Annotated in this window: 46 protein-coding genes, 1 tRNA gene and 1 pseudogene (1 of these 48 running past the window's edge); 31 read left to right on the plus strand and 17 right to left on the minus strand. The window is 42.9% G+C overall.

Translation table 11 applies throughout. The annotated features are described in order from the left end of the window. Nucleotides 1-405 precede the first annotated feature (405 nt). Nucleotides 406-3,033, plus strand: a complete 2,628-nt coding sequence (locus IM462_RS03945) for a chloride channel protein (RefSeq protein WP_287702837.1) — start codon at nucleotides 406-408, stop codon at nucleotides 3,031-3,033. An 8-nt stretch (nucleotides 3,034-3,041) separates the two neighbouring features. Here the strand turns inward: IM462_RS03945 and IM462_RS03950 are convergent, their stop codons facing one another. Continuing rightward, on the minus strand, nucleotides 3,042-3,422 hold the full coding sequence (locus tag IM462_RS03950) for a DUF1830 domain-containing protein (RefSeq protein WP_193960783.1): 381 nt from the start codon (nucleotides 3,420-3,422) through the stop codon (nucleotides 3,042-3,044). Nucleotides 3,423-4,500: 1,078 nt separating this feature from the next. Between IM462_RS03950 and IM462_RS03955 the strand changes: the two genes are divergently transcribed. The 10 genes from IM462_RS03955 to IM462_RS04000 all read left to right on the plus strand — a co-directional run bounded on the left by IM462_RS03955 (nucleotide 4,501) and on the right by IM462_RS04000 (nucleotide 12,822). Then, nucleotides 4,501-7,248, plus strand: coding sequence for a type I restriction endonuclease subunit R (locus tag IM462_RS03955; RefSeq protein ID WP_287702840.1), 2,748 nt, complete (start codon nucleotides 4,501-4,503; stop codon nucleotides 7,246-7,248). Between the two features lie 28 nt (nucleotides 7,249-7,276). Further along, nucleotides 7,277-7,447, plus strand: a complete 171-nt coding sequence (locus IM462_RS03960; RefSeq protein WP_002734875.1) for a type II toxin-antitoxin system HicB family antitoxin — start codon at nucleotides 7,277-7,279, stop codon at nucleotides 7,445-7,447. Between the two features lie 9 nt (nucleotides 7,448-7,456). Continuing rightward, on the plus strand, nucleotides 7,457-7,855 hold the full coding sequence (locus IM462_RS03965; protein WP_287702842.1) for a nucleotidyltransferase family protein: 399 nt from the start codon (nucleotides 7,457-7,459) through the stop codon (nucleotides 7,853-7,855). Then, nucleotides 7,852-8,196, plus strand: coding sequence for a HepT-like ribonuclease domain-containing protein (locus IM462_RS03970; RefSeq protein WP_123230081.1), 345 nt, complete (start codon nucleotides 7,852-7,854; stop codon nucleotides 8,194-8,196). Before IM462_RS03965 ends, IM462_RS03970 begins: the two co-directional genes overlap by 4 nt. Before the next feature lie 12 nt (nucleotides 8,197-8,208). Beyond that, entirely contained in the window at nucleotides 8,209-9,684 is a 1,476-nt protein-coding gene (locus tag IM462_RS03975) for a restriction endonuclease subunit S (RefSeq protein ID WP_287702844.1), read from the plus strand. Between the two features lie 212 nt (nucleotides 9,685-9,896). Beyond that, on the plus strand, nucleotides 9,897-10,295 hold the full coding sequence (locus IM462_RS03980) for a GxxExxY protein (protein ID WP_002792077.1): 399 nt from the start codon (nucleotides 9,897-9,899) through the stop codon (nucleotides 10,293-10,295). A 216-nt stretch (nucleotides 10,296-10,511) separates the two neighbouring features. Next, a complete protein-coding gene (locus IM462_RS03985; RefSeq protein WP_002775395.1) occupies nucleotides 10,512-10,772 on the plus strand; it encodes a hypothetical protein in 261 nt (86 codons plus the stop codon). Next, a complete protein-coding gene (locus IM462_RS03990; protein ID WP_002733533.1) occupies nucleotides 10,759-11,079 on the plus strand; it encodes a type II toxin-antitoxin system RelE family toxin in 321 nt (106 codons plus the stop codon). Before IM462_RS03985 ends, IM462_RS03990 begins: the two co-directional genes overlap by 14 nt. Before the next feature lie 24 nt (nucleotides 11,080-11,103). Next, nucleotides 11,104-12,591: a class I SAM-dependent DNA methyltransferase gene (locus IM462_RS03995; protein ID WP_287702846.1), complete on the plus strand. Its 1,488-nt coding sequence runs from the start codon at nucleotides 11,104-11,106 to the stop codon at nucleotides 12,589-12,591. 48 nt (nucleotides 12,592-12,639) lie between these two features. Continuing rightward, nucleotides 12,640-12,822, plus strand: a complete 183-nt coding sequence (locus tag IM462_RS04000; protein ID WP_287702847.1) for a hypothetical protein — start codon at nucleotides 12,640-12,642, stop codon at nucleotides 12,820-12,822. A gap of 22 nt (nucleotides 12,823-12,844) precedes the next feature. Here the strand turns inward: IM462_RS04000 and IM462_RS04005 are convergent, their stop codons facing one another. Beyond that, nucleotides 12,845-16,168: an NACHT domain-containing protein gene (locus tag IM462_RS04005; protein WP_287702849.1), complete on the minus strand. Its 3,324-nt coding sequence runs from the start codon at nucleotides 16,166-16,168 to the stop codon at nucleotides 12,845-12,847. Between the two features lie 167 nt (nucleotides 16,169-16,335). Here IM462_RS04005 and IM462_RS04010 point away from each other — a divergent pair, with 167 nt between their 5' ends. Next, a complete protein-coding gene (locus tag IM462_RS04010; RefSeq protein ID WP_004157990.1) occupies nucleotides 16,336-17,028 on the plus strand; it encodes a PD-(D/E)XK nuclease family protein in 693 nt (230 codons plus the stop codon). A 152-nt stretch (nucleotides 17,029-17,180) separates the two neighbouring features. Further along, nucleotides 17,181-17,393 (plus strand): gamma-glutamyltransferase, encoded by a 213-nt coding sequence (locus IM462_RS04015; RefSeq protein WP_193978545.1) that lies wholly within the window; start codon nucleotides 17,181-17,183, stop codon nucleotides 17,391-17,393. A 69-nt stretch (nucleotides 17,394-17,462) separates the two neighbouring features. Here IM462_RS04015 and IM462_RS04020 read toward each other — a convergent pair whose 3' ends face one another. From IM462_RS04020 to IM462_RS04030, 3 genes are all read right to left on the minus strand, one after another. Then, nucleotides 17,463-20,168: a phycobilisome rod-core linker polypeptide gene (locus IM462_RS04020; RefSeq protein ID WP_287702852.1), complete on the minus strand. Its 2,706-nt coding sequence runs from the start codon at nucleotides 20,166-20,168 to the stop codon at nucleotides 17,463-17,465. A gap of 174 nt (nucleotides 20,169-20,342) precedes the next feature. Next, complete coding sequence (gene cutA / locus IM462_RS04025; protein ID WP_287702854.1) at nucleotides 20,343-20,681, minus strand: divalent-cation tolerance protein CutA; 339 nt, start codon at nucleotides 20,679-20,681, stop codon at nucleotides 20,343-20,345. Between the two features lie 146 nt (nucleotides 20,682-20,827). Continuing rightward, nucleotides 20,828-21,535 carry a Crp/Fnr family transcriptional regulator gene (locus IM462_RS04030; protein ID WP_287702856.1) on the minus strand — a complete coding sequence of 236 codons (708 nt, stop codon included), beginning with the start codon at nucleotides 21,533-21,535 and terminating at the stop codon, nucleotides 20,828-20,830. 55 nt (nucleotides 21,536-21,590) lie between these two features. On the opposite strand from IM462_RS04030, the gene IM462_RS04035 reads away from it, so the two are divergent. Both IM462_RS04035 and IM462_RS04040 read left to right on the plus strand, forming a co-directional pair. Next, nucleotides 21,591-22,790, plus strand: a complete 1,200-nt coding sequence (locus tag IM462_RS04035; protein WP_287702858.1) for a hypothetical protein — start codon at nucleotides 21,591-21,593, stop codon at nucleotides 22,788-22,790. Nucleotides 22,791-23,069: 279 nt separating this feature from the next. Next, nucleotides 23,070-23,860, plus strand: a pseudogene (locus IM462_RS04040) (Uma2 family endonuclease). Here the strand turns inward: IM462_RS04040 and IM462_RS04045 are convergent. Continuing rightward, complete coding sequence (locus tag IM462_RS04045; protein WP_287702860.1) at nucleotides 23,857-24,438, minus strand: PEP-CTERM sorting domain-containing protein; 582 nt, start codon at nucleotides 24,436-24,438, stop codon at nucleotides 23,857-23,859. The pseudogene IM462_RS04040 and the gene IM462_RS04045 sit on opposite strands and share 4 nt — an antisense overlap. 445 nt (nucleotides 24,439-24,883) lie before the next feature. Here IM462_RS04045 and IM462_RS04050 point away from each other — a divergent pair, with 445 nt between their 5' ends. Genes IM462_RS04050 through IM462_RS04065 form a run of 4 tightly spaced genes read left to right on the plus strand, consistent with a single transcriptional unit; the run spans nucleotide 24,884 to nucleotide 30,371 of the window. After that, nucleotides 24,884-28,966 carry a magnesium chelatase subunit H gene (locus tag IM462_RS04050; protein WP_287702862.1) on the plus strand — a complete coding sequence of 1,361 codons (4,083 nt, stop codon included), beginning with the start codon at nucleotides 24,884-24,886 and terminating at the stop codon, nucleotides 28,964-28,966. A 60-nt stretch (nucleotides 28,967-29,026) separates the two neighbouring features. Next, nucleotides 29,027-29,623 (plus strand): bZIP transcription factor, encoded by a 597-nt coding sequence (locus IM462_RS04055; RefSeq protein WP_287702864.1) that lies wholly within the window; start codon nucleotides 29,027-29,029, stop codon nucleotides 29,621-29,623. 8 nt (nucleotides 29,624-29,631) lie between these two features. After that, nucleotides 29,632-30,135 (plus strand): hypothetical protein, encoded by a 504-nt coding sequence (locus IM462_RS04060; RefSeq protein WP_287702866.1) that lies wholly within the window; start codon nucleotides 29,632-29,634, stop codon nucleotides 30,133-30,135. 8 nt (nucleotides 30,136-30,143) lie between these two features. Next, on the plus strand, nucleotides 30,144-30,371 hold the full coding sequence (locus IM462_RS04065; RefSeq protein ID WP_287702868.1) for a type II toxin-antitoxin system HicB family antitoxin: 228 nt from the start codon (nucleotides 30,144-30,146) through the stop codon (nucleotides 30,369-30,371). 268 nt (nucleotides 30,372-30,639) lie between these two features. Here the strand turns inward: IM462_RS04065 and IM462_RS04070 are convergent, their stop codons facing one another. Continuing rightward, the gene (locus tag IM462_RS04070) at nucleotides 30,640-30,831 is read right to left on the minus strand and encodes a hypothetical protein (RefSeq protein ID WP_287714862.1); all 192 of its coding nucleotides are present in this window, start codon (nucleotides 30,829-30,831) and stop codon (nucleotides 30,640-30,642) included. A gap of 471 nt (nucleotides 30,832-31,302) precedes the next feature. Between IM462_RS04070 and IM462_RS04075 the strand changes: the two genes are divergently transcribed. From IM462_RS04075 to IM462_RS04090, 4 genes are all read left to right on the plus strand, one after another. Next, complete coding sequence (locus IM462_RS04075; RefSeq protein WP_287702872.1) at nucleotides 31,303-32,259, plus strand: ribonuclease Z; 957 nt, start codon at nucleotides 31,303-31,305, stop codon at nucleotides 32,257-32,259. A gap of 2 nt (nucleotides 32,260-32,261) precedes the next feature. Next, nucleotides 32,262-35,498 (plus strand): tubulin-like doman-containing protein, encoded by a 3,237-nt coding sequence (locus IM462_RS04080; protein WP_287702874.1) that lies wholly within the window; start codon nucleotides 32,262-32,264, stop codon nucleotides 35,496-35,498. Between the two features lie 401 nt (nucleotides 35,499-35,899). Continuing rightward, nucleotides 35,900-36,826 (plus strand): ornithine carbamoyltransferase, encoded by a 927-nt coding sequence (gene argF, locus IM462_RS04085; protein WP_002762401.1) that lies wholly within the window; start codon nucleotides 35,900-35,902, stop codon nucleotides 36,824-36,826. A 132-nt stretch (nucleotides 36,827-36,958) separates the two neighbouring features. Further along, complete coding sequence (locus IM462_RS04090; protein WP_287702876.1) at nucleotides 36,959-37,384, plus strand: hypothetical protein; 426 nt, start codon at nucleotides 36,959-36,961, stop codon at nucleotides 37,382-37,384. Between the two features lie 270 nt (nucleotides 37,385-37,654). Here IM462_RS04090 and malQ read toward each other — a convergent pair whose 3' ends face one another. From malQ to IM462_RS04125, 7 genes are all read right to left on the minus strand, one after another. Continuing rightward, entirely contained in the window at nucleotides 37,655-39,157 is a 1,503-nt protein-coding gene (malQ, locus tag IM462_RS04095) for a 4-alpha-glucanotransferase (RefSeq protein ID WP_287702877.1), read from the minus strand. A gap of 244 nt (nucleotides 39,158-39,401) precedes the next feature. Beyond that, nucleotides 39,402-39,857 carry a DUF29 domain-containing protein gene (locus IM462_RS04100; protein ID WP_287702879.1) on the minus strand — a complete coding sequence of 152 codons (456 nt, stop codon included), beginning with the start codon at nucleotides 39,855-39,857 and terminating at the stop codon, nucleotides 39,402-39,404. Between the two features lie 214 nt (nucleotides 39,858-40,071). After that, a tRNA-Gly gene (locus IM462_RS04105) sits at nucleotides 40,072-40,142 on the minus strand. A gap of 85 nt (nucleotides 40,143-40,227) precedes the next feature. Then, complete coding sequence (locus IM462_RS04110; RefSeq protein ID WP_287702881.1) at nucleotides 40,228-40,965, minus strand: HAD family hydrolase; 738 nt, start codon at nucleotides 40,963-40,965, stop codon at nucleotides 40,228-40,230. Between the two features lie 414 nt (nucleotides 40,966-41,379). Then, nucleotides 41,380-43,941, minus strand: a complete 2,562-nt coding sequence (locus IM462_RS04115; protein WP_287702883.1) for an AAA family ATPase — start codon at nucleotides 43,939-43,941, stop codon at nucleotides 41,380-41,382. Between the two features lie 165 nt (nucleotides 43,942-44,106). Then, nucleotides 44,107-45,402 (minus strand): S1 family peptidase, encoded by a 1,296-nt coding sequence (locus IM462_RS04120; protein ID WP_287702885.1) that lies wholly within the window; start codon nucleotides 45,400-45,402, stop codon nucleotides 44,107-44,109. A 9-nt stretch (nucleotides 45,403-45,411) separates the two neighbouring features. After that, on the minus strand, nucleotides 45,412-45,717 hold the full coding sequence (locus IM462_RS04125; RefSeq protein ID WP_016516640.1) for a CU044_2847 family protein: 306 nt from the start codon (nucleotides 45,715-45,717) through the stop codon (nucleotides 45,412-45,414). A 207-nt stretch (nucleotides 45,718-45,924) separates the two neighbouring features. Here IM462_RS04125 and IM462_RS04130 point away from each other — a divergent pair, with 207 nt between their 5' ends. From IM462_RS04130 to IM462_RS04150, 5 genes are read left to right on the plus strand one after another with little or no spacing between them, the layout of a single operon-like run. Then, nucleotides 45,925-46,191: a hypothetical protein gene (locus IM462_RS04130; protein WP_287702888.1), complete on the plus strand. Its 267-nt coding sequence runs from the start codon at nucleotides 45,925-45,927 to the stop codon at nucleotides 46,189-46,191. A 13-nt stretch (nucleotides 46,192-46,204) separates the two neighbouring features. After that, the gene (locus tag IM462_RS04135; protein WP_287702890.1) at nucleotides 46,205-47,746 is read left to right on the plus strand and encodes a bifunctional pantoate--beta-alanine ligase/(d)CMP kinase; all 1,542 of its coding nucleotides are present in this window, start codon (nucleotides 46,205-46,207) and stop codon (nucleotides 47,744-47,746) included. Between the two features lie 2 nt (nucleotides 47,747-47,748). Further along, nucleotides 47,749-49,572, plus strand: coding sequence for a phosphodiester glycosidase family protein (locus tag IM462_RS04140; protein WP_287702892.1), 1,824 nt, complete (start codon nucleotides 47,749-47,751; stop codon nucleotides 49,570-49,572). A gap of 14 nt (nucleotides 49,573-49,586) precedes the next feature. Further along, nucleotides 49,587-49,910: a phasin family protein gene (locus IM462_RS04145; RefSeq protein ID WP_002773863.1), complete on the plus strand. Its 324-nt coding sequence runs from the start codon at nucleotides 49,587-49,589 to the stop codon at nucleotides 49,908-49,910. Nucleotides 49,911-49,916: 6 nt separating this feature from the next. Beyond that, the gene (locus IM462_RS04150; RefSeq protein WP_287702894.1) at nucleotides 49,917-50,435 is read left to right on the plus strand and encodes an FKBP-type peptidyl-prolyl cis-trans isomerase; all 519 of its coding nucleotides are present in this window, start codon (nucleotides 49,917-49,919) and stop codon (nucleotides 50,433-50,435) included. A gap of 83 nt (nucleotides 50,436-50,518) precedes the next feature. Here IM462_RS04150 and psb28 read toward each other — a convergent pair whose 3' ends face one another. Then, a complete protein-coding gene (psb28, locus tag IM462_RS04155; RefSeq protein WP_002755988.1) occupies nucleotides 50,519-50,857 on the minus strand; it encodes a photosystem II reaction center protein Psb28 in 339 nt (112 codons plus the stop codon). A 186-nt stretch (nucleotides 50,858-51,043) separates the two neighbouring features. Between psb28 and IM462_RS04160 the strand changes: the two genes are divergently transcribed. Next, nucleotides 51,044-52,552 carry a helicase C-terminal domain-containing protein gene (locus IM462_RS04160; protein WP_287702897.1) on the plus strand — a complete coding sequence of 503 codons (1,509 nt, stop codon included), beginning with the start codon at nucleotides 51,044-51,046 and terminating at the stop codon, nucleotides 52,550-52,552. A 248-nt stretch (nucleotides 52,553-52,800) separates the two neighbouring features. Here the strand turns inward: IM462_RS04160 and IM462_RS04165 are convergent, their stop codons facing one another. Both IM462_RS04165 and IM462_RS04170 read right to left on the minus strand, forming a co-directional pair. Next, nucleotides 52,801-54,348: an FAD-dependent oxidoreductase gene (locus IM462_RS04165; RefSeq protein ID WP_287702899.1), complete on the minus strand. Its 1,548-nt coding sequence runs from the start codon at nucleotides 54,346-54,348 to the stop codon at nucleotides 52,801-52,803. Nucleotides 54,349-54,519: 171 nt separating this feature from the next. After that, nucleotides 54,520-54,855 carry a hypothetical protein gene (locus IM462_RS04170; RefSeq protein ID WP_002738082.1) on the minus strand — a complete coding sequence of 112 codons (336 nt, stop codon included), beginning with the start codon at nucleotides 54,853-54,855 and terminating at the stop codon, nucleotides 54,520-54,522. 176 nt (nucleotides 54,856-55,031) lie between these two features. Between IM462_RS04170 and IM462_RS04175 the strand changes: the two genes are divergently transcribed. Both IM462_RS04175 and rpoD read left to right on the plus strand, forming a co-directional pair. Then, the gene (locus IM462_RS04175; protein ID WP_287702902.1) at nucleotides 55,032-56,633 is read left to right on the plus strand and encodes a 2-isopropylmalate synthase; all 1,602 of its coding nucleotides are present in this window, start codon (nucleotides 55,032-55,034) and stop codon (nucleotides 56,631-56,633) included. Nucleotides 56,634-57,374: 741 nt separating this feature from the next. Continuing rightward, on the plus strand, nucleotides 57,375-57,671 hold the start of the coding sequence (gene rpoD / locus IM462_RS04180) for an RNA polymerase sigma factor RpoD (protein WP_287702904.1). It continues 954 nt past the right edge of the window; 297 of the gene's 1,251 nt are visible here — the first part of the coding sequence; it begins with the start codon at nucleotides 57,375-57,377; its stop codon lies off the right edge, out of view.

Here is a 57,671-nt window from a genome sequence, read left to right on the forward strand (position 1 = left end):
ACTTGATTTCAGTTTTTTCTTTGTCAGTAAGGGTGTCAACAAGGAATATTACAAATTGTTAACCGAGTCTTGAAAGCCTTGTGCCACAAAGGTTTGAAATGTTAAGAAAGATGTGACTAAAGGACAGCTTATCAAGGGGGGGCAGGGGGGATCGAACCTAAAATCCATTTTTAATTTAATTATAACCAGCTACTTATGGTCAATCAATGACAAGTTTTATATCCTCCGCTCAAAGATAGGAACAACCTTTGATCCTAGCCCATCGATCGAAAAACTACTATTGGGTCCACTGGTAGAAACAAGGTGAACAGTCACAGAACTTAACGGCCTATGATTAAAGAGACGAGGAATGAGAACCCGAAATAAATCCTCGCTCCGCCATTGCCTTGATTCTCCCTGATAATTATGGGACTTTTTGCCCGTTACCAAAACCTCCGTCAGTGGTTTAAATCCCAACACTTCGGACGTAGCGCCACCGATAGTCGTTATGCTTTACTGGTTGCCTGTTTAATCGGAATTCTCTCCGCCCTTGCCGCTATTATCCTGAAATTGGGCATCGGTTGGTTAGGTGGTTGGCGGGTGCATCTAGTAGCCAATTCCTCTCCTTTCCTAGTTTTGCCCCTCGGCGGTTTTCTGCTCGGTTACAGTGCCGGTTGGATTGTCGAACACTTCTCCCCCGCGGCCGCCGGGGGTGGTATTCCCCAAGTAAAAGCGGCCTTAGCTAAATATCCTTTGCCCCTGTCTTGGCGCGTTGCCGTCGTAAAAATGATCGGGGCGATCCTGATCCTTGGCGGTGGTTTAACCCTTGGTCGTCGGGCCCCCACGGTACACATCGGGGCAGCCCTAGCAGCCCAGTTAAGCGTCTGGCTGCCCACCAGTCCCGATCACCGTCGTCAGATGATCGCAGCCGGGGCAGCCGCCGGGTTAGCGGCCGGTTTTACTACTCCCATCGCCGGAGTCCTCTTTGTGATCGAGGAATTAATGCGCGATGTTTCCAGTATGACCCTAGAAACGGCGATCGTGGCTTCCTTTACCGGGGCCGTGGTTTCGATGATGCTGCAGAATACCCCCTCGATCATCACTGAATATGCCAATATTAGCTTCTCTGCCCAAGAAATACCCTTTTATGGCCTTTTGGGGGTTTTAGCGGGTTTATTGGGAGCTTTATTCAATCAAGGCATCCTTTTTTGTAGCCAGATGCAGCGGCGTTGGCGGTTATCTCTGGCTTGGCGTATCGGTCTGGTCAGTTGGTTATCGGGAACGGTAGTGGCTTTTTTACCCGACTTTTTCCGAGATAATACGGGTTTACGCGAATTTTTGCTGGCAGGGGAATTAAGTTGGCAGAATACCGCCCTCGCTTTTGTGGTCTATTTTTTCCTGACGATGATCTCCTACAGTTCTGGCGCTCCGGGAGGACTCCTCGCCCCCGCTTTGGTGTTGGGATCCTGTTTGGGGTTTCTGGTGGGGGGAATCGAGACGAAAATTATGGGTTTCGGCAGCGAAGCTAGTTATACTTTAGCCGGTATGGGGGCTTTTTTTACGGGAGTAGTCAGGGTTCCGGTAACGGCGATCGTGATTGTCTTTGAACTGCATCGCAATTTTAATGTTGTGTTGCCCCTGATGTTGACCTGTGCCGTTTCTTATATCACTGCTGAAAGCATTCGCCCCGGTTCCCTCTATCAGCATTTACTTTCCGCTAGTGGTATTATTCTCAACGAGGAAACCCCTGCTAATGATGTGTTGGCCCATCTGTCGGCTATAGATGTGATGCAATCGCAGGTGGAAATTCTGCCGGCGGATTTACCCCTAGGGGAAGTGGTGAAAATTATGTCTCGTTCCCATCATCGCGGTTTTCCGGTGGTGGAACAGGGGCGACTATTGGGGATTTTTACCCAAAGTGATCTGGATAAATGGCGATCAAAAAACAGTCAAACCGTCCTACGGGAGATCATGACTCCCAATCCGATTACGGTGGCTCCCCAGGCAGCTTTAAGCGATGTTTTATTTCTGTTAAATCGCTATCAGCTTTCCCGTTTACCCGTTACCGATGGTCAAAAACTGGTGGGGATCATCACCCGCACTGATATTATCCGGGTGGAAGCTGATCAATTAGGGGGGGTTTGTCAACTGCCCCAACGCAGTACCCCTTCCTATGTGGTTTATCAAACTCGTTCCCCGGCTGTGGGAATAGGTCGGATTTTATTACCTATTGCCAATCCTGACACCGCTACCGCTTTGTTTAAAATTGCTGTTGCGATCGCCCGTGAACGCAATTATGAGATAGATTGTCTCTATGTGATTACTGTACCTCGTCTTAGTTCTCCGGCGGAAGTCCGGGTAGATACGCGGGAAGGACGCAAATTACTTCATCGTCTGGAAAGATTAGCGCGACAGCAGAATATCTCTGTTCATACACAAATTTCGGTGGCTCAGGATATCGCCGAAGGGATTTTGGCCACGATTCGCGAACGACACAGCAATTTATTAATTATGGGTTGGACGGGGGAAAGATCCACTACTGGGGCGATTTTTGGGTTTTTAGTCGATACTTTGATCGCCCAAGCTCCCTGTGAAACCATCTTGGTAAAATTGGGTACAAAGGATTGTTTTCCCAATGATCCTAACCGGGAAAGGATTTGGCTGATTCCCACCGCCGGCGGTCCCAATGCCGAACGCGCCTTAGCATTATTGCCTAGTTTGCTGTCCTTGTCCGAGTCTTCGGATTATCCCAAACTTTGGTTATGTAAAATCTATTCTCCGACGGAGTTACTGCCAGATCTGTCTATTTTGGAAGTTTTACAAGCATCTTTACAGAAAGCGATCGCACAGCCGATTGTGCCTTTACCGATTCCTTCGGCCTCTCCAGCTGAGGCAATAATTAATCTGGTGGAATCGGAAGACTGTTCTTTGGTGCTTTTGGGTGCATCTAGGGAAAGTTTGCTCAATCAGTTATTAAATGGCAATATCCCCTCGACGATTGCCCGTGCGGTTAATTGCACTGTGATTCTCGTGCGAGGGGAATTATCAGATTAGGTTATTAGCTAGGCGGAAGCTAAAGTTAAACCGAAGGGTACGGTATTGTCAATTTTCGCCCCTTGACTTTCCTCTAGGGAATGGGGGTAGAATATTTCCCCCTCTAGTTGACCGTCGGAGTCATCGTCATCCCCATCGCTGATATAAAGGCGTTCACAGGGGATATTATCGGAAAGGATGGCACTGGCCATCATCCCCGTATGAATCTCTAAGAAAGCATCCGCTAGGGTCTCAAATACTAAACGCTGCCCGGGGAAAACCACCCTTTCAAAATACCAGTTAGCAATATTGGTGATGCGAACAATTTGAATATGATTGGTCGCATTGACATAGCAACAAAGAATACTATTTTTCTTGCCGTTGGGGAGGGGATCGAGAATCTGTGCCATAGCAATTGGGGTGATCTTAAAGTGGGTTTGTCATCGCTCCTTCACCGTAACATCCTTTGATCCCCGATAGCTGTAAAGATGATTACATTACTCGGATAAAAATCTACCGATAGCTTTTTCTGGTGATAGAAGGCGGTTTTTATTAAAAAATAATTAAATTTAACTAATGCCTAGTTTTGGCTATTTGTCAAGGGGGTAACTGCGCTTTTTTGCTGTTTTTCTTGATTTTTTGCCCAGCTATTTAGGGTCAATCCTAATTTTCAGGGAAAAAGTACCTGAATTTTCTCCCTGCTCACTCCCAGATCTGGTATTTTTTGATTGACAAAAAGTCTAAAATTCTTACCCAACAAGGTTTTTAGATTTATTCAGCCGGCCCTAAGTATGCGCTCTCTGATTCTATCTTTTAGTCCCTGTTCGGTAACAATATCAACTACATTGTCAAGTTCACTACCGTTTAGCGGACTAAGCTGCACTGAATTTAAACTGCGTATTGAAAATTTAGTACAAATGCTCTAACTGCCTCTCCCTGCTCATAGACAGTCTTAACGAGTAATTTAGATAGTCAACAGCTTACCACCTAAACTCGGTAGCTGGAAAAAGGTTAATTGTCTCAGTTGCTGATTTTAGCCTCTAGATTAATCATCGAGAATTGAGCAAGCGATCGCATTTATGATCTGATTTTAAGTAGTCGTGCAAAATTAATTTCCTAGTGAAGATAGGCAAGAGGCAAGGGGCAAGAGGCAAGAGCGGGGTTAGATATGTGTAATTAATTTTGCTTAGGTACTTAATTTATTGAGGGTCAGTAAGAATAGCGATAATTGACATTTCTTAAGACCTTATCTCCGACCACTGATAATTAATATTAAGATAAAAAAAAACTTTCTAAAATCTGCTTAGATAAAGATAAATAGCTGGTTATAATTAAATTAAAAATGGATTTTAGGTTCGATCCCCCCTGCCCCCCTTGATAAGGGGGGTGCCGATAGGCGGGGGGATCTGAAAGTTTTCAATACCTACCTACTTAAATATTGACATTTGCTGTTAAATTAGTCAGCTTATCGCGCCAAATTTGCTAACCATGCCTTCCAGCAATCAAACCCCAGAAAACCAATCGCGTGAACTGATTGACGAACAATTGCGTCAAGCGGGATGGTCTGTCCAAGATAAAAAAGAAATCAACTTCAATACCAGTTTGGGAGTGGCTATCAGGGAATATCCAACCGATAGCGGATTCGCTGATTATGTCCTGTTTGTGGATAGAGAACCCGTCGGTATTATTGAGGCCAAACGAGAGGAAAAAGGCTTGTACTTAACGGTGGCGGAGGAACAATCAAACAAATACGCTAATAGTAAGCTGAAATATATCAATAACCGGCCCCTTAACCTTATTTACGAAAGCACAGGCAAGCTGACGCGCTTTACCAATCGCCGCGACCCGAAACCTCGTTCCCGTCTTGTTTTTTCCTTTCACCAACCCGAAACCCTGCAAGAATGGCAAGATAAACCCAAAAGCTTGCGGGATAAACTGCAAGATATTCCCCCCCTTGACCCGAATGGACTAAGAGAATGTCAAATTAAAGCTATTACCAACTTAGAAGCCTCCTTTAAGCGAAATTTTCCCCGGGCCTTGCTGCAGATGGCCACGGGAAGCGGCAAAACCTTCACCGCTATTACCGCTATTTATCGTCTCCTAAAGTTTGCCGATGCCAAACGGGTGTTATTTCTAGTCGATACCAAAAACTTAGGAGAACAAGCTGAAGGGGGGTTTAGGAATTTTGTTCCCAATGATGATAACCGAAAATTTACCGAACTTTACAACGTTCAGCGATTATCCTCCAGTTATCTGGCCAAAGATGCTCAGGTCTGCATCTCAACCATTCAAAGACTCTATTCTATCCTTAAAGGGGAAAGTCTCGATGAGGCTGCCGAACAAACCAACCCGAATGAATTAGTACAAGGGAAACAACCGGTCCCCGTGGTCTATAATCCGAAAGTTCCTCTTGAATTCTTCGATTTTATCGTCATCGATGAGTGTCATCGCTCGATTTACAACGTTTGGCAACAGGTTTTATTATATTTCGACGCTTTTCTGATTGGTTTAACCGCCACTCCCGACGTGCGGACATTTGCCTTTTTCCATGAAAATGTGGTTAGTGAATACAGCTACAAACAAGCGGTAATGGACGGCGTAAACGTAGATTATCAAGTCTATACTATAGAAACGGAGATAACCAAGAATGGCGGGCGTATTCTCAGGGAATACATCGAAAAAAGGGAAAAATTAACCCGTGAAAAACGCTGGGTACAACCGGATGAGGATATTGTCTATACCGGCAAGCAACTTGACCGAGATGTGGTCAATCCCAGCCAAATACGCCAAATTATCCGCACCTTTCGCGATAAACTGCCAGAATTATTTCCCCATCGCCAAGAAGTCCCGAAAACCCTGATTTTTGCCAAGGATGACAGCCATGCTGACGATATTATTCAGATAGTCCGGGAAGAATTTAGCGAAGGGAACGATTTTTGCAAAAAAGTTACCTATAAATCGCCAGAAGACCCGAAATCTGTGCTTTCTCAGTTCAGAAATTATTTTAATCCCCGTATCACCGTCACAGTCGATATGATTGCCACGGGAACCGATATTAAACCCCTTGAGTGTTTAATTTTTATGCGGGATGTCAAATCTCGAAACTACTACGAACAGATGAAAGGACGAGGTACACGCACCCTTGACCATGATGGTCTCAAAAAAGTCTCTCAATCCGCCCTTTCTGCCAAAACTCACTTTATTATCATCGATGCTGTCGGTGTGGAACAATCAGCCAAAACCGATAGCCGGCCCCTGGAAAGAAAATCCAGTGTCCCCTTAAAAGACCTGATGATGGGCATTATGATGGGAACAGACGATAGCGATGCCTATATCTCCCTAGCCTGTCGTTTTGCGCGATTAGAACGACAAATCACGCCAAAAGAAGCCGAAAAGATAAAAGAAATCACCGGAGGGGCAACTTTGGGAGATATGGCCAAAGCCCTGCTCAATGCCACAGACCCCGATAATATTGAGGATAGGGCTAAAGAAACCTATCAAACCACAAATCCGACCCCAGAACAGTTAAAAGCGGCGGAAAAAGCCCTTGCTCGTGCGGCTGCCGGCTATTTGACTGGGGAATTGAGTCATTACCTTGAGAATGTGCGGAAAGTACACGAACAGTACATAGATACTCAGAATCTGGATAGGGTGACATTCTCAGGATGGAGTGAAGCGCAACGGATAGACAATCAAGCCCTAATAAATGACTTTACAGCCTTTATTGAGGCAAATAAGGACGAAATCACCGCCCTGCGTATCCTCTATAACCTGCCCTATCAACAGCGTCCCGTCACCTATAAAATGGTCAAGGAAGTCTTAGATATTCTCAAAAAAGACCGCCCCAACCTAGCGCCGATGAGAGTATGGGCAGCCTATCAACAGATAGAAGCGGTGCCAAGCAATCCCACCAGTGAGTTAACAGCGTTAATTGCCCTAATCCGGCGTGTTATTGGCTTAGATGAGGTTTTAACCCCCCATGAAAAACGCATCGATAAAGCTTTTCAAACTTGGGTTTTTCAAAAACAGGCGGGCGCATCAGTAAAATTCAATCAAGAACAGATGCAATGGCTACGGGCCATCAAGGAACATATTATCAGTTCTTTTGCCTTAGAGCGAGAGGATTTGGACTATACCCCTTTTGATAGTATGGGGGGAATCGGTAAACTCCATCAGCTTTTTGGCGATGAGATGGAGGCTATTATCGAGGAATTAAACACCGCTTTAGTGGCATAAAATACGAAATCAAAAGGACTCCTAAATCATGAAACATAAAATCATTCTCTATCAATCCGAAGAAGGCTGCAGCGTCTGTTGTCCGGGGTTGCCCGGTTGTTGGTCCCAGGGAGAGACAGAGAAAGAAGGGTTAAGCAACATTCAAGACGCAATTACTGAATATTTGTCAGTTATTGAGGAATTATTTCCTACAAATTAAGGAGTAAATATGACCTTACAAGATGTGATGGAATTAGCCAAGCAATTATCGCCGATGGATAAAAAATGCCTCGTTGAACAGCTTTCCTCTGAAGTGAACCCCGAAGAAGTTAAACCGAAAACTTTAGAGGAAATCAAAGCAATTTTAATCCTTTATAAGCCCTTTTTAATAGAAAAATTTAAAATCCTTGAATTAGGACTTTTTGGTTCCTATGTCAGGGGAGAACAAACTAAAGATAGTGATGTGGATATTTTAGTAGAGTTTTCCCAAGTCCCCACCTTATTTGATTTAGTAGAAGTTGAGTATTTAATTAGTGATAAACTTGGTCTTCCTGTGGATTTAATTGATAAAAAATCCTTAAAAGCTGCCCTTCGTGAACAGATTCTCAATGAGACAGTTTATCTATGAAAAGGATTGTCAAAAATTATCTAGAGGATATTTTAAAATATGCTAAAATAATCCAAGAACAAACCATAAATTTATCTTTTGAGGAATTTGAACAAAATGAGGAGAGAGTTTTATCAGTGATGATGGCTTTGGCAATTATTGGGGAAGCGAGTAAAAATATTCCTGATGAGTTTCGCTGTCTCTATCCGCAAATAGAATGGCGGAAAATGGCAGGAATGCGAGATAAAATTATTCATGATTATTCAGAGGTTAGATTAATCACGCTTTGGCAAACATCCCAAGACAATATCCCTGATTTAATTGCAAAAATGACAACTATTATTAATCCTCAAGAGGAGTGATTTTTATTGATTATGACTGACTCAAACTCAAATTATTCAGATTTACCCCTGGGGTGGAAAATTGTGCAACTTCAAGATATAGGAAAAATTGTATCAGGTGGGACACCATCAACTAAAGTTGCTGAATATTGGGAGGAGGAAATTTGTTGGATTTCTCCTGCTGATTTATCTGGTTATAATCAGAAATATATATCAAAGGGAAATAAATCAATTTCTAAATTTGGTTTAGAAAATTCTTCAGCGAAATTAATGCCTAAAGGTTCTATTTTATTTTCTTCTCGCGCTCCAATAGGATATGTCGCTATTGCTTCTAATTCATTAGCTACCAATCAAGGATTTAAAAGTATTATCCCTAATGAAAACATTTTTAATGAATATATTTATTATTATTTAAAATCAGCAAAGCAGCTTGCAGAAAAGCACGCAAATGGAACAACTTTTAAAGAGATATCAGCGAAAGCTTTTGCAAGTCTTTCTATTCCCCTCCCTCCCCTACCTGAACAACATCGCATTGTCGAGAAAATTGAAGAATTATTCTCAGAATTAGATAACGGGGTTGCATCCCTGAAAAAAGCGCTAGAACAACTAAAAACCTACCGTCAAGCAGTGTTAAAATGGGCATTTGAGGGCAAATTAACCGAAAAATGGCGCAACACACATCAAGACAGTCTAGAGGATGCCGATACCCTATTAGAACAGATTAAAGCTGAAAGAAAACGCCATTATCAGCAACAATTAGCAGACTGGAAACAAGCGCTTAAAGAATGGGAAAATAACGGCAAGGAAACAAAAAAACCCACCAAACCCCAACAGCCAAAAGATTTACCTCCCCTCACCAAAGAAGAATTAAGCAATTTACCCAGTTTACCTGATGGTTGGATGTGGGTGAAATTGGGAAATTTATGTGATATTATTGGTGGTGTGACAAAAGGAAGGAAATTAGAGGGTAAAAATACTATTTCTCTCCCTTACTTGAGAGTAGCAAATGTTCAAGATGGCTACTTAGATTTATCTGTTATAAAATATATTGAGGTACTTCCTGAAGATTTAGAAAAATATAGATTAGTATCTGGCGATATTCTTTACACAGAGGGAGGTGATAGGGACAAATTAGGAAGAGGAACAATTTGGAGAAACGAAATTTCAGATTGTATTCATCAAAACCATGTTTTTCGAGCAAGAACTTTCCAACAACTTATAAAATCTCTCTATATTTCTTATTTTTCGCAAACTCAGACAGCTAGAAACCATTTTTTTAAGCATGGAAAACAGACGGTAAACTTAGCATCTATTAATATGACCGTTTTATCTAATCTACCTATTGTTTTGTGTTCGACAGTTGAACAAAAATTGATATTAGATGAAATCGAATCAAGATTATCAGTATGTGACCAATTAGAAGCCACCCTCACCGAGAACTTAAACAAAGCGGAAGCATTGCGCCAAAGCATCTTAAAACGGGCCTTTGAGGGGAAACTCGTACTATGATTAGGAATGATTAAATGAGGACTATGATTGAGGGATTGATGGGATGCTCAATTCAAAAACTTTTGATATTCGTAGCAAAATCTAATCATAGCCAATCAAAAAATCACATAAATCACAGTACGGATTGATGGGGTGATAAAGTGGTGAAAAAATCTGATACTTGTAGTAAAATCTAATCATAGCCAATCAGAAAATCGTATCAAGTCAATAGCATGAGTTACGTTTCTTCTCAATATCCAGACAGCGAATTAACAGGTAAAATAATCGGTTGTGCCATGGAAGTACACCGCATACTAGGAAACGGCTTTCAGGAAAAAATCTATCAACGCGCCTTAGCCATAGAAATGACATATCAAGGAATTTCCTTTAGTCAAGAACACGAAATGAATATCATTTATAAAGGAACACATATCGGCACAAGACGAGTTGATTTTTTTGTAGAAGGAAGGATAATGTTAGAAATCAAAGCTGTCATTAAACTTGAAGATATTCACCTCGCACAAGCCATTAATTATATAGAAATTTATAGACTTCCCATCGGTTTACTAATTAACTTTGGCTCAAGAAGCTTAGAATTTAAACGAGTCATGAAACCAAAACCAAAACCATGATTAGGAATCATTAAATGATGACTATGATTGAGATAACTAATAGGATGCTCGATTCAAAAACTTTTGATATTCGTAGTAAAATCTAATCATAGCCAATCAAAAAATCACATAAATCACAGTACGGATTGATGGGGTGATAAAGTGGTGAAAAATCTGATACTTGTAGCAAAATCTAATCATAGCCAATCAAAAAATCACATAAATCATAGTACAGAAATGGCACAAGCAATTCGTCAAACCACCTTCGTTCAATCCGATGGAACAATAAAAATCGACACCCCCCAACTTCCCCAAGGGGCAAAAGTCGAAGTTATTGTCATCCTCGAAGACAATCCTCAAACCCTGTCAGCCGAAGCTTTAGCTATAGAAAGACTGCCCCAATTAGATAATCCCAGTCAATTAATTACTCTTATCCAAGCAGACCAAGAAATTGACGAAGATGAGCTAAAACAGTGGGTTGCCAATGAGCAAAGCTAAAAATCCTTATATTGTTCAAAGCGTCAAAGAATTACAAAATGACATCTCGCAATTACCGCCAAAACTGCAACAAAAATGGCAAAACTATCAAAAAATACTCGCCTTAGACCCCTATCAAACGTTAGGATTTCCTAGTCATAACTTAACAGGAAAACTCAAAGGATGTCGTGCCTTAGAAATCGATTGGAATGGAACCCCCTACCGTCTTGTTTATCGCATCCATGACAAACCTTCTCCTAAACGAGTGGTTATTCTAAGCTTTGCTGAACATGACCCTGCTTATGAAAAAGCCAAAAAACGCCAATAAAACCCTAATAAACAAACCAATGTCATGAATACCGCCTCAATTGTGTCAAAAGTTTGGAGTTTTTGTAACACCCTGCGGGATGATGGGGTCAGTTATGGGGACTACCTTGAACAACTCACCTACCTCCTATTCCTGAAAATGGCTGATGAATACGCCAAACCGCCCTATAATCGCAAAATCGGCATCCCCTTTGAATACGACTGGCAAAGTCTGCGCAGCAAACGAGGGGCCGACCTCGAAGCTCATTACCTCGGCATATTACGCGAATTAGGGCAAAAAAAAGGCTTATTAGGGCAAATCTTCACCAAAGCTCAAAACAAAATCCAAGACCCTGCCAAACTGCTCAAAATCATCACCATGATAGATGAAGAAAACTGGGTGATGATGGAAACGGATGTCAAAGGCGACATATACGAAGGACTTCTGGAAAAAAACGCCGAAGACACCAAAAGCGGCGCCGGCCAATACTTCACCCCTCGGCCCTTGATTTGGGCCATGGTAGAATGCTTGCGTCCCCAACCCATGGCAACTATTGCTGACCCTGCCTGTGGAACCGGCGGCTTTTTTCTGGCAGCCTATAACTTTTTGGTCAAAAATCATCCCTTAGACCGAGAACAGAAAGAATTTCTCAAAAAAAGCACCTTTCACGGTAATGAAATCGTCGCCAATACAAGACGCCTGGCATTGATGAATATGTTTCTGCATAATATCGGCGATATTAACGATGAGCAATGCTTTATCGCCTCCACCGATGCTCTGATTGCTCCTTCTCCCCTTAGCGTCGATTATGTCCTTGCTAATCCCCCTTTCGGCAAAAAAAGCAGCCTAACTTTCACTAATGAAGACGGGGAACAGGACCGAGAAGACTTAACCTATAATCGTCAGGATTTTTGGGCAACCACTTCTAATAAACAACTCAACTTCGTCCAGCATATTCGTTCCATGCTCAAAAGCAGAGGACAAGCTGCCGTCGTTGTCCCCGATAACGTCCTTTTTGAGGGTGGCGCCGGGGAAACCGTCCGCAAACAACTATTATCAACCACCGACCTGCATACTATCCTCAGATTACCCACCGGCGTATTTTATAAACAGGGAGTGAAAGCCAACGTCATCTTTTTTGATAATAAACCCGCCGCTAAAGACCCTTGGACAAAAGCTATCTGGTTTTATGACTTTCGCACCAATATTCACTTTACCCTCAAGAAAAACCCCTTAAAACCAGCCGATTTACAGGACTTCATCACCTGTTATCATCCCCAAAATCGTCATCAACGCAGCGAAACCTATTCAGAACAGAATCCCGAAGGACGTTGGCGAAAATTCACCTATGATGAGATTATCGCCAGGGATAAAACCAGCCTCGATATATTTTGGCTCAAAGATAAAAGTTTAACCGACCTTGACAACCTGCCTGACCCCGATGTGCTGGCTTTGGAGATTATGGAAAACCTCGAAGCTGGATTAGAAAGCTTTCGGACAATTGTGGACAGTTTAGAAGTCACCGAGACTTAATGCTTCCAACTTCCATCGGGGAAGGTGAGAAATTCTCGATTAATACACTTGCTCGCACTATTAATTCTACCAAAAACCGCCCGCACTTTTCCCCTAATTGCCATGGTTTTCGATCCTAACTTTTATCCCTACCCTTCCCAACGTCGTTTAATTTTTTCCCCTCGCGCTGCCGTCGCTACCAGTCAATCCCTAGCGCCCGATGTGTTAAACATTTTCAAGAATAATACTTAGGTAAATTTTTCGGATCAATAATTTATTTTACCATTTTTTCTAGCCAAGTTTGTCTGGCATTTTCGAGGTTAATTTGATTGGGTAAAAATCCTTGTATTGGCTGTTCTATAGGTTTATCTGTGATTATGGCAATAGAACCAAAATCGCTGATAAGTTGGCAAAGTTGAATAAAAGAATCCCTCGGATCATCACCATAAAAAATTAGGGCAAGATTTGGGTTTTCGGTCTTGAGACACCACTCTAAATGATAGACATCATTAATCGGAGAAATTAATTTTGTCAAGATACGATTACCAAGACCTTTCGCAAGGCGATCGAGGTTAGTCTCTTGGTTTATTGTTTTAATATCAATAGTGCGAACATTGGGGTTATTTGTTTTAATTTTTTCAAGAATATAGTCTAAGTGTTGCGATTGTAGTTCTTCGGGAATGTTGTTTTCAGTTTGACCGTGCCACGCTTTATAAAATTCGGTATAGGTCATCTGTTGAACACATTGGCAGCAAACTCTATAGGATTCTTCAAAAGTTGTTCTATCATAACTGCTATAAGCTTCGGTCAAATATTTTTTTAGTGACTTGATTATTAGACATAGTACATCGTTTTTAGACATACTTTCATAGTCAATTTCAATTGGATTTGGAATTCGATCAAAATAATCTGGATAACTACCTTTAATTATAGATGCTAAAGCCTCGGAATAATAGTCTATGCTAATATTACTTGTATATGTTTCGATTAATTCTGAAATTTTCACATATTGTACTTCAAGCTCTGTGTCTTCACCTTCCCTGTCTAATTCAAAAAGATATTCCCTGTCTGAATTTTTTAGCTTATTTAATAAAGATTTTTTGTCTTGACTATCAAATATCTTACTATGTTCTAATTTATTGAAAATATTTTCTTGATACCAAATAGTCAAGCGATCCATGTTATACAACAAATCCCAATTTTCTAAAATCTCATAGATTATTATTTCTTTGTTTTTAGAAAATTCTGGTTCAGTCATAAGAAAGGGAAAAAAGTTATCAAAAATTAATGGATCAGTAATAGCTAATCTTTCTATAAAGTCCACGGTTTCCTTATGTTCTAGAAAAAAAAGATAATCTTTTTTTTGATAGTTTGCTTTAGGAATAATATCCCACAGTTTTTGATTGAGTTTTTTTAACAATATCGATATTAGCTCTGGAGTTTCTGAAATAGTTTTTCCTGTTTGCGGCTGCTCCGATAAACTCCATAGCACATATGAACGATAAAGATAATCTAGTTCTTCATCTATAAATAGATGAAGACCAATTGATATCCCTAATTGATTGCTACTGTCATAATTCAATAGAAAACCAACTAAAGGAGCCAGATTTTCTGCTTTATTCAGTTTGCAGTTCTTCTCGATAATCAAGCAATAGTTTGTTAAAGTGGCAATAAGTTTATCTTTTTCAAACTCATCCAATAAGTCTAAGAGCGTCCATGAATCCATCCAATAAAGATAACGATATATTTCCCCCGTATTTATATCAATTTCACCTAAAGTTATTTGAATAGCCTTGGTGAGAATTTTATCATAATTGCAATATTGTTTGAATTCACCTAAAAACTTTATCAGAATTTCAAAAGAAACACACCAGTAAAAATTACAAAACCCACAACCATCATTAAAATTAAACAACTCCTCCATTAATTTATTTTTTTCAGCTATTATCTGATCACTTTGCTGTCCTAACCATAATAAAATAACTTCTGTCCATTGATTTTCAAAAACTCTATAGACTCCTTGTTCTGGATTTTTAGGAATATGATTCAAGAAAAATTGATAATCATCAATAACCAAAGCGGCAAAATATTCTTGAAAACTGGGATGAAAGAAAGCATAAACTTCTTCCTCTGGATTTTCTTCAGCAACCCCAACGATGTTTAACCAACCTATATCTAAAGCTAATTTTAATTTACCTAAAGGTTGATCGATTTCACCCAAATATTTAACTACTTGCTCACGACTTAAGCGGAAACGATTTGATGGTTGATTAATTGCTGCCTTTGCCAATTCTCCCAAGGCACGATTTAACTCTTTTTGCTGTGACGATGTAGTGGGAAAATATTCAGATTTCCATTCGTATAGAGTTTCCACAAACCATTTATATAAACCCGCTTTCGTTTCGGGTAAAGTACCCTCTCGTCTTTGCCAAGCGTAACAAAGTAAAGTTAATTGGAGAGGATTTTTAATTAAATCTCGAATAGGTTCTTTTCCCGATTTATTTAACTCACCTTGAAGCAGTAAAGAACGCTTATGATCATTGATAAAAAACCGACCAATGAAATCCTTAACTTGTTCCTCATCAAAATATAAATTCCGATAAACATCGAAATTATCGAGATAATTCTTACCATTATCCCACACATTCAACCGACAGGTTAACAGGATTCTTGCTGCAGCGAGCCAACTTTGCTCAATCTGGTTACGAATCCAGAATAATGGGTTATTAATCCCCATCTCATCGAGTCCGTCTAGTAATAACCAAACTCTCTCGGTATTGAAAATATCTACTAATGCTCGTTTTGATTCTGGTTTAACCTCAAAGGTTTTTAAAGCTACTTTTAGCCATTTGTCAAGTAAATAATTCTCTAAATTATCCCCTGGCAAATCTGCGAGAGAAACCCAAATAATTCTATCTTCTGGATGTGTTTGTGAAACGCGATCAACTATCTGCTGTAGTAGGGTAGTTTTTCCCGCACCGGGTTCACCGATAATTACGATCCGTTTTCCCGCACTTTTAGGACTATTTCCCCCTTCGATTACCTCACAGAAAAACTGATCATTTTCAAATCTGCGGGTGATTTCTTCTTGGGAATCGTAAAATCTCGATCCTTTTTCCGCTTCCCTATCCTTAACTCTAGGTTTTTTTATCCGTTCTATTAATCCCAAAGGAACATACATTTTATCTCGCTCTAAATTAATATCATCCCCTACGGTTAAAGGATTTGAGGTCATGCGTTTAATTTGTTCTGCGAGCATTTTTGTAAAGACTTCATGGAGAATAGTTTGCTGCTGCGCTTCTTCCAAAACTGGTTCTGATGACTGTAAATGACTAGAATCCACTACATCATCTAGTTTTAATCCTAAAAGTTCGACTATTCCCTTCGCAGTAGCTATTTCGATAGGTTTGCCGTTAAAAAATCGCTCTACGGTACTTCTACTTGTAGTAACTTTCTCAGCAATACGCTCATAAGTTAACTTTTTGCCTTCTTTTCTTGTTTGCGCTTCTCTGAGTCGAATTTTGCCTTGATTGGTTGCAGAAATACCCTTTGTTGCCAGTTTAGCTTTAGTCATAGCGATCGCATTGAGTCTATTCATTCTTTAGCTTTCCCATCAGGTTAACATTTATCAATATAGCCAGATCAATTTTTATCCACAAGCTCAGATTACCTCACTTCACCTCACTTAATTTTGAGGTGATCTGCTCTCGAAATTTGATTTTAATGCCGATATTATCGCAATATAAACTTTGAATGAGTAAATATATGGCTCTTAATCAGAATGTCTCACCCAAGACCAATAAAGCGACGAATCTAATTCCCTCCCAATCTCAAAAACGGTTAACTCCCTATGCTTGGGTAACTCGTGTAGCGCAACTGATGGCCAAAGAAAAAAACTGTCATTATGGGAATTGGTTGCCGACAAATTATCATATTTCTTTGCTTCCCAGCGACTTCGATAGCAGCGATCATGACAAAATGGTTATACAAAGATCGATCGAATTACAAAATCTGGGTTTTAGCGTTAATGTGGAGAATGCTAACTCCTTTAAAGTGAAAGGAAAAACCTATTCTATCTGTATTGCTGGTCGTCCTGATATCGTCGCAATTAAGGATAATTGGGTAGTGGTGGAGGACTGCAAAAGTGGACGGGAAAAAACCTCCCATCTTTACCAAATCCTCCTCTATATGCTTCTACTCCCCCACGCACCGGAAACAAAATCCCTCTGCAAGGGTCAAATTCCCCACGGACGTTTGATTTATCCCGATCGAATTATCGATATACCTAATCAACGGATCGATCGAGATTTTATCACTCATTTTCAGCAAGTTCTCTCCTCTTTTACCTGTCCCGATTTTCCCCCTCGGCAACCTCACCCCTCGGAATGTCGTTATTGTCGTTTACCCGAAAAAAACTGTAGTTTTAAACGAGTAAGTTATGCCAATTCTCGCGGGTGAAAATTACACATCGAATGATCAATTTAAGTCCCTCTTTTTAAGGGGGATTTAGGGGGATGAAACTTTTGTCGTCAGTTTTCTCCCTTGGGATAATGGCACTTTTGATGGGTGCGCCGATGCAACCCCAAGTCCCCCGATAAATGGCGGTAAACATGGTTAACCATCATTTCAATCCTCAAACCGCCCTTGATGCCCCTAGATGGCGATTTTTACGGGGAAACAGCGTACTTTTAGAAAGGGGTGCAGCCCCCGAATTACTGCCCGGATTAACCCCCAGAGGCCATCAGGTAGCGATCGCAGATTCCTCCCATTTTGGCAAGGGTCAAATTATCCGGCAAATTGCGAACCTCGGTCTGATGGGTTAGCTTTGGGATACTAAACTAAAAAAAAGCTCGTGTTAAACACGAGCTAAATTAACTAACTTCAAGGACTAACTAACCACCGACTTTAACTACCGGTTTAAAACTGGGAACCACCAGTTCACTATCCTGTTTAGTCAGCTTATTGTATAAGCGTTCCGTATTGGGGAAATTAGCGGCCGGTAGAGTCGGGAAACGACGATAGGGAACCGTATCTTCACCAAATAATTGTAGGTATTCCATGCTATTAACCATGGCACCAATAAAGGCCTTTAATCCCTGAGTTGCCAGAATTTGGTTATATTTCTGGATTTCTTTTTGATTCAAGGGAGCGCGACCTAAGAAGTGCTTAGTTCCCAATTCAATTACTTTCGTATTCGGATAGGGAGCATAGAATTCTTTCAGGTAAAGATCCGAACCACCTAAACCCTCAATAAACTCTTTCACCGTGATCTCAGCATTGCTTAATTTACTCTCTAAAGCGGTAAATTCGGCATTGATGATATAGGGTTCGAGATCCCGTTCAAAAATCTGACGATAGGCGGCGCGAACAGTATTTTGTACGGCAACTTTATCCAGATTAGTTAACAGTTTAAAGACCTTAGTTTGTTCCCGTTGAACCGTGACACCTTGACCGACACGAGATTGAATATCCGGTTCAGTGCGAATCGAGACCGAAGGTGTACCCAATTCAATAAAGCGCGGGGTTTCCTCTTTATCAACTCTTTGGCCGATATCTTCGCGGAGATTACCCAAACGCACCATCCGTAACTGCATCCCTTGGGGAGTTAGATAGCGCTCGTAGGGAACCGTATCTTCGCCAAAAGCTTCCGTATATTCAGGACTGTCGATAAGGGCATCGATTAAAGCATAGAAGCCTTTTTTCGAGCAAAGATCGAAGTATTGATTCATTTCCTGACGACCGTAGGTGGGACGACCGAGCAGACGACGGTGAATATATTCGATCGCTTTCACCACATAGAGAGGAGTCCAGTAGATTTTCCGGAAAGTCTCGGATTTAGCTAGGGTTTTGATAAACTCGCGCAGAGTAATATCGCCATTTTCTAGCTTAATCTCGGCCACGGATAAACGCTGACCCTCGTAGGGCATTCGACCGAAAACCTGGCGATAAGCCGCTAAAATCACTCTTTGGGTGGAACTTTCGCCAAATTTAACGCTCACCCCATTGCTAGAACCGGGTAACTCGTTATTGAGACGAAAAACTTTCGGTCCCAAAGTACCGGGGAATTCACCTCGGGCGCCGGGGTTGCTATTTTGGTTATTAGTGGCAGGTCCGCGGTGGATGAGGATACGTTTGGTATCTTTACCGAAGGGAGCGGGACTAGAACTAGGTTCGCGGGTTTCTTTCGGGAAAATTGCCCCAAATTGGATTTCTAGGGGATCATTTCCAGAACCGTAAACGTGCTGATCTGGTAAAGGGCGATCATATTTAGCAAAGGTGGTGATAAATTGGGGAACTTTGCGGAAAGGTGCGCTGTAGTTAAACAGGTCGATCTGCATCCCCCAGTTACGACATTCCTGTGCTTCTGCACCCAAACCCCGGAGATAGGGAACGGTTTCTTCGCCGAAATAGTCGGAATATTCCTGAGAATCGACTAAAGCGTCGATTAACGCCCCTAAACCGCCGCTAGAGACGATCGAGAAGTATTTCTGCACTTCTTCCCGGGAGGAAGGACCGCGACCGAGGAAATGACGGAAAGCCAATTCTAGGGCGCGACTATTGATAAAAGGTTCAAAGAACTGTTTACGATAGAGAGGCGATTTACCGAGACGACGGACGAATTCTTTCATCGAGATGTCGCCGTTTTTCACCTTCGATTCTAGGTCAGAAATGGACTGACTATAGGCGCGGGTGATGTCCCGTTCAAAAATTTGTCTGTAGGCGGCCTTGATAATCGAAGATTTTTCCGACTCCGATAAACCGGTTTTCATGACAAACTTTTGTCGTTTTTCGGCACCATTGTAGTAGCTTTGGGGAAGACTTAAACCCTGTTGGTCACTACTGGGACGCTGACGCAGTTTATTAGAGGGGGTGGGGGCTTTTAATTCCCCTAGTAGGATATTGAAATAGTCACTGATTAAAGTGACCGCATCCTTGTCTCTTTGGAAATACTCGATCGAAGCGGCCCGCATTTCCTGTAGGGCCACGATGGTGGCATCAATGGAACAGGCATTTTCGAGAACTTCCCTTAAACCGCGGGTATTAACGATCAGGATACTGGTATCACCGGCCACGATCGCATAGGTAATATAACGCAGGAACCAGGATAAATCCCGGAGGGACTTCTGCATATTGCTCGGACCGTAACGAGAGACGTTAATCGGTCGGAATCCGGGGGGAATCGGGCCGCTAGAGGCGAAAATCCCTTTTAAGCCACCGAGAAGGCCACCACCGCCACCGGAGCCGCTTTCCGCGTAGGTAACGGTTCCTAATTTCATCCCTTCCTGGACGTTGATAACTTTACCCGCACCCACCAGGGCCAATTCTTCCACGGGGGGTTTTTCTAGGTAAGCCATGGGGGAACCACCGGTAAAAATCCGGTTAGCTGCCCGTGAGACGATCAGATCGGAGTTCCGGGTGAGCGTTTGGGCAATATCTAAACGCTTGCTCCCCGATTGGAAGTAGGCGATCAGTTCATTGAGTTCGGGTTTATCGAGAAAGCGGTCTTGTTGTTCTGCTTGGGTAATGGCAGATACCGGGACGGTTTGATAGAGTTGGGGACGCGCTAAGGAGCTGCCACCGCTTGCCTTAAGACTCATTGGATTTTAACTATCTCCCTTGACGATGTGCTGAGTTCTCCAATCGTGGAGGCGATCGGTCTTAAAACCAGATGTTTAAAAATTTAATCAGCATCTAGATTAAAACTTTTTGCGCTTCCTGAGATAGTTTATTAAGAATTATATAGATTTTTTTCGCTCAAGTTGCCGATTGGTCTATTCTGACACCCCACCTGTATGGGAGGCTAACCAGTCTAAATAGGTCTGAGAACCCGCCACAATCGGTAAAACGATGATTTCTGGGACGGCATAGCTATGAAGTTCCTGTATCTTCGCCGATAACTGCTCAAACTGCTTTAAATCGGTTTTAATCACTAATTGCCATTCGCGCTCGTTTTCAATCTGTCCCTGCCAACGATAAATGGAACGCATCGGGTAAATACTGACACAAGCGGCCAGGCGCTCGTTAAGTAAAGCGATCGCTAAGTTTTCCGCTTCCGTTTCGCTGGCCGTTGTCACCAGCACCACTCCAAAACCGGTTAATCTTTCAGTCATAAGTAATCGTGCAAAATAAATTTCCTAGTGAAGATAGGCACTCATGCAACAGGCAACAGGCAAAAGGGGAGATAAATAATCAGTCTTTAATAACCGGATTTTAGTAGGATAACTGATAACTGATAACTGATAACTGATAACTGAATTTAGGCGATCACTTTTTCTAAAGCGACCAGATCGGGAATACAGAGGGATTCCTGCTGTCTTTGAATCAGTCCTTTTTTGTGCAATTTGGTCAAGGATCGGGTCACGGTTTCCCGGGCCAGTCCACTAATACTACTCAATTCCCGGTGAGGTAAATTAGGAATTATCGCACCCTGACCGCTTTTTTCTCCTTGACCTTCGGCCAAAAAGAGTAAAGTATCGGCGACTCTGGAAAGACTATCAGCCTCGCGCAAGCGTAAACGCTGGTTAACTTGACGTAAACGCTTGGCCATCAACTGAGAAAGACGAATTCCCGCTAAAGGCTCCGATTTGAGCAGATTAACAAAATCTTGAGCGGGAATACTGCTAATTGTGGCCGTGGTTAAGGTGATAGCATCAGTGGAGCGGGGAGATTCTTCTAAAGCGGCCATTTCTCCGACTATTTCCCCTTTACCGAGGATATTTAAGGTGACTTCTTTGCCATCCATATTGTAAGTACGAATTTTCACCCAACCATCGAGAATAAAGTAAACTGAACCCCCCCAATCATTTTCTAATAAAATCGCCCGATTAGCAGGATGAGTGCGGGTGACAGCATGAGAAGTAACTTGATCGAGGCTTTCACGGGGCAAACCGACAAATAAAGTGGCGGTATCCAATAATTTTTGAATCTCTGCTGATTTTTCCGCAGGATAGCGTTTTTCTTCCATGGTTTAATATTTAAGTTTTGTTTGTTTTAAGTGGGTGATTCTACAATAGACAGTTGTGGGTATTTTTATTTATCTAGTGACCGATAAACAGGATTTTTCCTCCCTACTGACCGAGATCGATCGGATTCTTGCCAAGGTGATTTCATCTCTAGTTAACCCGCAAGAAGTTACTTCCGAGACAATTATCGCCACTCGTCAACATTTAGAATCGGCCAAAGCGCTTCTTTTTCCTTTATTATCCCCCGCTCCAACCCCAGAAGTTGCCCGTTGGTCCCTAGGAATGGAGGTACAACCACCAGGGGTGAAAATCGTCTTTTTTCGGGAAAGCCAAGGATTGATCGATTTTTATCCTCTTTCTTGGAGTCTAGCAACGGGAACGAGCGATCTCTTACCCTGCTCTCAGGTGGAAGAATATCTAATTAGCTGGCTATCTAATCGGGATTTTAGCACCGATTCTTGGCTCTGGGAAGCCCTAGAGCGATTAGAAGCTATTATTATTACCGATGACGGGGAAACCCCCACGGATGACCTAAAAAAAGCCCTTCTCACAGCGCAACTAATACCCCCCGATCGCCTCTCTAGTCTGGAAACAGCGATCGCTACTGCCCTGGCCTATATTCCCACTAGCGACCAACCCCAACCCCAAACCCTACTGGTGATCGAAGGTAAACGAGAGACTACCACTTTAGCGCTGCTGGAAGTCCCACCCCAAACTTGCTCTTTATCCCGTCAAGCGATCGCTCTGAGCCATTTTAACTACGGGGAAAACACCTATGAACAGGCCATACTCTCTCAGTTAATTTATCCTCTCTGGCGTTCTTTTTTGCCGCTTTCGCTCTCCGATATCACCGATACTAATCCCTTAAAAAAATCTTTACTGGCAGCCGCTAGATTAACCAAATTAATCCTCCAAGAAGAAAGCGAATTTACCTCCTCTCTAGCCGGTCATACTTGGACGGTCAGTCGCAGGGATTTAAATAAGAAGGTAATCATACCATATCTAGATAATTTAAGACAAAAAGTTAATGATTTGTTAGAAAAACAGCAAAAAAGTCTTAAAGATATCGATCAAATAATTTTTAGCGGTAATTTTTTCTTGACCATTTGGCCCTATTTCCTAACAGAAATTCAGCAAGAATTTGCTGGCTGCCATCTAGAGGCCCCCAGTCAGGAAAACTTCTCACCAGCAATCTTGGGTTTAGGTCGTCTCTGTTTATTTTCGGCTCTTAGAGGTGAGAAGGTCAATAATGCTTAAAAAATCGACCTCAGCCTCAGTTAAAAGTCAGAATTTAGGGGTGAATGGTGAAGAGAATTTTTAGGGTAATTTTGGAGAATACTCCACCCGACGCTGGTGATTCGGTAGCAGTGATGGTGGTTTAATGCTTTGCCAGTTGGACATTATAAGCTAAGACGCATTTTAACCGCCTATCCTGAGATTAGCTGAATCTCCCCCAATCCCTTTACTGTTGCCCCTTGTCTCATCTCAACAAGCAGTTTAAATACACGGACAGCTTATTATTCATAGCAGATAACCATGACTACAACTCAACCCCTATCCCCTAGCCAAACCGCCCGAAAAGATGAGATGATCTTCCCAAAAGGCGAATTTTGGAGTGATGAACTGCCATTGGAAAGTAATTTACATCTAACTCAGATTATTTTATTGATAAAATGCCTAGAATGGTTATGGCAAGATAGAGAAGATTACTTTGCAACCGGGAATTTAACCATCTACTACAGCCCAAATCAGAAAAAATCAGAATACTTTAGAGGACCTGACTTTTTTGTAGTATTAGGAACAACTAGAAACCAAAACCGGAAAAGTTGGGTAGTATGGCAAGAAGAGGGAAAATATCCTAATGTGATTATAGAAATCCTCTTTTGAAAGTACCGCTAAGACTGATAGGGAAGAAAAGAAAGAAATTTATCAAAATACCTTTAGAACTCCTGATTATTTCTGGCTTGCCCCCTTCGGCTTGGCTCAGCTTGCCCTGAGCCAGGCCGAAGGGTTGGTTATGGAGTGAGGAATTGGGCTTATATTTAGGGATCTACGCCGATAAATTGCGTTATTTTAGTCCTAAAGGTCAGTTAATCCCAACACCTGAGGAAGCCGCTCTTCTGGAGAAACAGTCCAAAAAATCTGAACGTCAACAAAAAGAACTGGCTTTACAACAAAAAGAACATGAAAGACAACAAAAAGAACTGGCTTTACAAAAAATTGAGCAGTTAACGGCAAGATTAAGAGAATTAGGCATTAATCCCGATGAAACCTTGTGGAAGTGCCAGTGTTGCACCCTCACCTCTCATCGGGAAAATCAAAATTAACCCTTTTTCCTAACTCTAGAAGCCAAGGCACCCAAACCCAACCCCAATAGGGCGACAACAGCACTAGGTTCAGGGATGAGTTGTATGCTCCAGCCCGCTTGATTAAATGGTTCTTCCACACCACCTAGGTCATTCGTAAGAGGAGGATTCGTTATAGTTTGAGAAAGGCTAGAGCTAAAAATCGTCGGGTTCCCAACCACAACAGGACCAAAGCCAATATACTGAAAAACACTACCGAAAAGTACAAAATCCATGGATGCACCACTAAAACTAGCCGTAGCAGGAACCCCACTACCTGAGGATTGATTACTGTAGGAATCGACAAAAGTGCTGCCAGGCTGCCATTCAAAAGGATCGCTGTCGAGGTCAACTCCATTGTATGTGATATCACTAAATCCATTGATAGTGATAATACCCCCGGGCCCGAGGTCACCTGTGAGTGTTCCAGTGACAACTATTGGGGTTGTTGGGCCACCGTGGGTATAGGTGAAGAAGAACTGGGCAGCTTGGGCAGGATAGGCTAGGGCAGTTAAACCGATGGCGGTAGTGGCAACAGCTACAGAGGTTTTGAAGAACATACATTGCTCCTTCATAAAAAAGTATTATTAGTTGCGGAGGCTAACATAGGGGGGGGGTAATGTCAAGTATTTTCTAGAAAATTAATATAATTTAATTAATTACGGAGGATTATCAGATCCTAACCCTGATCATGTTTGAACAGCGAAATCTCCTCCGAGTTGCTATTTGCTACCACTTTTTATTAAAAAAGTCAATAGATTAAATATTAATTTTTGTAAAGAAAAGCCTGAGCAGTTACTCAGAAAGCTCTTTACCATCTGTTACAAAATATGGCAAGATATTTATCGAATTGTGTCAAAACCCAGAGTAAATACTCACTTGGGTTACATTTTCTGATACAAAACAGAAACATATATCTAAATACCTTAAACAAAGGGCGATCGTCATCTGATGACGAAAATCACTTCATACCAGACTCAGCAATCATAAGGAGAACCATCATATATGTTCACTCACGTCAAGTCCACCATTCGTCATATAGTTCCTGACGCGTTGAATGGTCGATCGCTGGTCAAGGTGGTCTATGTCGTGCTAGAACCTCAGTACCAAAGTGCGCTGAGTAGTGCGGTCAGGGAAATCAACGCTAACAACCCGAAACTAGCGATCGAAATTAGTGGTTATTTAATCGAAGAACTGCGCGATGGGGAAAATTATCGCAATTTTCAGGAGGATGTAGCCAAGGCTAATATTTTCATCGCTTCTCTCATTTTTATCGAAGATTTAGCCGATAAAGTGGTGGCCGCTGTCGGTCCCCATCGGGATAAATTAGATGCGGCGATCGTCTTTCCCTCCATGCCCCAGGTAATGCGCTTAAATAAGTTAGGTTGCTTTTCCATGGCACAATTGGGACAGTCTAAGAGTGTCATCGCTAACTTCATGAAAAAGCGCAGGGAAAACTCTGGCGCTGGTTTCCAAGATGCGATGTTAAAGTTATTGCGAACTTTACCGCAAGTCCTGAAATATCTCCCTATGGAAAAAGCTCAGGACGCACGCAACTTTATGTTAAGTTTCCAGTATTGGCTGGGAGGTTCCGCAGAAAATTTAGAGAATTTCCTGTTAATGTTGGCCGATAAGTACGTCTTTGATAACAAGGATGACAGTGTAGTTTATAAAGAACCGGTAGTTTATCCAGATATGGGTATCTGGCATCCTTTATCGCTGAAAATGTTCGAGGATGTCAAGGAATACTTCGCTTGGTACAATAACCGCAGTGATATTGCTGATGACCTCAAAGACCCCTTAGCTCCCTGTGTTGGCTTAATTTTACAGAGAACTCACCTCGTTACTGGTGATGACGCTCATTATGTCGCTCTCGTGCAGGAATTCGAGTCTATGGGTGCGCGAGTCCTTCCTGTTTTTGCTGGGGGATTAGACTTTTCTAAACCCGTAGAGGAATATTTCTGGGATAAAAGCTTAAAAGGAGTGGAACTTGCCCCCTTCGACTTAGCTCAGGGCAAGCTGAGCCAAGTCGAAGGGGCGGTTGCTATCGTTGATACGGTAATTTCCCTGACGGGATTTGCTTTAGTGGGGGGTCCAGCGCGACAAGATCATCCGAAAGCGATAGAATCCTTAAAACGTCTCAATCGTCCCTATATGTGCGCGTTACCGCTAGTTTTCCAAACTACTCAGGAATGGGAAGAAAGCGATTTAGGTTTACACCCGATTCAAGTGGCGCTACAGATTGCTATTCCGGAATTAGACGGTGCGATCGAACCTATTATATTATCGGGCCGGGATGGCGCGACGGGTAAAGCGATCGCTTTACAGGATCGGGTAGAAGCGATCGCTCAACGGGCGCTAAAATGGGCTACCCTAAGAAAGAAACCGAAACTCAATAAAAAAGTCGCCATCACTGTGTTTAGTTTCCCCCCTGATAAGGGGAATGTGGGAACCGCAGCCTATCTAGATGTGTTCGGTTCTATCTACGAGGTGATGCAAGCTTTACAAAATAACGGTTATGACTTGCAGGACTTACCCGCATCTCCCAAAGAACTGATGGAAGCGGTAATCCATGATGCCACCGCACAGTACCATAGTCCGGAGCTAAATATCGCCTATCGGATGTCTGTACCGGAATACGAGCGTTTAACCCCCTATTCTGTCCGTTTGGAGGAAAATTGGGGACCACCACCGGGACACCTCAACAGTGATGGACAAAATCTGTTAATCTACGGGAAAGAGTTCGGTAATGTTTTTATTGGGGTTCAACCTACCTTCGGTTATGAAGGGGATCCCATGCGTCTGCTCTTTTCTCGTTCTGCTAGTCCCCACCACGGTTTTGCAGCCTACTATACCTATCTCAATCAAGTTTGGAAAGCAGATGCGGTTCTCCATTTTGGCACCCACGGTTCCCTAGAATTTATGCCGGGGAAACAGATGGGAATGTCTGGAGAATGCTACCCCGATAACCTCATCGGGATGATTCCCAATCTCTACTATTATGCCGCTAATAACCCCAGCGAAGCGACAATCGCTAAACGTCGCAGTTATGCGGAAACCATCTCCTATCTTACTCCCCCCGCAGAAAATGCTGGACTCTACAAAGGGTTAAAAGAATTAAGCGAGTTGATCGGTTCCTACCAAACCCTGAAGGATAGTGGGCGTGGGGTGCAAATTGTCAATACTATTGTCGATAAATGTCGCTTGGTCAATCTCGACAAAGATATAAGTTTACCTGCTTGCCCTGAGCCAGGCCGAAGGGATAGTGACACTGCCCATCTCAGTCAAGAGGAACGGGATAATATTGTCGGTTCGGTCTATCGTAAACTGATGGAAATTGAATCGCGCTTGCTTCCCTGCGGACTTCACGTTATTGGGAAACCCCCCTCGGCGGAAGAGGCGGTGGCAACTTTGGTCAATATTGCCAGTTTAGACCGGGAAGAGGACGATTTACTTTCCTTACCGCGGATTATTGCTAACAGCATCGGCCGGGATCTAGAGGAAGTTTATCGCAATAGCGATCGAGGGGTGTTAGAGGATGTGGAATTACTGCAAAACATCACCCTAGCGACTCGCGCTGCCGTCGCAACTTTAGTCAAGTCCCAAACCGACGGGTCAGGTCGGGTATCGATGCTTTCTAAGCTGAATTTCTTGAATATAGGCAAGAACCCTTCGACTTCGCTCAGGGCAAGATCGCCTTGGATCGAAACTTTACGGTCGATGGGTTATCCACAAGTTGATCCGGTGGCGTTAAAACCCCTGTTTGAATACCTAGAATTCTGTTTAGAACAGGTCTGTGCCGATAATGAATTAGGGGCGCTATTAAAAGCATTGGAAGGGGAATACGTTCTTCCCGGTCCTGGTGGCGACCCTATTCGTAACCCCGGAGTTTTACCGACGGGTAAAAATATCCACGCTTTAGACCCCCAGTCTATCCCGACCCTAGCGGCGGTAAAATCGGCTAAAATCGTGGTGGATCGTCTGTTAGAACGGCAAAAACTGGATAATGGCGGTAAATATCCCGAAACCATCGCTTGTGTTCTCTGGGGAACCGATAACATCAAAACATACGGGGAATCCCTAGCACAAATTCTCTGGATGGTGGGGGTTCGTCCTCTTCCCGATGCTTTGGGACGGGTGAATAAATTGGAATTGATTCCCCTAGAGGAGTTAGGAAGACCGCGCATTGATGTGGTGGTCAACTGTTCTGGTGTCTTCCGGGATTTATTTATCAATCAGATGAATTTGCTTGACCAAGGCGTAAAAATGGCCGCAGAAGCAAATGAACCGGTGGAGATGAATTATGTCCGCAAACACGCTAGGTCACAAGCAAAAGAAATGGGTTTAACGGTTCGACAGGCAGCCACCCGCATCTTTTCTAATGCTTCTGGTTCTTATTCTTCTAACATTAATCTCGCGGTGGAAAATAGCAGTTGGGAAGATGAAAAAGAGTTACAGAATATGTATCTCAACCGCAAGGGTTTTGCTTTCGATTCTGATAATCCGGGGATGATGGCCGATAATCGTCAGTTGTTTGAAGCATCTTTAAAAACTGCGGAGGCAACTTTCCAAAACTTGGATTCTAGCGAGATTAGTTTAACCGATGTTTCCCACTATTTCGACTCGGACCCGACAAAGGTTGTGGCTAGTTTACGCGATGATGGCAAAAAACCGGCGGCCTATATTGCTGATACTACCACCGCTAATGCTCAGGTGCGTACTTTATCGGAAACCGTGCGCTTGGACACCCGCACCAAGTTACTCAATCCCAAATGGTACGAGGGAATGTTAAGTCACGGTTACGAAGGAGTCCGAGAATTATCGAAGCGTTTGGTTAATACGATGGGATGGTCGGCAACTGCTGACGCGGTGGATAATTGGGTTTATGAAGATGTCAACACCACCTTTATTCAAGATGAGGAAATGTGTCAGCGTCTGATGAATCTCAATCCTAATTCTTTCCGCAAGATGGTGGGAACCCTGCTAGAAGTTAATGGTCGCGGTTACTGGGAAACTTCTCAAGAGAATTTAGACCGCTTACAGGAACTTTATCAAGAAGTGGAGGATCGCATCGAAGGAATCGAGTAGAATAGATAGATAAGACTTGAGAGACTGGCTAATCACCGGTCTCTTGAGTTTTGAACAAACATGAAAAATAACTTTTGGGGGTTAATTTGGTCTAGTTTTAACGAAATTCAAGGGGTTTTACTCGGTCTTCTTGGATTTTTAGGAGGTATTGCTTTAATTCGTTATCCCTTCAATACTTCTATTCCTCTAGATCTAGTAATTATTGTCAGTTTCTTCACCTTGCTGTTAATCGCTACTTTGTTAAGCGCTGTTAACACACTTCTTAGACAGAAACAAAAATTAGAGGCAGAAGTTAAGGAACTTCAGGAGGTAAACCAAAATTTAGAAAATATTATTAAACAGGGAATTACTCCCAGGATTTTGAGGTCTCAAAAGCAAGGAAATAATAATATTTTATGCCTTCTTGATTCCTCTAGTCTGTTTACGATCGAGTTACTTGTCTCTTTTTATTATACCGATGAAGATGGGTTTGAAAGATTAATAGGAGAGGGTTTTGTTGAATATATTAATCCAAAGGACGGCAAGATACACGCGATCATTGACAAACCTCAAACAATCTATCAGGTAATTCTAGATCGATTGGCGAGTAACGATTTAAAAATTATTCAAGAAACCAGAGTCAGACCTGGCGTTCTTAGAAAACATAGTTCACCATAGAGGAAAATATGGAAAATGTAGCCGAAAAACCCATTTTATCTCCTAAAGGAACCTTTCCCGCCAAAGTTGTCAAAGTTATTGACGACTATAAATTAGTGATCAATAGAGGTGAAATTAGTGGAATTCGAGAAGGTCAAAGAATGTTAGTTTACAATACCAGCGAAGAGGAAATAAAAGATCCCCAGACTGGTGAGTCTTTAGGCTATCTTGACTTAGTGAGAGGGACGGGGACAATTACTTTTGTTCAAGAAAAAATATCGATTTTACAATCGGATAGAAGCAATAATAAAGGATCTAGATTGCTGCAGTTATTGCTTAAAGAACAAGAAACCCCGTCCGATTTGATAGGAAAATTCTTAAAAAGAGCCGTAGGAGCGAATTCTAAGAACGATAAAAAGCCAATATCCGAGCTAATAAATCGTGAATTGTTAAATAAACTGCTAGTACGGGAATTATCCGAAACGTTACCTTTTGAAAACCCTCAAATTGGCGACTCGGTTAGACCTATTTAGACCTATCGATGGAACAACCAATATTAGAAGACTTTCTATCTCTTAAATATCCGATTTCAATTTATCCCGAAGAAGAGGGCGGATACACTGCGTTAATTCCCAATTTACCCGGATGTATGAGTCAGGGGGAAACTTTAGAGGAAGTGATTATTAATATTGAAGAAGCGAGAAAATTATGGATAGAGACGGTTTATGTTAGTGGTAAAAAAGCAATTACTTTGCTTTCTAAAAGGTGAATAAAGATCCCCGTAAATTGTTGCGGGAATCTAAAGATGAAGAGATTGAAAAATGTCAAAATAATGAATAATTAGGGCTTGCTGAATAATGGTAAAACCCTTCTAAAATAAGGCTTTTGACCTGTTAAAATCCGATGTTCATGCTGCGAAAATCGGATTGGGACCCTCAAAAACCTGGCATTATCCTTTTTATAGTACACAAATTGGTACAAAAAGAGAGGGCAACAAAGCCTGAAACGACCGACGACCGGCTACTGACGACCGAATCCTAACCCCACCAATACACTTTTTCAGCAAACCCTAAGTAGGCCATAGTTTTTGAAATTTGGTATGATTCCTGACTGGAAAGACGGTGTAGGGTGTAGGGAAGGAAACCTCTTTCATCTGTGGGGGTGAAAATTTTTTCATCGGGACTGACTTCTAACCCCATGTTGCTTAAAGATAAGCAAAAATTATCCATTGACTCCACAAACTTGAGAATATTTAAATTAACATTCCGCAATATTTACAAGTTCTTAAGAATTAATTGAGAAATATTTTTATTTAACAACGATGTTATCATGGTTACAGCGATTTTACTGAATTTCATAATGGGTTATTATGTGCTTTTTTAGGTAGCAATGCTTGAAACCCTTGCCACACCTAGAAGGTGATCCTAATTAAGACGGTTAAATCAGTCAATTTCACCCATAACGATGATCTTTTTTTTGTGTAGTTTTATTGCAAAAAAAAAGTTTTTTTGACAAAAAGCACAAAGTATGATGGATGCGCCAACCTATTTCTGGCTGCGAGTAATTATTGCAGAGTTAGGTCAAAATCAGGGGATTTCCTGTTTCCAAGTGATCAAATACAGAAAAGCAGCAATTCGATCGAGAAACCGATAAAAACAGCCTAGACTAGAAAAAGAATCCTCTATCCTGACAGCTATCCTGTGGAGATTACTTTTTTAGGAACCAGTTCTGGGGTTCCCACTCGTTCCCGCAATGTCTCTAGTATCGCCCTTCGTTTGCCGCAACGGGCGGAAATATGGCTGTTTGACTGTGGAGAAGGAACTCAACACCAGTTACTGCGTAGCGACCTAAAAAGTTCCCAAATCCGACGCATTTTTATCACCCACATGCACGGAGATCATATCTTTGGTTTAATGGGACTGTTAGCCAGTATCGGATTAGCCGGTTCTGCTCAGGATATTGATATCTACGGACCCCCCGGACTAGCGGAATATCTGCGTGCTTGTGCTAAGTATTCCTATACTAATTTAGCCAATCGGGTGCGTGTCCATGCCGTTTCCCCCGGCATACTCTACGAAGATGAAGAATTTACCGTCTCCTGTCAGCTACTAAAACATCGTATTCCCGCCCACGGTTATCGTATCGCCGAAAAAGACCGTCCAGGACGTTTTGATGTGGAAAAAGCCAACGCTTTGGGTATTCCCCCCGGACCGATTTACGGCAAGCTGAAAAGAGGGGAAACTGTCACCCTTCCCGATGGCAGAAAAATTCGCGGTCAGTCCCTCTGCGGAGAAACGGAAATCGGCCGTAAAATTGCCTATTGTACCGATACTATTTTCTGTGAAGGCTCGATCGAATTGGCACAGAATGCAGATGTGCTAATTCATGAGGCGACTTTTGCTCACCAAGATGCCGGGTTAGCCTTTGAAAGTGTTCACTCCACTTCAACGATGGCAGCCCAAGTGGCCTTGGCAGCCCAGGTAAAATTGTTATTAATGACCCATTTTAGCCCCCGTTATCTACCGGGTAATTCTCTGGATATTTCCAATCTGTTAGAGGAAGCGCGGGCGATTTTTCCTAACACTAAATTAGCCTACGATTTCCTCACCTACGAAGTCCCCCGCAACCGTCAAGAAATGGCCTTAGGAGTTAAATAATTATGCCAGCAGCAGTAGAAGAAAAAAGCATGGTTCCCACGGTTTTAGTGGGTATTGGTGGCACGGGTAACGAAATTTTATCGCGATTGCGTCGCTTAATCGAGGAAAGTTATGGCAGTTTGAGTAATTTTCCGATTGTCAGTTTTTTGGTGGTTGACACGGATAAGGATTATAAAATCAGTAATCCTGAAGCTGCTGGCAGTGCTTTTAAAGATAACGAAAAACACTGGGCCCGGGTGAGTGGAAAACAGGTACAGGAGATGGTATCTGACATGGATAGATATCCCTGGATTAATAGTTGGTTTCCCCCAGAATTAGAGAGAAATATTACTTCCCTAGAAGCGGGAGCGGGACAAATTCGCGCCTGTGGTCGTTTTGCTTTATTTTGTAATTATCATGAGATCCAAAGAAAATTTCTAGACGCGGTGAGACGGGTAAAAGGGCAAGAAAACTTTATGCTCGATCGCTATGGAATTAAAGTTAATAATACTGCTATTAATGTCTTTACTACGGGGTCTTTAAACGGTGGTACGGGTAGCGGAATGTTAATCGATATAGGTTACTGTATTCGTAATTGGTTACGAGGGGAAAGTAGTCCTTTGAGTACGGCAATTGTTCCGACTCCTGAAGCATTTGCGGGGATTAGTGTCGGCGATCGAGTTTTGGCTAATGGTTACGCTGCCCTGATGGAATTAAATTACTTTTCTGACTACAGAACCGAATATCATCAACAGTTTAGCAGCGGTTTGGTCGATGAAGTTATTAGTAAATTACCCCCCTTTGACTTTACCTATTTAGTGGGGACAAAAAACGGCGAAGGTGATTTTAAACTCGGTCAAATTCGGGAAATGATCGCCCAAAATATCTTCCTAGATATGACCTCTGATTTTGCCCCCCATAAGCGTTCTATTAGAGATAATATTAAGGGTTCTTGGGCGCAAGCTGACCCGGGAGGTCGCGGTTATCCTAAGCAATTTATGAGTTTTGGACTATCAACTATTGAAATTCCTATTGCCCAAATTCGGGCTTCTTTATCGGAACGTTTAGCCAAAGATTTAATTAATTGGTGGCTGAATGATGCCGTGATTTTACCCGCTCAAATGTTGGAGTTAGTCAGAGGTGATATCCTCAAAAGAATGCGCTTGAGCGAAGGGGAATTAATTATGGATTTATGTGCCGACAAGGATCGCTCTTTAATTGCCATAATCTCCCAATGGATTAACGAAACTCGTCAGGAAATCAATCAAGATAATTGGCTATCTTGTACCAAACAGGGTGTTAATATTTTAGGCAATGAACAGGGAAAAATCCTGCAATTTATTAATGATTATTTAACGCCAAGAGTCGAGGAATTTAAACGCAATCATTTACTAGAATTGAGTCCCGATGAACGGCTGCACGGCGATTACCTGAAAAAGATTTATAGTAACCGGGATGAAATTATTCAACGGGGTAAAAAGTCCCTAGAAATGGAGTTTTATAATATCCTTGAAGATCGGAACCGTGGGGTAAAATTTGCCGAGAGTTTTATTGTTTCAGTACGACAAATCTTCACCGACATAGCGGAAAAATTCCGTCGCGATCAAGAACAGGTTTGGAGTCAAAACGAAAGTAAACGTCAACGGGAATACGACACAGCCTTGGCAGAAATTAATGATCTGAAAGATAAACTTCATATCTCGAAAAAAGATAAGATGGAAGAATATTGTGAACAAGCTTTAACGGGATTGGAAGGTCATTTAATGGCCAATATTCAACGAAAAACCAGAGGTGCAGGAGTAGAGGTTATTAATCGTTTACTGGAACATCTTAATCAATTAGAAAGCCGTTTTAATCGCTTTCGTCAGAAATTAATTCAAAGTCGCGATCTATTTAATCTCCAGTCTAATCAACAGAGCGATAGTGCCGATGCTTTGTTAATTAATGGGATTAAATTATTTGAAAGACAAGAATTAAATAGTCTTTATCAAGACTTTATCGAACAATTTGCCTCCGGGATTGCTGGTAACAAAAATGCCTACGATACAGGTATGGATAACCTTTGTTTACCCCTCTCGGAAGAGATTTTAAAGCAATCTAGCCCCCTCTGGAAAGAAACGCGCCGCGCCGATGAAAATATGCGTTTATTTGACATCACCGAGATTGCCGATATTCGTCAAAGAGATTTTCAACAAGTTATCCTAAATCAAGCTAATCAACTCCTACAAAATGCCCCCGCTAGTAGTCAAATTCAGCAGGAATTAGCCGCTTGTGATCGCTTGTTAAAAATTTATAACAACGATGCAGATATTATCAATAATCTTCGCATTGCCTACCAAAAATCGCGACCCCTAATTATGCTTAATCCTGCGGTTTTGCGAGGAAAAGATGCGGGTTTTACGCCCCAATTAAATCAAAATGTTGCCCTGATTGGAGGAAGAAATACCAGTAACCCAGCAGCCCAAAAAATTATTCCGAAACTGCGGGAATTTATCCCCAACGAAGACGATATTAAACCCTTGGGAGACGTGGAAAAATATCGTCTTGTCTTCGTGCAGGAAATTGGCGGTTTTTCCCTACGCTGTCTCGAGGGAATGCGAGAACTGCGGCAATCCTATCAGGACTGGAAAGGAGAGTTTATTCTCGCCAAACGCGCTCAACAAATGGGTGAAAATCGCGATTTACCCATCCCCGTGCATATCCAAAAGGAACCTCCTTTCTGGGATGTTTTTCCCGAAGATCCGAGTATTTATCAATTGGTGGTGACAGCCCGAGCTTTAAAAGTGCTTTTTCCAGAAGTCAATCGAGTCACTAATGAGAAAACAATTCGCTATGAAATTAAAACCGCAACGGGATTAAAAAAAGTCGATATCGCCACCAGTTGGGAAGATGCGGTACAGGTGTTAGAAGTAAAAGCTTGTCGCGAAGATAAGGAAAAAATTCAAACTCAGGTGACGGCTAAGTTACAGGCTGCAGCCACTCCCGAGAAAAAACAAGCTTTGTATCGGACTTTCATTGAATATTTACAACAACGTTCCGAGGAGTTGACAGGAGGAAAAGATAATACAGAATATAAACGGGAAGATGCAATTATTTTGCAGTTAATCCATAACTATAAGTTGGATAGCGGTGGAGAAATTCCTCTTTCTTCGGTGACGGAAGTGGTTAACCCAGCTTTAATTATCTGCGGTAATTGTGGACACAAAAACCCGCCCTCGTCTAATTTTTGTTCTAAGTGTGGGGCAAAATTAGTTAAGTAGAAATTAGATTTTGGGTTTGATCCCCCTGCCCCCCTTGATAAGGGGGGTGCCGATAGGCGGGGGGTTCTACCTTGATAAGGGGGGTGCCGATAGGCGGGGGGTTCTACCTTGATAAGGGGGGTGCCGATAGGCGGGGGGATCCGCCTTGATAAGGGGGGTGCCGATAGGCGGGGGGATCTACCTTGATAAGGGGTGAATCTGACAATGTTTAACACCTACCTAATTTAACAGAAAAATTGGGGGTGTTAGCTGGACTAACATCCCCCAAAATGAAAATTTTCGGGAAAAATTGCCTAATAGCGAAAAAACTGGATTATAATAAGGTCTTTACTCAAGATTTTTGCTAATCGCTAACTGCCATAAAGCCCAATCAAGACCCCTGTTTATCGAGAGAAAAACCAATGGTAGCCACTTTAAAAGGACGAGATGTTTTAAGAATAACCGACATGAGTAGCGAAGAAATCAGCGCCCTACTCAATCTATCGGCACAGCTTAAAGCTGGCACTCTTAACCCTAGCTGCAAAAAAGTCTTAGGATTGCTATTTTATAAAGCTTCCACTCGGACCCGGGTTTCCTTTACCGTCGCCATGTACCAGTTAGGGGGACAGGTGATCGATCTTAACCCCAGTGTAACCCAAGTGGGGCGAGGGGAACCCTTAGCCGATACAGCCCGGGTACTCGATCGCTATCTCGATATTCTCGCGGTTCGCACCTTTAAACAAGAGGATTTAGAAGCTTTTGCCAATTACTCGCGCATCCCGATTATCAACGCTTTAACGGATTTAGAACATCCCTGCCAGATATTAGCCGATTTACAGACTATCCAAGAGACTTTTCAGACTTTAAGGGGAATTAACCTCACCTATGTGGGGGATGGTAATAATGTCGCTAATTCTCTCCTCTTGGGTGGTGCTTTGATGGGGTTAAATGTGCGGGTTGCCTCCCCCGCAAACTATCAACCGGATGGGGAAATTGTCGCCAGCGCCCAGGCTATTGGCGAGAAAACCGGTAGTAAAATCTTAATTACCGACGATCCCGTTACTGCTGTAAAAGACTCTCAGGTGGTTTATACTGATGTCTGGGCGAGTATGGGACAGGAAAGCCTCGCTGATGCCCGAATTCCCGTTTTTCAGCCCTACCAAGTCAATGAACAGCTAATGAGTCACGCTGACAAAGACGCGATTATTCTCCATTGTTTACCTGCTCACCGGGGCGAAGAAATTACCGACGGGGCGATCGAGGGTGTACAATCAAAAGTCTGGGAACAAGCGGAAAATCGGATGCACGCCCAAAAAGCTTTAATGGTGAGTTTATTGGGATTAATCTAGCTCCCGATGCTCAGTTACTAAAATAATTATTAAACTCGATCATCAATCATCCTAAGACCTGTCCGACACCAGAAGTTAACGCTAGGATTGATGGTAAGAGCAATAATCAGGGCAGCCTCCACACCTAACTATATGTCAGACACCTCCGCCGTTAAAAAATATCTCGCCCATTGGTTTCAATTGGGAAAAAAAGTTATTTGTCCCAAAAACCAAGCTATGCTATTTCCGCTGCCAATTTTCAATGCTGATCGCTATTCGTCGGAGTTTGAGGATTGTTGGCAAAAAATGCTTGATCCTCAAAGTGGCGATTGTTACCTAGAAGGTACTCAACAAACTATCCGAGACTTACTTTCCCCTCAATGGGAATTTCATCCCTGCGCTCGTTGTACTATACCCGTACCAATTGAAGTGCTGGGCCAGTCGGGTTTATCCTGTCCCTGCCATGATTTGAGTAATTGGCCCAATTTAGAATTACCCCTACCCCATTTACCCGTCAATAGTCGAGAAAATCTCGATCGCATCCGGCAAAGATTGCTAAAAAATTCTCACCCACATTAACCGGACAAAAAGAGACGTTAGGGGTAACGTCTCGACAAAAGGGTTGAGATTTAAGGTCTGCTGAATAAATCTAAAAACCTTGTTGGATAAGACTTTTAGACTTTTTTTTCCTCAAAAAGTGCCAGCCGTTGCGGGGATCGGGGGGAAAATTCAGGTACTTTTTCCCTGAAAATTAGGTAATTGACTACCTCAAAATCGGTAAAACCCCACACCCCACACCCCACACCCCACACCCTGCCCCCAGGAAAAGCTTTTTGCCGCAAACGCTATTTAACGATTTCTGCCAAAAAGATTGACTAAATCCCGCAATCTCTCGCTATATTCTCCGGTTAAAGCTTCCTGACGATAGCGCCATGACCAATTCCCTTCTGCGACACTGGGGGTATTCATCCGCGCATCCGATCCTAAACCTAACACATCCTGTAACGGTACGATCGCCTGATTAGCCACGGAACTATAGGCCAGTCGAATCAGATCCCAAGCCACTCCCTGACCACTGGGAGCGCCAAGATATTGATATAGTCGCGCTTTTTCGTAGTCATTGGCGTTATCCTGAAACCAGCCCACAGTGGTATTATTATCGTGAGTGCCGGTATAAATCACACAGTTGCGTTCGACGTTGAAAGGAAGATAGGGATTACCCGCGTCACCCCCAAAAGCAAAGTGGAGAATCTTCATCCCGGGGAAGGCAAAGTGATCGCGAAAATCTAGAACTGCTTGGTCGATATCGCCCAAATCTTCGGCAATAATCGGCAATTTACCTAAACGAGCGCCAATAGTATTAAAGAGATCATAACCCGGGGCCTTGAGCCAACGACCATTAATAGCGTTTTCCTGGCCGAAAGCCACCGCCCAATAGGCTTCTAATCCGCGAAAATGATCGATACGGATGATATCGACTAGGGAAAGAACCGCTTTTAAACGACGTACCCACCATTCAAAGCCCGTATTTTTGAGATAATCCCAGTTATAAAGAGGATTTCCCCATAATTGCCCCGTTTCTGAGAAATAATCCGGGGGAACCCCCGCCACTTCCAAGGGATTACCGGTTTGCGGATCCAGTCGGAAAACCTGCGGATTTGCCCAAACATCGGCACTATTATGGGAGACATAAATGGGGATATCACCGATAATCTCGATACCGAGGGAGTTAGCATAGCGTTTTAGGGCTAACCACTGCTCAAAAAACTCAAATTGCAGGAATTTGTGCAGAAAAATCTCCTCTTGTAACTCCTGTTTCGGTGTTTCCAACGCACCCCAATGACGTTCGCGAATTTCTGTCGGCCATTCCATCCATGCTTTACCCTGGTAAGCGTGGGATAAAGCCATAAATAGGGCGTAATCCTCTAACCAATCGGCATTGCCAGCACAAAAGCCGGCAAACTGTTTGTAAAGAATTGTGTCAGAACCCTTGACAAAATTGCTCGCCGCCTTTCTAAGTAGGGGAATTTTCCAAGCGATCAATTTATCAAAATCCACTTGATCGAGGGGAAAATCGGGAATATCCTCGAAATCTGCGTCACTAAGCAGGTTTTTCTCCCGAAGAAGATCGAGACTAATCAGAAGATGATTGCCGGCAATGGCGCTAAAACTCATGTAGGGAGAGTTACCGTACCCTGTGGGGCCTAAAGGGAGAATTTGCCAGAGTTTTTGACCACTTTGAGCCAAAAAATCGATAAATTGATAGGCTTCCCTACCTAGTTCTCCAATCCCGTAACGACCGGGGTGACTGGTGGGATGAAGCAAAATACCGCTAGAACGGCTAAAAGCCATGAAAAAACCCCCTTATCAATGATTCGGTTAGCAGTTATTAAGTGTTTAAAGCTGAATGCTCACTGCTATCTCCAAGCTAACCCGATCTCGATCGATAAGGGCAATACTTAACAACTTTATTAGACAGATTAAGTAGGGTCTGCTGAAAAAGTTTTTTGGTAGGGTTAGGGTGTGGGGTTTTATCCAGTGAGATTTTTTTGTCTTCGCGAGTGGTTCGGTAAGTCTGATCCGGTAATTAGGATAGTTATTTCCTCTCTTGCCAAAACTTTTCAGTTAACAGAGTATCCACATCCTTCGCAAAAGGCCAAACATCAGGAAAATCTGTATCAGGATAATCCTCGCGCACCGACTCCAACGCTTCCCCGTAGGATTCCCCAAAGATCTCGACTAGAAAGCTTTTTAAACTCGGTGAGTATTTAAACTCTTTTTTTAACTCGTTGCGAAAATTCCGGATCTCGACCTCCCATCCCCGATAACAATCCGGGAGAGCGACATAACACCGTTTTAAGAGATGCTCCAGTAAACGAACCAGAAAACTATGAACCGATTTACGCTGACCAATTCCCAAGGATTCCACCTCCTCGATTAAATTGTCCAGATCGATCGCAGCGAAATCTCCGGCTTTTAATCGATCTACTGTTTCGTCGATCCAGAGAGCGAAATCGGTATCGTAGAGCGTTTTCGTGGTTGTTGGTGTCATGCTCACGTCCTCTCGGTATTCTTTCACTATCCTAGCCGAACCGGCTCAAAATTTTTTTAATACTTCCAACTCCTCTAAGATTTCTGAAATCGGCCGTAACTCCTCCGCTGCCGCGACATGAACAGATCTAAACTTCTCCCATACATATTTACTACAATAGCCAAAAACCCTTATCCATCAGACGACAGATAATCTATCACTGCACAACAACTTAAGCGGGTGAGGGGAATCGAACCCCTATCATTAGCTTGGAAGGCTAGGGTTTTACCACTAAACTACACCCGCATTTTCTTAGCACTTTCCTTAGCATAACACGAATTGCCGATTTTTACAAGTAGGGATTTTCAGCTTGTGAATCGCCTCTAGATGGTCATAGATCGCCTAAAAATCCTGATCGCTCCTTTTTATCCCCGATTTGGCTAAAAGTTTCTTCCACGCGATCGAGGTCTAGTTGGGAGAAATTATCGATCGCCCAGTTGGACACTCTCTGCATAAAATGGAAGGGGTAGGTATGAGCGATTCCCACCACCTGCATTCCCGCTCTTTTTGCCGCTTCGCAACCAGCAAAAGTATCTTCAATCACCAGACATTCCCAGGGTTGCAATTGCAGATTAAAATTCCAACGATTGAATCTTTCTACGGCCAGTAAATAACCATCCGGTTGGGGTTTACTGGTGCTGATCTCATCCCCGGTGACAATGACACTAAAGTAATCCCCAAGGCCCGTCTGTTGCAAGATCGATTCTACTTCCGAGCGTATTGCTCCCGTCACCAAACCGATTTGTAGATCCCTGGCCTTAACCCGTTTTAAAAAAGAGTATATCTCTTCATAAATAGGAAGTTTCTCTAATTTTTCTAATCTTTCTCGGTATAAACTGGTTTTTTTGTTAATTAACTTGGTCAGATACTCCTCGGTCACTTGACGACCGCGACGGGTGAGAACATTACGCAAACAGACGCGATCGCTTCTTCCCAGACATAACTCCGCAAATTCCGACCCTAGGGGCAGTAAATTTTCCCCGAGCAAGATTTCATTGATTAACTCTTGATGGATCGGTTCATCATTGATGATCACCCCATTAAAATCGAACAGAACAGCCTTTAACATCAATCTTAGACAGAAAAGCTAATAAATACTCAGTGTTCTTGATTATACTAAAGTTTTTCGTCGGGGCCTGGCGGGTCTTGCCCCTTACCCCATCTCAACAAACAATTTTAACCGGAAAATTGCCAAGGCCTTGACAAATTCCCAGATTTGTTCTATTATTTTGTTATAGTGGGAATCCGTGCTGCCCTGTAACCCCCCTATTTGGGGCTAAAATATTAGCCAAAAATATAACAAAAGAATTTAGGGACCTGCGTGGGAACAATATCCCAACCGATCGGAGGGCGCAAGCTTTGCGCCCCTACAGTAACGGATTTTGTCCACAATGTAGGGGCGAACTGCGTTCGCCCAAAAGGTACATTAATGTAGGGGCGAACTGCGTTCGCCCAAAAGGTACATTATTAAAGCGCAAGTCCCTTAGGCCATTGTTTCCGATACCCAACGACGGAATAATTCCACAGCAATCCGATAACGGCAGTCTTGGCATTCGATGACATGATGATTTTCAAGGGTTTTTAGGGCCCGGTCGAGAGTTGTGGCAGTTAGTCCAGTGCTGGACAGTAAATCTGCCCGGGTTAATCCTTGCAGATGGGGAGAAAGAACTATTAAAATTTCCTGTTGTCCGGCCGCATCTTGTTTAGCCTGTTTCCAGACACCCGTAAAATAATAATTCCCCCTTTGGAAAAACTCAGCATCGATGGCTTTTTCCACATCTTCCACCTGAAAACGAATATCTTGGGGACGTTGCAACTCAAAGACCTGTTTATTATAAAAACGTACCAGATGAAAGCCGATCAGTTGTACTAAATAGGGTTGACCGTGGGTAAGTTGATAAATTTTGTCCAAAGCGGATGGGGTATAGTCTAGGGGAAAATCCTCGTCTTCCCCAACGGGATTAGCGAGGATAACGCGAGTGGACTCAGGAGAGAGGAAACTAACTGGAATCGGGTAAACACTGCCAAAAAAAGGATGAAAATAATCGGCAGTCATCTCCTCTAGGGTATGTAATCCGGCAAAAACAAAAGCTAGACGCGGACTACTCTGGACAAGGGAACGCAGATAGCCGAGGAAATTCCGGGGGAGGGTATTCGCTTCGATTAAATCCTCAATTATCTCGAACTCATCGAGGGCAATAATTAAACCAGTTTTAGCTTTTTCCGGCAGAATCTGGCGCATCAGACGGTCTAAATAACGATTAAAATACATTTCTGGATGTTGGGAGATTTTTTCCTCTTCTGGGGCATCAATTGCCAAAGTTTGGGCGATTTCCTCAGCCATAGTCAGGAGAACTTCGGCTAGGCTGGTTACTGTGGCCAAGCGCTGTAAATTAATGTAGATAACCGACACATTTGGTGGAAGATATGCCTCCAGATTGCGTAGAATCGAAGTTTTACCCATGCGACGATGACCATAGAGAACTACGGAGGATAGGTTATCTCCGGACCACATTGACTGAAGTTCCCGCAGGATATCCCCACGACCAACAAAGCGTTTACCGATCACCGGATCACCGATAATGTAGGGATTAGGAATCGGTTGGGTAATAGTTACCGTTCCCACCGTTCCCGCGATGGATGTGCTAATTTCTGCCCATTTTTCGGCGATAGAAAGGATTAATTCTTTTTCTGCTTGGGGTAAAGTAGCCGCCTGTTGGTCGGTTATATCCCTTAATTCCCCGATAATCCGATTAAGAGCGAGGGATCTGGTCTGTTGGGAGTAACTTCTCTGGACTAAAGCCATTTCTGTGATAACTAGATTTAAACTGCTGATAGCTTGCCAAGTTTGCGGACGTAATGAAGGTTCTGGGGCAATGGGGGCAACTTTCAGGGAAGCGATACCATCGAGAGTTGCTGCCTGACTAAATCGGTGTAAAGTTTGGGCGAGGCTATACATTTCTTCCCCGTAGGCGAGGGAACGTACCACAGCAAAGGCTTTTTCGGCTTTTTCGGTGTCCTGTTGGTGAAGATACCAAAAACCGGCGGCGGCGGCGCGAGCAGGGGTATCGAGACGGATTTTGCTGTCAGGAAAAGAAAACAGTTTCGCCGACGCATATTTTAACAATTGCCAATCGGAGGGATTTTCTGCCAGACGGGAGACGCGATAGATAATTTCTGCCTCTGGGAATTGCGATAAAACGCGGTTAACGGCGACAAGGACAGGAATAAACTGGCAGCTGTACCGAAAGTATTGATTGAGGTTATTAATAGCCGTTTCCCAGTCTTGCTGTAACCATTGTTGTAGAGTCGAGGTTAACCCCGGCAGCGGTAGAAGGGTAATACGGGGAAAAAGTCGCCCTTGGGGACCGGCCAAAAGCCCGATTAGCCAATTATCAGGACGGAAAAAGGCGAATATAAACCCCACGACGGACCCCACGCCGGACACCACGCCGGACCTCACGCACCACACCACGCCGTTCAACACGCCGAACACCACACTCCACCCCACGCCGTACACCACGCCGTACACCACGCCGGGCCCCACGCCCAACCCCACGCCGAACCACACGCCCAACGCCACGCCGAACCCCACGCCGGACACCACGCCGGACACCACGCCGAACACCACGCCGGACACCACGCCGGACACCACGCCCAACACCACGCCGGACACGACGCCGAACACCACGCCGAACACCACGCCGTACACTACGCCGTACCCCACGCGCACCCAATCAACAGAAAGTCCTAAATTTGCCGCTATGCTACAGATAATTAGAGGGGTAATTACAGTTAAGAGAAGACCCTGAATCCCTAGACGCAATTGTACGCGATGGTCGCGGAGAAATTGCATTCTATTGCGCCATGTTTTCTGTTCTTTTAATTTATCGCCGCCGCCTCTCGTTTCCACATACCAGCGCACTGCTTGGGGAAAATAAAACACCCAGTACAACAGCAAAAGATAATCAAAAGGATTCCATAAAGATAAATCGCGTTTGAGTTTAGGAGCGAGATTAATTCTGGGGACGGTGCTTTCCTTCATAATTTCTATCTCTAGCTATTTACCCGGTGATGGTTTATTAAGTAGTTAGGTGTTACTCAAGGTAGGATCAAACCCCCCTTATCAAGGGGGGCAGGGGGGATCAAACCCCCCTTATCAAGGTAGGATCAAACCCAAAATTAAATCAACTTATTGTTTAGTTATAACCTAAGTTCGGGATGCTGAGTTATTGACTTTGGTTTGATAAAGTTTAAAACAATTTTGCATCACCTCTCGCGGCTTTCCTTGACTTTGGCTAACAAGAGAACTTATTTCCTCCTCAGTAAAAGTCACTCCAGTTTGACTTAGACGATGACTAATAAACTCTTTAATTTTAGCTTCATCCCATAATTTAATCGGAAATTGTTGACAAATTCCCTCGAAAGGTGAATCACCTCCTTTGTTATCAGGAAATAAAACATCAAGGGAACGATTAGCCGCTACTACTAATCTTAAAGGTGGATCGGGACGATTGGCCAACTCTCTTAATTGACTTCTAAGCTGATAGCTGAAATATTTTTGAGTCATATTATCTACCACATCCAATAATAACAGGATTTTGTGTTTTTCTAATTCCCTAGTTAATCTAGTTCCTTTGAGCGGTTTATCGTAATTCGCAGCTATACCAATCTGATGACATAATTCATAATAAAAATCCTTATCTCCTGCTAATCCTTCTAAGTTTAAATACAAGGGTTGTCGATGACTAAGTAAATACTCCCTTGCTTGATGGTAAATTCCCCAAAGCAGGGTGGTTTTTCCCGTTCCCCTTTCCCCGATAATAGCAGCACTACTGCCGGAATTTAAAACCTCAAAAATATCTTTAATTTCTTGTTCTCGGCCAAAAATCTGCTGAATTTCTTTAATACCTCCGGAAGTGGGTTTAAAAGGATTATGGGCATTTTTTTGGGGTTGTAATTGCGGAAAATATTTAAAAATAGTCTGAACTGGAATCGCTCTTCCTCCTAAATCACTGTACTCATCTCTGGTTATATTCACCACTCCGCACACTTTCCCCGTGCGTAAATTTAACAGAGGTGAACCACTAAAACCGGGTTGTACTTGCCCTAATTTAAACTTGATTAGGGGGTTTTCATCCCCCGTTAAACCTATATACTCAAAGTCACTAGGATCACCGTTCGGATAATCGTTGGTATAGCCGAAAGTGTATAATTTATCTGTTAATTGTAAATCGTGATCAAAATCGACATATTTGTGATCTAAAGACGAGTTTAATTGTAAAAGAGCCAGATCGATCCCGTCTAGATTCGGTAAGTCGATAATTTTAGCCCCAGAAATTTGACCTTGCCAAATTATCTCGATAGTCTCGTTATTATCCCGCGCATCTTTTACCACATGAAGACAGGTCAAAATTAACCCTTGTCCCACAAAAAAGCCTGTTCCTGACGCATCGATTAACTTTAACCTGACAGTGTACGGAGGTAGAGATTCCGGGGTAAGCATTTAATCAATTTATCCTCCCCATTCTAGGGTAATTTTTAAATTTCCCTTTCCTTCACCTTCCACAATTAAAGCGGTTAGTTTACCAGATTTTACCCTGACTTCTACCCCAAATTCTACGGTGGCCTTTTTGGGCTGCACTTTACTTATCGTAGCAGCGATCGATTCAGTAACTGCCTCAATTGTATCAGCCACACTTTGAAAGTCAAATATTTGATCGGATACTTCCCGTTCACCACCGAAACTTCTCGCTTCCACTAACATGGTGACATTTTCTTTAACTTTAACTGAAATAATCTCATATTTAGATTCTGGCATAAGGCTCCTTCAATGACCCATTTATGGTTTTCTCGATTGCTTCTCGGACAAACTTATAGCGGAACTAAAAAGGCTTATATATATTTCGGCACGGATTCCCATTATACTAGAAAGTATAAGTCAAATCGAGGGATTTTGTCAAGTCTTTTTTGCCATTAATCTATATAATTGTCGGGTTGCTTACCGGTCATTGTCCTGAAAAAAATTATGCCCTGGTTTGTTAAACAAGCATATATGCAGCGTTTAATCAAGTCAGTCCCGATGAAAAAATTTTCACCCCCACAGATGAAAGAGGTTTCTTTCCCTACACCCCACACCCTACACCCTCTTTCAAGTCAGGACAGGAGGCAAAAAGGGAATCATTGGACAGAAAGAGGCGATGGGATGTTATTATTTAAAGCCGATTCCCCGGAAGCAGCCGAATCGATCATCGGGCAGCATCCCCTGGCGAATAGTAGTGGAATAGGCTATTAAAGGAGTGAACCCTGTGCAAATATTCACAACAATCCCCGGTTTACGCACTTTTTTGGCTGATTATCGCCATGATCGCAGTATTGCCCTCGTGCCAACCATGGGCGCTCTCCATAAAGGTCATGCTAGTCTAATTCGACGCGCAGTGACGGAAGCGGAGGTAACTGTGGTCAGTATTTTTGTTAATCCTCTACAATTTGGCCCCACAGAGGATTTTTCTCGCTATCCCCGCAGCCTTGACAGCGATCGCCAATTGTGTGAATCTTTGGGAGTTGCTGCTATTTTTGCTCCCAGTGCGGAAACTTTAGGAATTGGTGATTCTGAGGAGATAACCGCAGTTGTTTCCCCGATTTCTCTGACTAGCGGGTTATGTGGTGCTTTTCGTCCGGGACATTTTCAGGGAGTAGCCACAATTGTCACGCGGTTGTTTAATATTATTGCACCGACGATCGCCTATTTTGGCGAAAAGGATGCCCAACAGTTAGCGATTATCCGGCAATTAGTCAGGGATTTAAATTTAGCGATCGAGATTCGCGCTTGTGCTACAGTGCGAGAAACATCGGGATTAGCAGTTAGTTCTCGCAATCAGTATCTATCGGCGACAGAAAGGGAAAAAGCGACAATTATCGCCCAAAGTTTGCAATTAGCCCTCGAAAGTTTTCGTTTAGGGGAAAGACAAAGGGAAAAACTACTGGCTATTGTGCAAAAAAATCTCGACAGAGTGCCAGAATTTCGCCCTCAGTATCTGGATTTAGTCCATCCCCAGAGTTTACAACCGATCGAGCAGATCGAGACAGGGGGACTATTAGCGATCGCCGGATTGATCGGTCAAACCCGTTTAATTGATAATATTATCTTGCGTCAACGTCGGGCAGTTATCGCTATTGATGGACCTGCTGGAGCAGGAAAATCGACGGTAACGCGCTTAGTAGCGGAAAAATTGGGGTTAACCTATCTCGATACCGGTGCGATGTATCGCGCGGTGACATGGTTAGTGGTGAATTCCGGTCTGGATTTGTCCGCAGAAGCGGCCATCGCCGAGTTATTATCTTTAGCGAAGATAGAAATAATCCCGGCCGATAGTCCCGAAAATGTGACTATAGTGAAGATTAACGGGCAGGATGTGACTTTAGAGATTCGCTCTCCCGCAATTACCTCGCAAGTGTCCAGAATTGCCGCTCAAAAAGCGGTGAGACAACAGTTAGTCACCCTGCAAAGACAGATGGGAATGTCGGGGGGAATAGTTGTGGAAGGTCGGGATATTGGTACTAATGTTTTCCCAGAAGCGGAATTAAAGATTTTCTTGACAGCGACATCCGAAGAAAGAGCGAGAAGGAGATTAAAAGACTTAGAAGCGCAGGGAAATGGAGGTATTAGTCTCGCAGAATTAACCCAAGAGATTGAAAAAAGGGATTATTTGGATAGTAATCGCTCCCTAGCACCCCTGCGAAAAGCCACAGATGCGATCGAAGTTAATACCGATCATCTCACTATTACAGAAGTCACGGAAAAAATCATTGCTCTTTATCATCTTAACTCAGGTGATTTAGGGGGATAATTATGCAGTTAAATTACCTGACTTTATCATCTATCTGTTTAACGGTAACTTCCTTGATAATTATCGGCAGTCCAGCTATATCTTTAGCCGATCACAGATCACCAATAACTTTAGCTGCTAGGGATTTATCAAACCAGCAACAGGGACGAACAATTATTCTTAATGGTCGTTCTTTGCCCGTTTCTTGGCGACAGTGGACAGCAGCAAATAGTACCAGAATCGCCATGGGTGACACGGGAGCAAGACAATTATTTGGCATGGATTTTCTTAGCACAAATGATCCAAAAAAGCAACCGATAAGCTGGTTTAATTTACAAACTTTATCGGCTAATTTCATCGGTTCCGATCGCTGGCTGGACGTTACGGATATTTTACTAAAAATGGGGGCAACAACCACTATTAATGGCGATAGTTTAAATATTAACTTTCCTGCTCCTCAGATTCAAGATATTCAGCTAGAAAATTATGGAGCAGTACAAAGGATTATTATTCAACTCGATCGCCCGACCTTTTGGCAAGTTAGTCAGGCAAAAAATCAGGCAGTGATTACCCTAGAAGGAAATGCCCAGCAATCGCTCGTCTCTAGGTTTCAACCCCAAACTATCAGCAACAGTAATCAAAATAACGATGAAGATGATCTAGGTAACTCTAATAATAACTTACCCACTCAGATCACTTCCTTAGAAAATAATGGGGTGATCAGTCGTTTAAAAATTAACCTTCCCACTGCCTACGGATTACAGATCAGCAGTGTGGATAATCCTCCCCGAATTATCATTGATTCTCGTCCCGATGCTATGGATGAAAAGCGCATTGTTTGGCAACCAGGGTTAATCTGGAATCAAAAATATATCCAGTTAGACAAAGATTGGTTTCCCGTGACTTGGTTAGAAATCGATCCTAGAAATCCTCAGATAACTATTAAACCAATTACCGCTAATTCCACCTCAATGCGCGGCACTAATCCCCTGATCACGATTAATAGCGAAAGTAACGCAGTAGCGATGATTAATGGCGGCTTTTTTAATCGTAATAATCAGTTACCTTTGGGAGCAATTCGTGTGGATGGCAAATGGTTATCTGGACCAATTTTAAACCGAGGAGCGATCGCATGGGATAATCGTGGTAAAATCAGGATCGATCGCCTGAGTTTAGAGGAAACTCTCATTACTGCCACCGGACAACGTTTTCCCCTAACCCAGTTAAATAGTGCCTTTGTGGCAGCCGGCTGCAGTCGTTATACTCGCGATTGGGGAAGTAATTATCATCCCCTCACCGAGCGGGAAACTGGGTTAGTCGTCCAAGGCGATCGCGTGACGGAGAAATTAAATAATCTTTTGCCACAGGATAGTATAGACATACCAGAAAATGGCTATTTAGTCATCTGCCGAAAGACAGATATTAATTTAAATATTGGTGAGACAGTCAACCTCGATAGCGTCACCCTACCGAGGGATTTTGCCAATTATCCTCAGATTTTAGGTGCTGGCCCCCTATTATTGCAGAATGGGCGCATAGTTTTGGATGGAAATGCTGAAAAATTTAGTCCGGCATTCCAAAATCAACAAGCTTCCCGCAGTGCGATCGCAGTTAGCCGAGAAGGAAAAATTCTGCTAGTTGCTATCCATAATCGCGTCGGGGGAAGGGGGGCAACTTTAGGCGAATTAGCTCGAATTTTGCTGTTAATGGCGGCAACAGACGGTTTAAACCTAGATGGGGGTAGTTCCACTGGAATAACCTTAGGGGGTTATCTGCTCGATCGCTCTGCCGTTACCGCCGCAAAAGTCCATAATGGAATAGGGATATTTTTATCCCCGTCTCCTTGAAAAGTGTGAAAACAATGGATAATAGCGACTGGATTAAACAATTGCTGCTGATGGGTATTGGCACTACTTCCATGGTGGCAGAAAAGATCAAAGAAGTGAGCGATGAATTAGTAAAAGACGGTAAAATCAATTCCGATCAGGCTAAAAACTTTGTCGATGATCTGATGACACAGATGAAGTCCGAACAGGGAAACTTCGAGAATAACTTAGAACGCTATATTCGCCAGATTTTGCAGGATTTAGGGGTTCCCCGACAATCGGAAATGGACGAACTGCGGGGAAGGATTGATAGATTAGAACGACAGGTGAGAGACTTAGAGAATAAACTCTGGCGTTAGGGAACTATGAAATCAATGCGCGAAATCTTGCTCAGTTTTGCTATCATTGCGGTTTGTGGCTTATTTTTAATCGTTGCTTCCCTCTTTGGTGGAGGGGAAAAAGCCAATGCGATCGCCGCAGAAACCAATCCACCCCCTATCACTCAAACTATTAATAAGGAAATCATCTCCATGGATTTAGATCAAGCAGTTACCACCGATTCGGGACTAAAATACATCGATATCGTGGAAGGAACTGGAGAAACTCCCCAAAAAGGTCAAAAAGTGACTGTTCACTACACGGGAACCCTGACAGACGGCAAAAAATTCGATAGTTCTAAGGATCGCAATCAACCTTTTACCTTTACCATTGGAGTTGGTCAAGTGATCAAAGGATGGGATGAAGGAGTCGCATCGATGAAAGTCGGTGGACAGCGTACCTTAATTATCCCCCCAGAATTGGGTTATGGTGCGCGGGGTGCCGGTGGGGTGATTCCTCCCAACGCGACTTTACTTTTCGATGTGGAATTGTTGGGAGTTAAATAGGTTTTTCCTCTGATTTTTCACTTCTACCCGCATCGATCCTGAATGCGGGTTTTTTGACAAATTGCCAGAAGCTAAGGGTAAAATCAGGAAGATTTAGTAAATTCTAGACCGTTTTCGCTACCGTAACGTTCCATAAAACGCATAAAACGATCCCACTCTGCGGGAGAATTAAAAATAACCGTAGCTTCGATCGCCGTGGGTTTACCGTTGATGAATTTGCCTTTTACTTCCCTGGTGACGATTTCTCCTTCTTCATCGACGAGATACATCCCCGTGATTTCCTCGGTTTGTTGATCTCCGAGGATAGTCGGTTGATCAAAATAAAATTTTGCCGATCCCTTCTCTCCCGTTTTAGTGCGACTTAAGCGGATATCGGGAACAACTGGTTCTTTTAACCCCCGGGAAAACTGAATTTCTGCCATTACTTTTCTTTATCCTTCTCATAAAATAGACATTTCTAGATCATCTCACACCAAGTCGCAAGTAAAAAGCAGATGGGACACCATAAACTTAAAGTATCCACAGTAAACTCGCGGGGGTGGGTTTGACTGATGAAAGATCACTTGTAAACCTCTCCCTTCCCACTGATAACCAATAACTGAGATGAGATGGTTTTATTAGAAGCAGCGGTTCATTCTTCCCTACGCGCTTTTTTACGCGAACAAGGACGCTTTTACTGGTCTCATCATCTCACTATGGGGCGACTGGTGGCTAGAGCTTTACGCTTAAAACGGTCCTCTCTCATACAAACTGGAACTACTCTCACCCGTTATTGTCTCAGTTATCTCACCCCGGCTCTTTTGGGTAATACACCTGTTCTGATTGTTGCCCCAGAGTCGGAAGTAAACCTACTGTTAGAAGTGGAAATCCCCCATCTGCAAGCATGGTTACAAACTCAGCGAGATATCCTCAAAAGCGATCGCTTTCCGGCTAATTTTACCGGTTTACTCCTCACCACACCCCAACAATGGTTAGAGGATAAATTGGGCAATCTCGGTCATTTTCCCCAGAATATCGCCACTATAATCGATCGAGCCGAAGATTTAGAAACTTGTCTAGTCGATCATCTCACCGTCACCATTACTCCCGAACAATGGTCTGCTTTAGGGTCAGCATATCCCCAGCATAGAGAGTTTATAGACTTAATTAAAGCACAACTTAGCCAAAGTATTCTTGGTCATCCCATTAATCCCTATAATTGCTATCTTATTGATGCCAAGGAAAAAGAATATATAATTGCTCTCCTGCAACGCTTACATCAAGACTTAACCACTGATTCTGTTTGGCAACTTTTAGCGGCAAAAATCCCCGAGCATAATTATCTCCTCTGGACATCAGTAGATCGAGAGCGAGAAGAATTTACCCTAAAAATCAGTCCTTTAGAGGTGGCTAGTTTTCTCAAACCGATTTGGCAGCAGCAACCCTTTGTTTTAATCGGCAGTTTTTTAGATAGCGAAAAATCCGCTAATTTATACCGTCAAAATCAAGGTATCGGAGAAATTTTAACTCTAAAGTTTGCAGCCGATCGCGAAAGTGCATATATTCATTTATATCTGCCCGATCGCATCAGCGCCCCCAATACCCCCGAATTTCAACCGATGTTATTAAAGCAAGTGCGGGAATTAGTTAGTGCTAATCATACCAGTGAACAACCGATAGTAATTCTGATTGAAGATGTTCCCCTCAAAGCACAAATTGCCACCCAAATCGCAGCCGATTACGGTTCGCGAGTACAAGTGGAAAAAACTGGGATTAATAGTAATACTATTCTGGTTTCTGGTTGGCAATTCTGGCAAACCCATCAAGAAAAATTTCCGACTCCCAGTTTATTAATTATCGCTACTTTACCCTTACCTTCCCCCGAAAATCCTCTTGTTGCTGGCAAAATTGCTTACTATAAACGACAACATCTCGACTGGTTTCGTGCCTATCTTTTACCCACAGCAGTGAGGGAAATTCAGAAATCTGTTCAGTCTCTCCGGGAGTGTCAGGGTTGTGTGGCTGTTCTTGATAATCGTGTCAATGCTCGCAGTTATGGCCGACAAATTCTCTCCGCTTTAGAACCCTATGCTAAAGTTAATTATCTCGATCAACAATTTTTTCAAGATAAAGATTAAATCAGTTATCAGTTATCAGTTATCAGTTATCAGATGGGGTGCATCTCAATTTTGTAGAAATATCTATATTACATTTGGGCGCACGCAGTGCGCCCCTACCATTGACGCGATAATATTATTGTAGGGGCGAATTGCATTCGCCCTCTTGGAATAACTTCTGCTGCTCACCAATATGTGAGAGAATGTCACCAATAAGAGATGCACCCTATCAGTAATCAGTTCACTGTTCACTGTTTACTGATCACTGATCACTGATTACTGATAAAATCTCCCCCAGAGCCATATTTCCAACTATCCAAATAACGATGGTAAAGATATTTTTGCTTGTCGGGTAACTTTTCTAAAACAGGTTTTAAGCTGGTTGCTAAGGGATATAAACCACTATACAAAGCTAAATTAAAATAATGTCCTGTCCAATCAATAAAAGGACTGATACCTACTTGCGGAATCATCGGTAAAACTAATTGAGGATTAACCAAAGGCAAAGTTTTTGAGAGGGAAGAAAACTGCACCACATCCTGTAAAAACGGTTTTAATACCTCATCTCCCAACTTATTCATTACCCGAAAAACTCCACTCATTAAGTCATTAATTTGATTGGGATTAGGGTTAGCAGACATCTGGACACTCATGGTTTTTTGAAATAGCCACGTTACCGATATATTTGGTTGATAGGGTTGTAAAAGGGCTAAATCTTCTCGGTTTAAAGCATCGATTTGTAAAGCTTCCTCAATGGCGAAAGTTAGCCTTTTTAAATGCCTAACCATTGCCCCAAAACCACCAAAACTGACCGGAGATTGACTACCACTACTATCTCCCACTGCCAGAATTCTTGACCAGGGCATCTTTAAAGGACTTTGACGATAGGCAGGGAAAAAACCCGCTAGAAAACGCTGAAAGTTTACCGCTTCTAAATCCACCTTTTGATACTCCGGCAGTAATCTTAAATACTCCTCCATCAAAAATTCTAAACTAAAGCGATCGGGATGAGTATCAAGATAGGTAAATAAATAAGTTGTCCGACCATCCCTAGCGGGAAATGCTTCCCAAAAGTATTGACATTGGTGCAAGATTGGGGTAAAAGAATAAATCAAATCACCAGTTTCATTACTGGGAAAACCCTGACCGCAACTACCCACCACTAAACAAACTCCATCGGGTTTTTCTCCTTTTCTGGCCTGTTTTGCAATTGGCGAAAAATGACCCATGGCATCGATTAATAAACGGGTTTTTAAAGTCATTTCTCCCGTTTTAACCATTACCCCGTCAGGATGAATAATCCCCCCGCTAAACCCGGAATTTTCTAATAACTTTCCTCCCGCTTGCAAAAACTTATTTTTTAAAGTCTCTAGCAAATAAACTGGATCAACACCAATATTTAAAATATCTCTAACCCAAAGCTCATAACCTTGATAAAATCCCACCCTCCCAGGATTATATTCTGTCGCTATCGCTTGATTTAATTCAGCTTCGGTCAATAAATCTAACTCTAAAAAACTGCTTAATTCTAAACGTGAAATATTCCACTCCTGCTCACGACCGCGCAGAATACCTCTTTCTAATAATGCCACACGCCAGCCCCTAGTTTGTAAAGCAGCCCCGATAAAAATTCCCAAAGTTCCCCCCGCAATAACTAGATCAAAATCCGTCTCTCCTAAAGATTCTTGACTTTGATTAATTACCGTGGGAATAAGCGGATTTTCTAAACGCAAAGCTTGCCAAGCTCGATCACTGGCTCGCAATTGTTGTAAACTCTGAGGAGATACTCGATCGAGTAAAGATGCAACTAAAGACATAATCTTATATCAGTTATCAGTTATCAGTTATCAGTTATCAGATGTGAGTTTTCAGTTATCAGTTCACTGTTTACTGACTGAACACTCAAAAAAGCACCCTTCTAGTCGTTTCCTAACAGTGGAGACTTGCTACCTCACCATTAAGATAATTGCTATATCTAGAGGATAAAACTACTTAGATTGGAAAAACTTTTTCCCTTCTTCAATGAGTTTATTAATATCCTTGAGAGAAACTCCAAAAATCGCTAGAACTCCCGTAAAAACTAATAAAAAACCGATAAAACTATTCCGATCATAGAGAAATAAACCCACCAAAACGATAAAATAGGGAGAGAGAATTTTACTAATATTTTCAACTACAGTAACCACCTCTGGAGTAGGAGTCTCAACAAGATTAATATCAGTTTTATCCTGATCTGGTTCGAGATTTTGCTTAATTGAAAACATCACCTCCTGTAAGTCTTTTACCTCCGGTGGGTTCGGTTCCTTCGCTGGTTTGCCAAACATTGTTAACTCCCTCGCCAATTTATCTATATCCTCTATGGTAGCCAAAAAGAGGGCAAGCCGGAAAAGCGCGAGCAAGTCGAGAAATTCTCAGCGCAATTTTCCTTAACAACCCCCTCGGCATCAGCTGCTATAATCAGAGGAACAACTCCCCAGTTCGTTAACGGTACAAAAAAACTATGAATACCAGTCCAGATCGTGTGATTATCTTCGATACCACCCTTCGAGATGGGGAACAGTCCCCGGGTGCCGCTTTAAATGTGGATGAGAAGCTAACCATAGCCCGCGCACTGGCACGACTGGGAGTTGATGTCATTGAAGCAGGTTTTCCCCACGCTAGTCCGGGGGACTTTGATGCGGTGCAGAAAATTGCCGCCAGCGTCGGCAGCGAAGCTGATAGCCCGATTATTTGCGGATTAGCCCGCACTACTCAAAAAGATATTAAATCAGCAGCCGATGCGCTCAGACCCGCCGCCAAGCCCAGAATTCACACCTTCCTAGCCACATCTGATATCCACCTCAAATACAAACTTAAGAAGACTCGTCAGGAAGTTCTTGAGATTGTGCCGGAAATGGTGGCCTATGCTAAATCTTTCCTTAATGATGTGGAATTTTCCCCCGAAGATGCCGGCCGCAGCGATCCGGAATTTCTCTATCAAGTCCTCGAAAGAGCGATCGCCGCAGGAGCCACCACTGTTAATATTCCCGATACCGTCGGTTATACCACCCCCAGCGAATTTGGGGCTTTAATCCGTGGTATTAAGGAAAATGTCCCCAATATCGACCAAGCGATTATCTCCGTCCATGGTCACGACGATCTAGGGTTAGCGGTGGCTAATTTCCTCGAAGCAGTTAAAAATGGCGCTCGACAGTTGGAATGTACTATTAATGGTATCGGTGAGCGTGCCGGTAATGCTTCCCTAGAAGAATTGGTGATGGCCCTTCATGTCCGGCGCTCCTATTTTAATCCTTTCCTTGGTCGTCCAGCAGAGTCCACGGAACCTTTAACCAAGATCAACACCAAGGAAATCTATCGCACTTCTCGCTTAGTTTCTAATCTTACCGGCATGATCGTGCAACCGAATAAGGCGATCGTCGGTGCTAACGCTTTCGCACACGAGTCGGGAATCCATCAGGACGGGGTGTTAAAACATAAACTCACCTATGAGATTATGGACGCAGAATCGATCGGTTTAACTAATAATCAGATCGTTCTCGGTAAACTCTCTGGCCGCAACGCTTTTCGCTCTCGGTTACAGGAATTGGGTTTTGAGCTTTCGGAAACGGAACTTAATAACGCTTTTATCCAGTTTAAAGAAATGGCTGATCGCAAAAAGGAAATCACCGATCGCGATCTAGAAGCTATTGTTAACGATGAAATCGATACGGTTCCCGATCACTTCCGTCTCGAATTAGTACAAGTGTCCTGTGGAAATAGTGCCAGACCCACGGCCACGGTGACGATTCGCACTCCTGACGGTAGCGAGTTATCCGATGCGGCCATTGGTACAGGGCCAGTGGATGCTCTCTGCAAAGCGATCGATCGAGTGGTTCAGATTCCGAACGAATTAATCTCTTTCTCGGTGCGGGAAGTTACCGAGGGAATCGATGCTTTGGGAGAAGTGACTATCCGTCTCCGTTACGAAGGACGCACCTATTCTGCTCGCGCAGCCGATACCGATATTATTGTCGCCTCCGCTCGTGCCTACGTCAGCGCCTTAAACCGTCTCCACGTCGCACTGCAGCAGAAGGAAAAAACCCCCGAAATGCTACAAGTCTAGATAGGGTTTTAGGGTGTTAGGGTTTTAGGGTTTTAGTTGAAATTCCCCCACTACCCCACCACCCCACTTCCCCACTTCCCCACACCCCACACCCGTTCGGACCTCGGCGTGAGCTCGGTCGAACGCTGAGCTCACGGCCGAAGCCCACACCCCACACCCCACACCCCACACCCCACGGTGCTATTGGAGAAAATCTTAAATTTGTCTCGCAAATTTCTAAAATGTTGCTAAGTTAATATTATGAGTTTGCGCTCTAATGGTCATGGTGCGAATGTACCAAAACCAGATTCGCGTAAAAGCAATGAGGGATGAAATTTATCCGTAAGAATCCGATCGAATTAAATACAATAGCTAAGGACTAAAGGAATTAGCAAGGGCCAATAGGGATGCTATTCCCCTTGCCAGTGGGAACAGTTAACCCGTCCAATAATTCCTTTGATTGTTAGCTATCTGGTCAACACCGCAGACAAACCTGCGATCGGATGCCAGTCCTCCAGCCATTTACCCAATTTTTGCAGGAGCCAGATTATGAGTTGACCGAGCTAAAACAGCATTCCGTGTCGCTAAAATCGCATCGACACAAGAGAATTTAAGCAAAGATCTTCTCCCATTTGTTGTAATTAAAGCTACAATCGGAAAAGTCTTTCCCCGTCTCGGATTTGAGACACAAATTTGTTCAGTATCACCTAGATTGAGATTCGATCTTCTAGTTTTGCACAGAAGGAGCAAGAGGAAAACGGCATGATGCAGGCCCACGATGTACTAACCCTTACCGAGCCGCCATTGGATTTAGATTTGATTGACCTAGACGAAGACTTCGATGATGAGGATATCGAGTTAGAGCTAGAAGAAGTCAGCGATAGCAACGATGGCAAAAAAACCCGCCGCCTTGCCAGCGCTCGTCGTCGCGACGCCGCTAGAAAAAAACCCTATACAGAAGATTCGATTCGGATTTATCTGCAAGAGATCGGCAGGATTCGGTTATTGAGAGCGGAGGAGGAGATCGAATTAGCGAGAAAAATCGCCGATCTACTGAAA

Source organism: Microcystis sp. M144S2, assembly GCF_020246065.1.
Lineage (GTDB): Bacteria > Cyanobacteriota > Cyanobacteriia > Cyanobacteriales > Microcystaceae > Microcystis > Microcystis ichthyoblabe_A.

Coding starts and splice junctions, on each gene's coding strand:
- IM462_RS03965 (WP_287702842.1), top strand. CDS start 7,457: ATGACCTTACAAGATGTGATGGAATTAGCCAAGCAATTATCGCCGATG.
- psb28 (WP_002755988.1), bottom strand. CDS start 50,857: ATGGCAGAAATTCAGTTTTCCCGGGGGTTAAAAGAACCAGTTGTTCCC.
- IM462_RS04045 (WP_287702860.1), bottom strand. CDS start 24,438: ATGTTCTTCAAAACCTCTGTAGCTGTTGCCACTACCGCCATCGGTTTA.
- IM462_RS04090 (WP_287702876.1), top strand. CDS start 36,959: ATGTCAGACACCTCCGCCGTTAAAAAATATCTCGCCCATTGGTTTCAA.
- IM462_RS04160 (WP_287702897.1), top strand. CDS start 51,044: ATGGTTTTATTAGAAGCAGCGGTTCATTCTTCCCTACGCGCTTTTTTA.
- cutA (WP_287702854.1), bottom strand. CDS start 20,681: ATGACTGAAAGATTAACCGGTTTTGGAGTGGTGCTGGTGACAACGGCC.
- IM462_RS03950 (WP_193960783.1), bottom strand. CDS start 3,422: ATGGCACAGATTCTCGATCCCCTCCCCAACGGCAAGAAAAATAGTATT.
- IM462_RS04120 (WP_287702885.1), bottom strand. CDS start 45,402: ATGCTTACCCCGGAATCTCTACCTCCGTACACTGTCAGGTTAAAGTTA.
- IM462_RS04150 (WP_287702894.1), top strand. CDS start 49,917: ATGAAATCAATGCGCGAAATCTTGCTCAGTTTTGCTATCATTGCGGTT.
- IM462_RS04010 (WP_004157990.1), top strand. CDS start 16,336: ATGGCTCTTAATCAGAATGTCTCACCCAAGACCAATAAAGCGACGAAT.
- IM462_RS04065 (WP_287702868.1), top strand. CDS start 30,144: ATGGAACAACCAATATTAGAAGACTTTCTATCTCTTAAATATCCGATT.
- IM462_RS04110 (WP_287702881.1), bottom strand. CDS start 40,965: ATGTTAAAGGCTGTTCTGTTCGATTTTAATGGGGTGATCATCAATGAT.
- IM462_RS03985 (WP_002775395.1), top strand. CDS start 10,512: ATGGCACAAGCAATTCGTCAAACCACCTTCGTTCAATCCGATGGAACA.
- IM462_RS04125 (WP_016516640.1), bottom strand. CDS start 45,717: ATGCCAGAATCTAAATATGAGATTATTTCAGTTAAAGTTAAAGAAAAT.
- IM462_RS04100 (WP_287702879.1), bottom strand. CDS start 39,857: ATGACACCAACAACCACGAAAACGCTCTACGATACCGATTTCGCTCTC.
- IM462_RS04145 (WP_002773863.1), top strand. CDS start 49,587: ATGGATAATAGCGACTGGATTAAACAATTGCTGCTGATGGGTATTGGC.
- IM462_RS03975 (WP_287702844.1), top strand. CDS start 8,209: ATGACTGACTCAAACTCAAATTATTCAGATTTACCCCTGGGGTGGAAA.
- IM462_RS04165 (WP_287702899.1), bottom strand. CDS start 54,348: ATGTCTTTAGTTGCATCTTTACTCGATCGAGTATCTCCTCAGAGTTTA.
- IM462_RS03960 (WP_002734875.1), top strand. CDS start 7,277: ATGAAACATAAAATCATTCTCTATCAATCCGAAGAAGGCTGCAGCGTC.
- IM462_RS04050 (WP_287702862.1), top strand. CDS start 24,884: ATGTTCACTCACGTCAAGTCCACCATTCGTCATATAGTTCCTGACGCG.
- malQ (WP_287702877.1), bottom strand. CDS start 39,157: ATGGCTTTTAGCCGTTCTAGCGGTATTTTGCTTCATCCCACCAGTCAC.
- IM462_RS04140 (WP_287702892.1), top strand. CDS start 47,749: ATGCAGTTAAATTACCTGACTTTATCATCTATCTGTTTAACGGTAACT.
- IM462_RS03945 (WP_287702837.1), top strand. CDS start 406: ATGGGACTTTTTGCCCGTTACCAAAACCTCCGTCAGTGGTTTAAATCC.
- IM462_RS03995 (WP_287702846.1), top strand. CDS start 11,104: ATGAATACCGCCTCAATTGTGTCAAAAGTTTGGAGTTTTTGTAACACC.
- IM462_RS03970 (WP_123230081.1), top strand. CDS start 7,852: ATGAAAAGGATTGTCAAAAATTATCTAGAGGATATTTTAAAATATGCT.
- IM462_RS04170 (WP_002738082.1), bottom strand. CDS start 54,855: ATGTTTGGCAAACCAGCGAAGGAACCGAACCCACCGGAGGTAAAAGAC.
- IM462_RS04020 (WP_287702852.1), bottom strand. CDS start 20,168: ATGAGTCTTAAGGCAAGCGGTGGCAGCTCCTTAGCGCGTCCCCAACTC.
- IM462_RS03990 (WP_002733533.1), top strand. CDS start 10,759: ATGAGCAAAGCTAAAAATCCTTATATTGTTCAAAGCGTCAAAGAATTA.
- IM462_RS04080 (WP_287702874.1), top strand. CDS start 32,262: ATGCCAGCAGCAGTAGAAGAAAAAAGCATGGTTCCCACGGTTTTAGTG.
- IM462_RS03955 (WP_287702840.1), top strand. CDS start 4,501: ATGCCTTCCAGCAATCAAACCCCAGAAAACCAATCGCGTGAACTGATT.
- IM462_RS04060 (WP_287702866.1), top strand. CDS start 29,632: ATGGAAAATGTAGCCGAAAAACCCATTTTATCTCCTAAAGGAACCTTT.
- IM462_RS04005 (WP_287702849.1), bottom strand. CDS start 16,168: ATGAATAGACTCAATGCGATCGCTATGACTAAAGCTAAACTGGCAACA.
- IM462_RS04175 (WP_287702902.1), top strand. CDS start 55,032: ATGAATACCAGTCCAGATCGTGTGATTATCTTCGATACCACCCTTCGA.
- IM462_RS04055 (WP_287702864.1), top strand. CDS start 29,027: ATGAAAAATAACTTTTGGGGGTTAATTTGGTCTAGTTTTAACGAAATT.
- IM462_RS04030 (WP_287702856.1), bottom strand. CDS start 21,535: ATGGAAGAAAAACGCTATCCTGCGGAAAAATCAGCAGAGATTCAAAAA.
- IM462_RS03980 (WP_002792077.1), top strand. CDS start 9,897: ATGAGTTACGTTTCTTCTCAATATCCAGACAGCGAATTAACAGGTAAA.
- IM462_RS04070 (WP_287714862.1), bottom strand. CDS start 30,831: ATGGATAATTTTTGCTTATCTTTAAGCAACATGGGGTTAGAAGTCAGT.
- IM462_RS04015 (WP_193978545.1), top strand. CDS start 17,181: ATGGTTAACCATCATTTCAATCCTCAAACCGCCCTTGATGCCCCTAGA.
- argF (WP_002762401.1), top strand. CDS start 35,900: ATGGTAGCCACTTTAAAAGGACGAGATGTTTTAAGAATAACCGACATG.
- IM462_RS04115 (WP_287702883.1), bottom strand. CDS start 43,941: ATGAAGGAAAGCACCGTCCCCAGAATTAATCTCGCTCCTAAACTCAAA.
- IM462_RS04130 (WP_287702888.1), top strand. CDS start 45,925: ATGCCCTGGTTTGTTAAACAAGCATATATGCAGCGTTTAATCAAGTCA.